The 57,671-nt window shown below is 44.9% G+C and carries 51 protein-coding genes (2 of these 51 running past the window's edge); 20 read left to right on the forward strand and 31 right to left on the reverse strand.

Annotated features, from left to right (window positions below; genetic code table 11):
* Together CJU60_RS12895 and CJU60_RS12900 are read left to right on the forward strand one after the other, a co-directional pair.
* A protein-coding gene (locus tag CJU60_RS12895; RefSeq protein ID WP_024122661.1) for a transglycosylase domain-containing protein crosses the window boundary here: on the forward strand, positions 1 to 1,042 show its 3' portion. The gene continues 833 nt to the left of window position 1, outside the view; 1,042 of the gene's 1,875 nt are visible here — the last part of the coding sequence; the start codon falls outside the window, past its left edge; its stop codon occupies positions 1,040 to 1,042.
* Positions 1,043 to 1,062: 20 nt separating this feature from the next.
* The gene (locus tag CJU60_RS12900) at positions 1,063 to 1,476 is read left to right on the forward strand and encodes a thiol-disulfide oxidoreductase DCC family protein (RefSeq protein WP_024122662.1); all 414 of its coding nucleotides are present in this window, start codon (positions 1,063 to 1,065) and stop codon (positions 1,474 to 1,476) included.
* 17 nt (positions 1,477 to 1,493) lie between these two features.
* Here the strand turns inward: CJU60_RS12900 and CJU60_RS12905 are convergent, their stop codons facing one another.
* A complete protein-coding gene (locus CJU60_RS12905; RefSeq protein ID WP_095713969.1) occupies positions 1,494 to 2,051 on the reverse strand; it encodes a YufK family protein in 558 nt (185 codons plus the stop codon).
* 177 nt (positions 2,052 to 2,228) lie between these two features.
* On the opposite strand from CJU60_RS12905, the gene maeL reads away from it, so the two are divergent.
* The 7 genes from maeL to maeN all read left to right on the forward strand — a co-directional run bounded on the left by maeL (position 2,229) and on the right by maeN (position 11,245).
* On the forward strand, positions 2,229 to 3,830 hold the full coding sequence (gene maeL / locus CJU60_RS12910) for a two-component system sensor histidine kinase MaeL (protein WP_024122664.1): 1,602 nt from the start codon (positions 2,229 to 2,231) through the stop codon (positions 3,828 to 3,830).
* Positions 3,823 to 4,530: a two-component system response regulator MaeM gene (maeM, locus tag CJU60_RS12915; RefSeq protein WP_024122665.1), complete on the forward strand. Its 708-nt coding sequence runs from the start codon at positions 3,823 to 3,825 to the stop codon at positions 4,528 to 4,530. The genes maeL and maeM overlap by 8 nt, the downstream gene beginning before the upstream one ends.
* Positions 4,531 to 5,001: 471 nt before the next feature.
* Entirely contained in the window at positions 5,002 to 6,081 is a 1,080-nt protein-coding gene (gene nupN, locus CJU60_RS12920; RefSeq protein WP_024122666.1) for a guanosine ABC transporter substrate-binding protein NupN, read from the forward strand.
* A gap of 132 nt (positions 6,082 to 6,213) precedes the next feature.
* Positions 6,214 to 7,746 (forward strand): guanosine ABC transporter ATP-binding protein NupO, encoded by a 1,533-nt coding sequence (gene nupO / locus CJU60_RS12925; protein ID WP_024122667.1) that lies wholly within the window; start codon positions 6,214 to 6,216, stop codon positions 7,744 to 7,746.
* Positions 7,739 to 8,785, forward strand: coding sequence for an ABC transporter permease (locus CJU60_RS12930; protein WP_095713970.1), 1,047 nt, complete (start codon positions 7,739 to 7,741; stop codon positions 8,783 to 8,785). Before nupO ends, CJU60_RS12930 begins: the two co-directional genes overlap by 8 nt.
* Positions 8,786 to 9,745, forward strand: coding sequence for a guanosine ABC transporter permease NupQ (gene nupQ, locus CJU60_RS12935; protein WP_095713971.1), 960 nt, complete (start codon positions 8,786 to 8,788; stop codon positions 9,743 to 9,745).
* 153 nt (positions 9,746 to 9,898) lie between these two features.
* Entirely contained in the window at positions 9,899 to 11,245 is a 1,347-nt protein-coding gene (gene maeN, locus CJU60_RS12940; RefSeq protein ID WP_095713972.1) for a sodium/malate symporter MaeN, read from the forward strand.
* A gap of 37 nt (positions 11,246 to 11,282) precedes the next feature.
* Here maeN and CJU60_RS12945 read toward each other — a convergent pair whose 3' ends face one another.
* A complete protein-coding gene (locus tag CJU60_RS12945) occupies positions 11,283 to 11,498 on the reverse strand; it encodes a hypothetical protein (RefSeq protein ID WP_095714059.1) in 216 nt (71 codons plus the stop codon).
* A 234-nt stretch (positions 11,499 to 11,732) separates the two neighbouring features.
* Here CJU60_RS12945 and CJU60_RS12950 point away from each other — a divergent pair, with 234 nt between their 5' ends.
* Genes CJU60_RS12950 through mnhG form a run of 7 tightly spaced genes read left to right on the forward strand, consistent with a single transcriptional unit; the run spans position 11,733 to position 17,501 of the window.
* Entirely contained in the window at positions 11,733 to 14,138 is a 2,406-nt protein-coding gene (locus CJU60_RS12950; RefSeq protein WP_095713973.1) for a Na+/H+ antiporter subunit A, read from the forward strand.
* Positions 14,131 to 14,562 (forward strand): Na(+)/H(+) antiporter subunit B, encoded by a 432-nt coding sequence (locus CJU60_RS12955; RefSeq protein WP_044158935.1) that lies wholly within the window; start codon positions 14,131 to 14,133, stop codon positions 14,560 to 14,562. Before CJU60_RS12950 ends, CJU60_RS12955 begins: the two co-directional genes overlap by 8 nt.
* Positions 14,562 to 14,903, forward strand: coding sequence for a Na(+)/H(+) antiporter subunit C (locus CJU60_RS12960; RefSeq protein WP_095713974.1), 342 nt, complete (start codon positions 14,562 to 14,564; stop codon positions 14,901 to 14,903). The genes CJU60_RS12955 and CJU60_RS12960 overlap by 1 nt, the downstream gene beginning before the upstream one ends.
* Positions 14,896 to 16,377 (forward strand): Na+/H+ antiporter subunit D, encoded by a 1,482-nt coding sequence (locus tag CJU60_RS12965; RefSeq protein WP_095713975.1) that lies wholly within the window; start codon positions 14,896 to 14,898, stop codon positions 16,375 to 16,377. Before CJU60_RS12960 ends, CJU60_RS12965 begins: the two co-directional genes overlap by 8 nt.
* Positions 16,378 to 16,382: 5 nt before the next feature.
* Positions 16,383 to 16,859 (forward strand): Na+/H+ antiporter subunit E, encoded by a 477-nt coding sequence (locus CJU60_RS12970; RefSeq protein ID WP_024122676.1) that lies wholly within the window; start codon positions 16,383 to 16,385, stop codon positions 16,857 to 16,859.
* A complete protein-coding gene (locus CJU60_RS12975; protein WP_024122677.1) occupies positions 16,859 to 17,143 on the forward strand; it encodes a Na(+)/H(+) antiporter subunit F1 in 285 nt (94 codons plus the stop codon). Before CJU60_RS12970 ends, CJU60_RS12975 begins: the two co-directional genes overlap by 1 nt.
* Positions 17,127 to 17,501, forward strand: coding sequence for a monovalent cation/H(+) antiporter subunit G (gene mnhG / locus CJU60_RS12980; protein ID WP_024122678.1), 375 nt, complete (start codon positions 17,127 to 17,129; stop codon positions 17,499 to 17,501). Before CJU60_RS12975 ends, mnhG begins: the two co-directional genes overlap by 17 nt.
* A gap of 38 nt (positions 17,502 to 17,539) precedes the next feature.
* Here mnhG and CJU60_RS12985 read toward each other — a convergent pair whose 3' ends face one another.
* From CJU60_RS12985 to degQ, 6 genes are all read right to left on the reverse strand, one after another.
* The gene (locus tag CJU60_RS12985) at positions 17,540 to 17,920 is read right to left on the reverse strand and encodes a hotdog fold thioesterase (protein ID WP_024122679.1); all 381 of its coding nucleotides are present in this window, start codon (positions 17,918 to 17,920) and stop codon (positions 17,540 to 17,542) included.
* A gap of 17 nt (positions 17,921 to 17,937) precedes the next feature.
* Positions 17,938 to 18,582: a two-component system response regulator ComA gene (gene comA / locus CJU60_RS12990; protein ID WP_024122680.1), complete on the reverse strand. Its 645-nt coding sequence runs from the start codon at positions 18,580 to 18,582 to the stop codon at positions 17,938 to 17,940.
* A gap of 80 nt (positions 18,583 to 18,662) precedes the next feature.
* The gene (gene comP / locus CJU60_RS12995) at positions 18,663 to 20,972 is read right to left on the reverse strand and encodes a two-component system sensor histidine kinase ComP (RefSeq protein ID WP_095713976.1); all 2,310 of its coding nucleotides are present in this window, start codon (positions 20,970 to 20,972) and stop codon (positions 18,663 to 18,665) included.
* A gap of 15 nt (positions 20,973 to 20,987) precedes the next feature.
* Positions 20,988 to 21,155 carry a competence pheromone ComX gene (locus CJU60_RS13000; protein ID WP_044158946.1) on the reverse strand — a complete coding sequence of 56 codons (168 nt, stop codon included), beginning with the start codon at positions 21,153 to 21,155 and terminating at the stop codon, positions 20,988 to 20,990.
* On the reverse strand, positions 21,139 to 22,044 hold the full coding sequence (locus CJU60_RS13005; protein ID WP_095714060.1) for a polyprenyl synthetase family protein: 906 nt from the start codon (positions 22,042 to 22,044) through the stop codon (positions 21,139 to 21,141). Before CJU60_RS13005 ends, CJU60_RS13000 begins: the two co-directional genes overlap by 17 nt.
* Before the next feature lie 184 nt (positions 22,045 to 22,228).
* Positions 22,229 to 22,369 carry a degradation enzyme regulation protein DegQ gene (gene degQ / locus CJU60_RS13010; protein WP_024122683.1) on the reverse strand — a complete coding sequence of 47 codons (141 nt, stop codon included), beginning with the start codon at positions 22,367 to 22,369 and terminating at the stop codon, positions 22,229 to 22,231.
* 460 nt (positions 22,370 to 22,829) lie between these two features.
* On the opposite strand from degQ, the gene CJU60_RS13015 reads away from it, so the two are divergent.
* Positions 22,830 to 23,198 (forward strand): YuzC family spore coat inner layer protein, encoded by a 369-nt coding sequence (locus CJU60_RS13015; RefSeq protein ID WP_024122684.1) that lies wholly within the window; start codon positions 22,830 to 22,832, stop codon positions 23,196 to 23,198.
* On the opposite strand, the gene CJU60_RS13020 is transcribed toward CJU60_RS13015, so the two are convergent.
* From CJU60_RS13020 to CJU60_RS13100, 16 genes are all read right to left on the reverse strand, one after another.
* A complete protein-coding gene (locus CJU60_RS13020) occupies positions 23,174 to 24,403 on the reverse strand; it encodes an EAL and HDOD domain-containing protein (protein WP_095713977.1) in 1,230 nt (409 codons plus the stop codon). The two genes, CJU60_RS13015 and CJU60_RS13020, sit on opposite strands and share 25 nt — an antisense overlap.
* Before the next feature lie 135 nt (positions 24,404 to 24,538).
* Positions 24,539 to 26,008: a nicotinate phosphoribosyltransferase gene (locus tag CJU60_RS13025; RefSeq protein WP_024122686.1), complete on the reverse strand. Its 1,470-nt coding sequence runs from the start codon at positions 26,006 to 26,008 to the stop codon at positions 24,539 to 24,541.
* Positions 26,009 to 26,023: 15 nt separating this feature from the next.
* A complete protein-coding gene (locus CJU60_RS13030; RefSeq protein ID WP_095713978.1) occupies positions 26,024 to 26,575 on the reverse strand; it encodes a cysteine hydrolase family protein in 552 nt (183 codons plus the stop codon).
* Positions 26,576 to 26,671: 96 nt separating this feature from the next.
* Positions 26,672 to 27,070, reverse strand: coding sequence for a YueI family protein (locus CJU60_RS13035; RefSeq protein ID WP_095713979.1), 399 nt, complete (start codon positions 27,068 to 27,070; stop codon positions 26,672 to 26,674).
* Between the two features lie 70 nt (positions 27,071 to 27,140).
* Positions 27,141 to 27,389, reverse strand: coding sequence for a YueH family protein (locus CJU60_RS13040; protein ID WP_024122689.1), 249 nt, complete (start codon positions 27,387 to 27,389; stop codon positions 27,141 to 27,143).
* Between the two features lie 73 nt (positions 27,390 to 27,462).
* A complete protein-coding gene (locus CJU60_RS13045) occupies positions 27,463 to 27,684 on the reverse strand; it encodes a spore germination protein (protein WP_044158952.1) in 222 nt (73 codons plus the stop codon).
* 59 nt (positions 27,685 to 27,743) lie between these two features.
* Positions 27,744 to 28,853, reverse strand: a complete 1,110-nt coding sequence (locus CJU60_RS13050; protein WP_024122690.1) for an AI-2E family transporter — start codon at positions 28,851 to 28,853, stop codon at positions 27,744 to 27,746.
* A gap of 436 nt (positions 28,854 to 29,289) precedes the next feature.
* Positions 29,290 to 29,526, reverse strand: a complete 237-nt coding sequence (locus CJU60_RS13060; protein ID WP_024122692.1) for a YuzF family protein — start codon at positions 29,524 to 29,526, stop codon at positions 29,290 to 29,292.
* A gap of 185 nt (positions 29,527 to 29,711) precedes the next feature.
* Positions 29,712 to 30,242, reverse strand: coding sequence for an HD domain-containing protein (locus CJU60_RS13065; RefSeq protein WP_024122693.1), 531 nt, complete (start codon positions 30,240 to 30,242; stop codon positions 29,712 to 29,714).
* A 197-nt stretch (positions 30,243 to 30,439) separates the two neighbouring features.
* Positions 30,440 to 31,171, reverse strand: coding sequence for a (S)-benzoin forming benzil reductase (locus CJU60_RS13070; RefSeq protein WP_024122694.1), 732 nt, complete (start codon positions 31,169 to 31,171; stop codon positions 30,440 to 30,442).
* A 63-nt stretch (positions 31,172 to 31,234) separates the two neighbouring features.
* Entirely contained in the window at positions 31,235 to 31,687 is a 453-nt protein-coding gene (gene essA, locus CJU60_RS13075; RefSeq protein WP_081638360.1) for a type VII secretion protein EssA, read from the reverse strand.
* A 31-nt stretch (positions 31,688 to 31,718) separates the two neighbouring features.
* Complete coding sequence (esaA, locus tag CJU60_RS13080; RefSeq protein ID WP_095713980.1) at positions 31,719 to 34,937, reverse strand: type VII secretion protein EsaA; 3,219 nt, start codon at positions 34,935 to 34,937, stop codon at positions 31,719 to 31,721.
* The gene (gene essC, locus CJU60_RS13085) at positions 34,934 to 39,421 is read right to left on the reverse strand and encodes a type VII secretion protein EssC (RefSeq protein WP_095713981.1); all 4,488 of its coding nucleotides are present in this window, start codon (positions 39,419 to 39,421) and stop codon (positions 34,934 to 34,936) included. Before essC ends, esaA begins: the two co-directional genes overlap by 4 nt.
* A 60-nt stretch (positions 39,422 to 39,481) precedes the next feature.
* Positions 39,482 to 40,837, reverse strand: coding sequence for a type VII secretion protein EssB (essB, locus tag CJU60_RS13090; protein WP_095713982.1), 1,356 nt, complete (start codon positions 40,835 to 40,837; stop codon positions 39,482 to 39,484).
* A gap of 14 nt (positions 40,838 to 40,851) precedes the next feature.
* On the reverse strand, positions 40,852 to 41,091 hold the full coding sequence (gene yukD / locus CJU60_RS13095; RefSeq protein ID WP_010331710.1) for an ESX secretion system protein YukD: 240 nt from the start codon (positions 41,089 to 41,091) through the stop codon (positions 40,852 to 40,854).
* Positions 41,092 to 41,160: 69 nt separating this feature from the next.
* The gene (locus CJU60_RS13100) at positions 41,161 to 41,454 is read right to left on the reverse strand and encodes a WXG100 family type VII secretion target (RefSeq protein ID WP_003220661.1); all 294 of its coding nucleotides are present in this window, start codon (positions 41,452 to 41,454) and stop codon (positions 41,161 to 41,163) included.
* Between the two features lie 506 nt (positions 41,455 to 41,960).
* On the opposite strand from CJU60_RS13100, the gene CJU60_RS13105 reads away from it, so the two are divergent.
* The 3 genes from CJU60_RS13105 (at position 41,961) to CJU60_RS13115 (ending at position 45,213) form a co-directional block, all read left to right on the forward strand.
* Positions 41,961 to 43,184, forward strand: a complete 1,224-nt coding sequence (locus tag CJU60_RS13105; protein ID WP_095714061.1) for a sporulation transcriptional activator AdeR — start codon at positions 41,961 to 41,963, stop codon at positions 43,182 to 43,184.
* A 101-nt stretch (positions 43,185 to 43,285) separates the two neighbouring features.
* A complete protein-coding gene (gene ald, locus CJU60_RS13110; protein WP_095713983.1) occupies positions 43,286 to 44,422 on the forward strand; it encodes an alanine dehydrogenase in 1,137 nt (378 codons plus the stop codon).
* Positions 44,423 to 44,535: 113 nt separating this feature from the next.
* Positions 44,536 to 45,213 carry a YukJ family protein gene (locus CJU60_RS13115; RefSeq protein WP_095713984.1) on the forward strand — a complete coding sequence of 226 codons (678 nt, stop codon included), beginning with the start codon at positions 44,536 to 44,538 and terminating at the stop codon, positions 45,211 to 45,213.
* Between the two features lie 52 nt (positions 45,214 to 45,265).
* On the opposite strand, the gene CJU60_RS13120 is transcribed toward CJU60_RS13115, so the two are convergent.
* From CJU60_RS13120 to besA, 7 genes are all read right to left on the reverse strand, one after another.
* Complete coding sequence (locus CJU60_RS13120) at positions 45,266 to 45,475, reverse strand: MbtH family protein (RefSeq protein WP_044158967.1); 210 nt, start codon at positions 45,473 to 45,475, stop codon at positions 45,266 to 45,268.
* A 13-nt stretch (positions 45,476 to 45,488) separates the two neighbouring features.
* A complete protein-coding gene (locus CJU60_RS13125) occupies positions 45,489 to 52,628 on the reverse strand; it encodes an amino acid adenylation domain-containing protein (protein ID WP_095713985.1) in 7,140 nt (2,379 codons plus the stop codon).
* Between the two features lie 18 nt (positions 52,629 to 52,646).
* Positions 52,647 to 53,582, reverse strand: a complete 936-nt coding sequence (locus tag CJU60_RS13130) for an isochorismatase (protein ID WP_095713986.1) — start codon at positions 53,580 to 53,582, stop codon at positions 52,647 to 52,649.
* A gap of 25 nt (positions 53,583 to 53,607) precedes the next feature.
* Positions 53,608 to 55,227: a (2,3-dihydroxybenzoyl)adenylate synthase gene (locus CJU60_RS13135; protein WP_095713987.1), complete on the reverse strand. Its 1,620-nt coding sequence runs from the start codon at positions 55,225 to 55,227 to the stop codon at positions 53,608 to 53,610.
* Positions 55,228 to 55,255: 28 nt separating this feature from the next.
* Complete coding sequence (gene dhbC / locus CJU60_RS13140) at positions 55,256 to 56,452, reverse strand: isochorismate synthase DhbC (RefSeq protein WP_095713988.1); 1,197 nt, start codon at positions 56,450 to 56,452, stop codon at positions 55,256 to 55,258.
* A 25-nt stretch (positions 56,453 to 56,477) separates the two neighbouring features.
* Positions 56,478 to 57,263, reverse strand: coding sequence for a 2,3-dihydro-2,3-dihydroxybenzoate dehydrogenase (locus CJU60_RS13145; protein ID WP_095714062.1), 786 nt, complete (start codon positions 57,261 to 57,263; stop codon positions 56,478 to 56,480).
* A 187-nt stretch (positions 57,264 to 57,450) separates the two neighbouring features.
* A protein-coding gene (besA, locus tag CJU60_RS13150) for a ferri-bacillibactin esterase BesA (protein WP_095713989.1) crosses the window boundary here: on the reverse strand, positions 57,451 to 57,671 show its end. Its footprint extends 649 nt past the window's final position; only the last 221 of its 870 coding nucleotides appear in the window; the start codon falls outside the window, past its right edge; the stop codon is at positions 57,451 to 57,453.

The raw sequence follows: 57,671 nt of genomic DNA on the forward strand, positions 1-57,671 counted from the left end.
TGAATTCACTCAACTAGTGTCTGAATCTGAAGGCTTTGATAAGCGTCTTCAAAAAGCGTCAGGAAAACAAAAAGACAAGATAGAAAACGAGCTGTCCGCCAGAGTCAGCACACTTCTGAAAGACGGCGTAAAAATTTATACCGCACTTGATCCGTACATGCAAAATCAAGTCGTGGCACAAATGAATTCGAAGCTTCCGTATGCGGGCGTACAGGGCGGAGCGGCTGTAATTAATCACCAGACGCATCAAGTTGTCGCTCTATCCGGCGGCAAAAACTATCATAAGTATGATTTTAACCGTGCCTACCAAGCATACAGACAGCCAGGGTCATCCATTAAGCCGCTTCTCGATTACGGACCTTATATTGAACAGACAGGTGCGACGGCAAGCAGCACAATTGATGCCGGCAAATTTTGCAGCAGGGACTACTGTCCGCAAAACTACAATAACCGCACATACGGCACAGTAACGCTCGATACAGCGTTTAAAAACTCGTATAATACACCGGCCATCAGAATGCTGGACCGTGTTGGCATCCAAAAAGCATTCAGCTATATTGAGCCGTATCATTTTTCAAAGCTTGTCAACAGCGACTATCTTCTGCCGGCGGCGCTTGGCGGATTTACACACGGCATGACGCCTCTTGAGATGACAAAGGCGTATACAACATTCGGCAACAGCGGAAGCTACTCGCCGAGCCACGCGATTACAAAAGTGACGGATTTAAAAGGAAAAACGATTTATAAATGGAATGACAAAGCGACACAGATATTCAGCGTCCGCACAAACATGCAGCTGAAAAAACTGATGTCTTCCGTTGTCAAAAGCGGGACAGGGAAAAAAGCATATTTCAAAGCGCCTTATATCGGCGGTAAAACGGGAACCTCAAATGATTATCATGATATGTGGTTCGTCGGCCTGACAGATACGTACACAATGGGTGTCTGGGTCGGAAAAGATACACCGAGCAGCGTTGAATACCTTCACAGTATCAGCCCTCAGCTTTCCATCTGGAAAGGAACGCTGCAGGCAGCTTATTAAAGAATCGGAGGGGATCTGCAGTGACATCAAAACAAATTCCAAATCGCGTATTGCTGTTTGACGGTGTGTGCAACTTATGCAACGGTGCCGTTCAATTTATCATAAAGCGTGATCCAAACGGTTTGATTTCATTTGCATCGCTTCAATCGGAAACAGGACAGAGCCTGCTGAAAAAAAGCGGGCTTCCGACTGAGCATTTTGACAGCTTTGTCTTTATTGAAGACGGCCAGGTTTACACTAAGTCAACTGCAGCCATAAAGGTTTTCAGGCATCTGCGGGGCCCATGGCGGCTCTTCGTCCTGTTTTTTGCAGTGCCGAAACCTGTCAGAGATATACTCTATTCTTTTATTGCCAAAAACCGCTATAAGTGGTTCGGCAAAAAAAATGAATGTATGCTCCCCTCCCCTTCTATAAAAAATAGATTTTTACCATAAACGAAAAAATGGCTAGCTTACACAGGTAAGCTAGCCATTATGCTATTATAAAGCTTGATAAATATGAACAGAATACCGATAACAAATGTAAACCAAAACAGCAGTTCCAACAGAATGAATCCGACCAATGACATGATAGAAAGTGTTGAATAAATCCGGTAAACAACGAACACAAAGTAAGCAAGTGTAACAACTGCAAACCAGATCACAATCCAGATGACATTTTGCAATAGCACAAAGGACAAGATCCCGCCGCCTAAATATATGATAGAGCCCATTCTGACTGTTTTCAGGTTTTTTCCTTCCGGATCATTTGCGAAAAACAGCAGTGACAGCTCAGTCACGGTATTTGCAATTAATTTCAGAGCGGACAGAACCATAAAATATAAAAGTGCAAAGGCCGCAAATAACGCAAGTCTGATTCCTTTCTCAGAGAAGTAATCGAGCATCCCATCGTACATTCCAAATGAAGACAGCATCTTCAATGCATAGAGTGAAGTTGAAATGGATAAAGACGAACTAAAAAGCAGGATCGCAATCAGCGGAAAGTATCCTGTCAAATAAGTATTTTTCATATAAAAAAGTCCCTTTCTGTAATCTACCTCATTTATTATGGAGGACTTAAAACACATTGACAAGATAAATTATTCCATTTTTTCTCCTTTTTACGAATTACGGTCCCAAATCTTCACAAAGCGGCATTTTGAGAGTAAAGTAGTACGCAGGAATCATAAAACGTAAGGAAGTTTTATATGAAAAAAACATTAAAACTGCAAACCAGACTCACCATATTTGTCTGTATCGTCGTGTTAATCGCACTGCTCATCACCTTTTTTACCGTCGGTGCCCAAACCTCTAAAAGGATACGTGATCAGGAAAGAGACACAGCGCTGCAAACGGCTGAAATGGTTGCCGACGCACCGATTACTGCCTCCGCTTTGGAGAGCGGAAAAAACCAGAAGGAACTGCTCAGCTACACGCTGGACGTCCAGAAAATTACCGGCACAGAATTTGTCGTTGTCATGGATATGAACGGCATTCGCAGAACCCATCCGGACCACAGCAAAATCGGAAAAAAATTCAGGGGCGGGGATGAAGCCGAAGTATTAAAAGGACATGTCCATATCAGCACTGCCTCAGGCACGCTTGGGAAATCGCAGAGAGCGTTCGTGCCTGTCTACGCTAAGAATGGAAAACAAGTCGGAGCCGTTGCGGTCGGCATCACAGTGAATGAAATTGACGAAGTCATCAGCCACAGCTTACGGCCGCTCTATTTTATTATTTGCGTCAGTATATTCGTCGGCGTCATCGGAGCTGTTATCGTCGCACGCACGGTGAAAAATATCATGTACGGACTTGAACCGTATGAAATCGCGACACTTCTTCAAGAACGGAGCGCCATGCTTGAATCAACGAAAGAAGGCATACTCGCTGTCGATGAACACGGTAAAATCAAGCTTGCCAATGCCGAAGCAAAGCGCCTTTTCATTAAAATGGGCATAGAAACAAATCCCGTCGATCAGGATGTCAATGACATCCTGCCGAAGAGCCGTCTGAAAAATGTCATTGAGACCCGAAAACCTCTTCAAGACAGAGACGTGCGCATTAACGGATTAGAGCTTGTATTTAATGAAGTGCCCATCCAGCTGAAAGGACAAACCGTCGGAGCGATTGCGACATTCCGGGACAAAACCGAGGTAAAACATTTAGCTGAACAGCTTTCCGGTGTTAAAATGTATGCAAACGCACTGAGAGCGCAGTCTCATGAATTTATGAACAAACTGCATGTGATATTAGGTCTCGTCCAGCTGAAAGAGTATGACGATCTTGGAGATTATATTAAAGATATTGCCATTCAGCAAAAATCAGAAACGAGTGAAATCATAAATGATGTCAAAAGCTCCGTGCTGGCCGGATTTCTGTTGGGAAAACAGAGCTACATACGAGAGCAGGGCGCAAATCTCGATATTGAATGCAGCGGGGTTATTCCAAACGCAGCAGATCCTTCAGTCATTCATGAACTGATTACGATTATCGGGAATCTCATCAACAACGCCTTGGACGCTGTTGCCAATATGCCGAAAAAACAAATCACGATGTCCATGCGTTTTCATGACAAGATATTGGACATCGAAATTACCGATACAGGAGCCGGCATGTCCGAAGAAGACCAAGTCAAGGTATTCGAACAAGGCTATTCAACAAAGGGCAAAAACCGGGGATTCGGCCTTTATTTCACCCAGCAAAGCATGGAGAATTTAAAGGGCCAAATGATTATCACCAGCGAAAAAAATGAAGGAACCACATTCAGTCTTCGCATCCCGTACGAACCGAAGGAGGAAAACCATGATTAATGTACTAATAGTTGAAGATGACCCCATGGTGGGTGAATTAAATAAACGATATTTAAGCCAAATAGAAGGCTTTCAGCTGAAAGGAATCGCCTCTTCCTTTCAAAGCGCTCTGCATATTTTAGGAGAGCATCACATCGATCTCATTTTGCTTGATATTTATATGCCGGGCAAAAACGGGCTTGAGCTGCTGACGGAATTGAGAGCCCAAAATGAAGCGGTTGACGTGATTGTCATCTCTGCGGCAAGCGAGCTGGACGTCATCAAAAAAACACTTCGTTACGGAGCTGTGGATTACTTAATCAAACCGTTTGAATTTGAACGTTTTCAGACTGCCCTTTCTGATTACAGACGAAAACAAAAAGTGTATTCCACCCATCGAAACATGAGCCAAAAAGAATTGGACGCGGAACTGTTTCATAAGAAGGAAGCGACAGAAAAAGTGCACCTGCCAAAAGGGCTGACAAAAAGCACGCTGAAGCTGATTTGGTCCAGCATTCAATCCTTTGAAAACGAGTCCTTTACGACAGAAGACTTGGCAAATCATACTGAAATATCTCAAGTATCCATCCGAAAATACTTAAAATTTCTTGAGGATATACAGGTTCTGAATGTCGAAATGGCGTACGGAACGATCGGAAGACCAGTGTTTCAGTACAATGTCAATACAGGCAACCTTAACGGAATTAAGCAATATTTATAAAAAAACGCACTGTTCATGTCGAGCAGTGCGTTTTTTTCTGTCACATCTCTTGCCAAGGTGCTTGAACCTTTCGCCAATAAGCTATACAAGAATAATAAAGGACTTTTTTGTATATTTGAGTATATAATTCTAAAAATACTTATTTTTTAAAAAATAATGCGTAATTCTATTTATTTCTTGTAAGTAAAATGATAAATTATGAGTGGTTAGTTGATCCCTAGACTAAGTCATAAGTCACACTTCAGAAAGAGATGTCACGGTTTTCCGCCCGGAACACCTTCCGCATCCTTCTCTTCCCCGCCTTTCGAAGGAAACATTCACGCCACACTTACTAAGGGAAGATCAGAACTGTCTCAGCTCATTCTAATTGTTATTATCTGAAAATTTTATCGATTCTAAGAATTGAGTGAGGCATCCCATCTCATGACTGACCGGATCAGCTTAGGCCAAATTTTTCTGGGGGGTTATATCTTGAATAAACGCAAAATCGGATTGGCGATGTCACTTGTAATCGCAGCGGGCACCATTTTAGGCGCATGCGGAAACAGCGAAAAAAGCAGCGGAAACAGTGAGGGCAAAAACAAATTCAGTGTGGCGATGGTCACCGACATTGGCGGGGTTGATGACAAATCTTTTAACCAATCAGCATGGGAAGGCATCCAAGCCTTCGGTAAAGATAATGGCCTGGAAAAAGGAAAAAACGGATACGACTACCTGCAATCTAAATCAGATGCAGATTATACAACAAACTTAAATAAATTAGCGCGTGAGAATTTCGACTTGATCTATGGCGTTGGTTATTTGATGGAAGATTCAATCAGTGAAATCGCCGATCAGCGCAAAAATACAAACTTTGCGATTATTGACGCAGTCGTCGATAAAGACAACGTCGCAAGCATTACGTTTAAAGAGCAGGAAGGCTCATTTCTCGTCGGAGTGGCCGCAGCCTTAACAAGCAAATCAGGAAAAATCGGTTTTGTGGGCGGCATGGAATCCGAGTTAATCAAAAAATTCGAAGTCGGCTTCCGTGCAGGGGTTCAGGCCGTAAAACCTGACGCAACTGTCCAGGTGAAGTATGCGGGCGGATTCGATAAAGCGGACGTTGGAAAAGCAACCGCCGAGAGCATGTATAAGTCAGGCGTTGATGTGATTTACCACTCCGCAGGCGCCACCGGCACAGGTGTCTTTACAGAAGCCAAGAACCTGAAAAAAGAAGACCCGAAGCGTGATGTTTGGGTGATCGGAGTCGATAAAGATCAATACGCAGAAGGCCAAGTAGAAGGAACAGACGATAACGTCACCCTTACTTCCATGGTCAAAAAGGTTGATACAGCAGTTGAAGATTTAACGAAGAAAGCAAGCGAAGGCAAATTCCCCGGCGGAGAAACGCTTACATACGGACTTGATCAAGACGGAGTCGGCATTTCTTCCTCTAAACAAAACCTATCGGATGATGTAATCAAAGCAGTTGATGATTGGAAGAAAAAAATCATCGACGGATTAGAAGTTCCGGGAACAGAGAAAGAGCTGAAAAATTTCAAAGCTGAATAAGAATCGCGGGGATAAGGAGAAGAGCCCTTATCCCTTGTTTTTCTTTCAGAGCAAAGCTGCACATGTCCTTGCGGCTTTTCTATTGCCAGTCTCTTATTTAAAAGCATCTTGAAAAAAGGAGCGGTCAATTCTGTGGAATATGTCATTGAAATGCTCAATATACGCAAGGAGTTTCCCGGTATCGTCGCAAATGACAACATTAATCTTCAGGTCAAAAAAGGCGAAATCCACGCGCTGCTCGGTGAAAACGGAGCGGGCAAATCAACTTTGATGAACGTCCTTTTCGGGCTGTATCAGCCAGAAAAGGGGGAAATTCGGGTCCGCGGTGAGAAGGTGCACATCAACAGCCCGAACAAAGCGAATGATCTCGGAATCGGCATGGTGCATCAGCATTTTATGCTTGTCGATACATTTACAGTTGCTGAAAACATTATTCTCGGGAAGGAGCCGAAAAAGCTCGGGCGGATTGACCGAAAACGGGCTGTCCGAGAGGTTCAGGACATTTCCGACCGATACGGACTTCAAATTAATCCCGAGGCAAAAGTAGCTGACATATCCGTCGGCATGCAGCAGCGTGCAGAAATTTTAAAAACCCTCTACCGCGGGGCTGACATTCTGATTTTTGATGAACCGACAGCTGTGCTGACGCCTCATGAAATCAAAGAGCTCATTCAAATCATGAAGAACCTCGTCAATGAGGGAAAATCAATTATTTTAATTACCCATAAACTGAAAGAAATCATGGAGGTTTGTGACCGCGTTACCATTATCCGCAAAGGAAAAGGCATCAAATCACTGGATGTCCGGGATACAAATCAAGACGAGCTCGCCAGTCTGATGGTCGGCCGCGAGGTATCGTTCAAAACAGAAAAAAAAGCGGCTCAGCCGGGATCTGAAGTGCTGGCGATTGACAGAATCACTGTAAAAGATACTCGCGGAGTAGAAGCTGTAAGGAATTTATCGCTTTCTGTCAATGCCGGAGAAATTGTCGGCATAGCCGGCGTTGACGGAAACGGACAGTCAGAGCTGATTGAAGCGATTACAGGACTCCGAAAAACGGAGTCTGGAACCATTTCCTTAAACGGAAAACAGATACAAAACCTGACGCCGAGAAAAGTAACGGAATCCGGAATCGGGCATATTCCACAGGACCGCCATAAACACGGCCTCGTTTTGGATTTTCCGATCGGTGAGAATATCGTGCTCCAAAGCTATTACAAAAAGCCTTATTCAGCATTCGGTGTTTTACATAAAGGCGAAATGTATAAGAAAGCACGCAGCCTGATCAGCGAGTACGATGTCAGAACCCCCGATGAATATACACACGCGCGGGCATTGTCAGGCGGAAACCAGCAAAAAGCAATTATCGGAAGGGAAATTGACCGAAATCCTGACTTGTTAATCGCCGCCCAGCCGACTCGCGGCCTTGATGTCGGAGCGATTGAATTTGTCCATAAAAAACTCATTGAACAGCGTGATGCCGGAAAAGCCGTTCTTCTTCTATCGTTTGAGCTGGATGAAATCATGAATCTCAGTGACAGAATCGCTGTCATTTTTGAAGGCAGCATCATATCCAGCGTCAATCCGCAGGATACGACTGAGCAAGAGCTCGGCCTCTTGATGGCGGGAAGCACGCAAAAGGAAGCGGGGAAAGCAAATGGTTAAACGACTCTCTCACTTACTCGTGCCGCTCATTGCAATCATGCTTGGCTTGCTGGCCGGCGCACTTATTATGCTTGCGAGCGGATACAGTGTGATCAGCGGCTATTCCGCTTTATGGAATGGGATATTTGGAGAAATCTATTACATCGGGGAAACCGTCCGGCAGATTACACCTTATATTTTATCCGGATTAGCTGTTGCTTTCGCGTTCCGAACCGGGCTTTTCAATATCGGGGTAGAGGGACAGCTGCTAGTAGGCTGGACAGCTGCCGTTTGGGTCGGAACGGCGTTTGACGGACCGGCATATATTCATATGCCGCTTGCACTGATCACAGCGGCTGTAGCAGGCGGTTTATGGGGATTTATTCCCGGCTTTTTAAAAGCACGGTTCTATGTTCATGAGGTCATTGTCACCATTATGATGAATTATATCGCGCTGCATATGACCAATTATTTGATTTCAAAAGTCCTGACAGACAATCAGGATAAGACGGAAAAAATTCACGAATCGGCCTCACTGCGCTCGCCGTTTCTTGAGCAGATTACGGATTATTCAAGGCTTCACTGGGGGATCGTCATCGCCCTTCTCGCAGCTGTTGTTATGTGGTTTATGATTAACAAAACAACGAAAGGCTTTGAGCTTCGGGCAGTCGGATTCAACCAGCATGCGTCCCAGTACGCCGGTATGAGCGTGCGGAAGAATATTATGACCTCCATGCTCATTTCAGGAGCTTTTGCAGGCCTTGCAGGTGCCATGGAAGGTCTGGGAACGTTTGAATACGCAGCTGTCAAAGGCGCATTTACCGGCGTCGGCTTTGACGGTATTGCCGTCGCTCTTCTGGGCGGGAACACTGCGGTCGGTGTTGTGCTTGCGGCAGCTTTGCTTGGCGGCCTCAAAATCGGGGCATTAAATATGCCAATTGAATCAGGCGTACCTTCTGAGGTTGTCGATATTGTGATTGCCATTATCATTCTGTTTGTTGCTTCAAGCTATGCCATTCGTTTTGTCGCGGATAAATTGAAGAAAAAGGGGGCGAACTAAGTGGACTTTCTGCAGATTGTATCAATCATTGTCCCTGCCACACTCGTATACGCAGCCCCGCTTATTTTAACCGCTCTCGGCGGCGTATTTTCCGAGAGATCAGGCGTCGTCAATATCGGCCTTGAAGGCCTTATGATTATCGGAGCATTCACCAGTGTTTTATTCAATTTATTTTTAGGCCCTGAATTGGGAGCCGCAGCACCTTGGCTTTCGCTCATTGCCGCTATGGCAACCGGCGCGCTGTTTTCACTGATTCATGCGGCAGCGGCGATATCGTTTCGCGCTGATCAGACAGTCAGCGGCGTCGCCATTAATATGCTGGCGCTTGGGGCTACTTTATTTATCGTAAAGCTGATTTACGGAAAAGCGCAAACTGACAAAATTCCCGAGCCTTTTTATAAAACAAGTATTCCCGGCTTGAGCGACATCCCCGTATTGGGAAAAATCTTCTTTTCAGATGTCTATTATACGTCTATTCTCGCAATTGTCCTGGCCTTTATTTCGTGGTTTATCTTGTTTAAAACCCCGTTCGGCCTCCGTATTCGTTCCGTCGGAGAACATCCGATGGCGGCCGATACTATGGGGATCAATGTTTACAAAATGCGCTATATCGGCGTGATGATCAGCGGATTGTTCGGCGGCCTCGGGGGCGGCGTATATGCGTCAACGATTGCCCTCGACTTTACGCACTCTACCATTTCCGGGCAAGGCTTTATCGCACTCGCCGCCCTTGTATTCGGAAAATGGCATCCGATCGGCGCACTCGGCGCTGCCCTGTTTTTCGGATTCGCGCAAAGCTTAAGCATTATCGGCTCACTGCTCCCTCTTTTTAAGGACATACCGAATGTATATATGCTGATTGCCCCTTACGTATTAACCATTCTCGCCTTAACCGGCTTTATCGGACGCGCAGATGCGCCAAAAGCAAATGGTGTGCCTTATATCAAAGGAAAACGGTAACCACATCTCCCTGGGAAGCGGCTTCTCAGGGATTTTTTCTGCTCCAAAATACCCAATTAATTTAGTTGTTTATTAATTATTTAACTTAAAAAAATATCCTTTGTTAGCGCTTTCTTGTAGACTGTAACAAACAATACATGGGGGTGTATGACAATGGGAGCAATTCACAAAACAGAGGAAGTTTTACCTAAGCACAAAGACACACAGGAGAAAAGCCTGTTTAAGAAAATATGGACTTGGGAAATCGGCGTGATTCCTCTCCCATTATATACAGCATTAGCTGTCATTATTATTCTTGCGGCCTATTACAACGAGCTGCCTGCAAACATGCTGGGCGGGTTTGCCATCATTATGATTTTAGGTGTCTTTCTTGGCGATATCGGCCAGCGGATTCCGATTTTAAAGGATATTGGCGGTCCTGCTATTTTATCTTTGTTTGTGCCATCTTTTTTAGTTTTTTATAATGTGTTGAATCCATCATCATTAGATGCTGTAACCAATTTAATGAAAACATCTAACTTTCTTTATTTCTATATCGCTTGTCTTGTTGTAGGAAGCATTCTTGGAATGAACAGAACTGTTTTAATACAGGGATTCATCAGAATGTTCGTTCCTTTAGTAGCGGGCACAATTGCGGCGGTTGCGGCCGGTGTGCTCGTCGGATTCATCTTCGGCTACAGTGCCTATGATTCCTTTTTCTTTGTCGTTGTGCCGATTATTGCCGGGGGAATAGGTGAAGGAATTTTGCCGCTTTCGATTGCTTATTCCCAAATATTAGGGTCTTCCGCTGATGTGTATGTGTCTCAGCTGGTTCCTGCCGCTATCATTGGAAACGTTTTTGCTATTATCTGTGCTGCTTTAATGAAAAAACTGGGCGAAAAACGTCCTGACCTAAACGGCAATGGGCGTCTCGTTAAATCTAAGAAAGCGAACGATATTTTCAATCAAAAAGAGGCTGAAGCTAAAATTGACTTTAAACTGATGGGAGCCGGAGTCCTGCTCGCTTGTACGTTCTTTATTTTCGGCGGTTTACTGGAGAAATTTATCTTCATCCCGGGCGCTATTTTAATGATTATTTCAGCAGCTGCAATCAAATATGCAAATATCCTTCCGAAAAAAATGGAGGATGGCGCGTACCAGCTTTATAAGTTTATTTCTTCAAGCTTTACATGGCCGCTTATGGTAGGCCTCGGGATTCTCTTTATCCCTTTAGATGACGTGGCGTCTGTGATTTCTATTCCGTTTGTCATCATTTGTATTTCAGTTGTCGTTGCCATGATTTCTTCCGGATATTTTGTAGGCAAGCTGATGAACATGTATCCTGTTGAATCCGCAATCGTTACCTGCTGTCACAGCGGTCTCGGCGGAACGGGAGATGTCGCCATTTTGTCCGCTTCAGGAAGAATGGGCCTTATGCCATTCGCCCAAATTTCTACACGTCTTGGCGGAGCTGGAACTGTCATTTGCGCGACGATTTTACTTCGCTTTTTCACTTCATAATCAGAAAAAGAGTTCCGTCTTAGACGGAACTCTTTTTTTATTTGTTCACAATCCGCATATACTCCCTGGGCCCAAACGGCCTAACCTTAGATTCCGCCTCACTCATTTTAGTTGACAGGTGATGCTCCAATAAATACAGTTCCCAATCATCATTGTCTGCCACACGGGCACGGCCGTCATATTGATTCAGCATGAATGCCCCTGCACATATCGAGCAGAATAAACCTGAGCACATAAGGACCTTTCTCTTCACCATGATCAGCTCCTTACATACAGCTTGATCAGGAGCGATTTTAAATATACAAATGACCTGATTTTTGTTAAACTTATTTTAAGGTCAAAAGAACTTGTAAAATTCATTCGCGGCAGGTTGAAGCATGGCGGCTTCCAAAAAAGTGCGATATAATTTGGACTGGGTCGTTTGACCGTATATTCTAATTATTTATACATAGAACAGGTTTCAATTAAAGAAAAGGAGGTCTTGTCTTTGCAGCTCTTACATTTTGCTATTTTATCGCCTTTTGTATTTGCTTTTATCATTCCCTTTCTGGCAAAATACGCAAAAAGAGTGCATACGGGCTGGTTTGTTCTGATCCTGCCCGTCTTGCTGTTTATATACTTTCTTCCAATGATCAGAATGACTCAGTCGGGAGAAACATTACGATCGGTATTGGAGTGGATTCCTTCATTAGGCATTAACTTTACCGTTTATGTAGACGGTCTCGGACTGCTATTCGCCTTACTGATAACGGGGATCGGCTCGTTGGTCACTCTTTACAGTATTTTTTATTTATCGAAAGAAAAAGAACAGCTTGGGCCTTTTTATGTCTATTTATTAATGTTCATGGGCGCTATGCTCGGTGTTGTTCTTGTTGACAACGTCATGGTTCTCTACATGTTTTGGGAGCTTACCAGCCTTTCGTCCTTTTTGCTGATCGGATATTGGTACAAGCGTGAAAAATCTCGCTACGGCGCCGCAAAATCGCTCTTGATTACGGTAAGCGGCGGACTGTGTATGCTGGGAGGATTCATTCTCCTTTATCTGATCACAGATTCATTCAGTATCAGAGAAATGATCAATCAGGTTCAGTTGATTGCCGGCCATGATCTATTTATTCCGGCGATGATTTTGATTTTACTAGGCGCATTTACAAAGTCCGCCCAGTTTCCTTTTTACATTTGGCTGCCTGACGCCATGGAAGCGCCGACGCCTGTCAGCGCGTATCTCCATTCAGCCACGATGGTCAAAGCGGGAATTTATGTGATTGCAAGATTCAGTCCTATTTTCGCCTTTTCAGCTCAGTGGTTTTGGATTGTTTCTCTCGTCGGGATTTTCACCATGGTTTGGGGTTCATTCCATGCCGTCAAACAAACCGACTTAAAATCCATTTTGGCGTTTTCAACCGTCAGCCAGCTCGGCATGATCATCTCGATGCTTGGTGTCAGCGCTGCAGCCCTGCATTACGGCCATACAGAATATTACACAGTTGCCGCCATGGCTGCCATTTTCCATCTCATCAATCATGCTACCTTTAAAGGAAGCTTGTTTATGGCAGTCGGCATCATTGATCATGAAACAGGCACACGGGACGTCAGAAAGCTCGGCGGACTGATGGCAATCATGCCGATTACATTTACGATTTCCTTGATTGGCACATTTTCAATGGCTGGTCTCCCGCCGTTTAACGGATTTTTGAGTAAAGAAATGTTTTTCACCAGCATGCTTCGTGTGACACATGTCGATTTGTTCAACGTCCAGACGTGGGGAGCGCTGTTCCCTGTCCTCGCTTGGGCAGGAAGTGTGTTTACATTTATCTACAGCATGAAACTGCTGTTTAAAACATTTAAAGGAAATTACCAGCCTGAAAAACTCGAAAAACAGGCTCATGAAGCGCCGATCGGAATGCTCGTATCACCTGTCATTCTTGTTGCGCTCGCTGTCAGTCTCTTCTTTTTCCCGAATATATTGTCCTACAGCTTGATAGAGCCTGCGATGAATTCAATCTATCCGACACTGCTGGACAGCCATGAGAAGTTTCATGTTCATATTTCGCAGTGGCACGGGTTTACAGCCGAAGTTCTGATGACACTGGGCATTATCGCTGTCGGTACGATCGGATACTTGACGATAAACAAGTGGAAAGGGATCTATAAGCTGTTTCCATCGAAACTCACGCTCAATCGGTTATACGAGAAGCTCCTGACCATCATGGAAAAAGGCTCTTATCGAGTGACAAAACAATATATGACCGGATTTTTACGGGACTATCTTCTGTATATCTTCGCTGGATTTATCATTCTGATGAGCGGGGCTCTCGTTTTGAAAGGCGGATTTTCCTTTACAACTGAGGGTATGGCGAAAATCGGCATATACGAAATGATTCTGACACTTGTCATGATCAGCGCGACAGCGGCGACTGTATTCGCCCGATCCAGACTGACGGCGATTATTTCACTTGGTGTTGTCGGTTATACGCTTGCATTGTTTTTTGTTATTTTCAGAGCGCCCGATTTGGCTTTGACCCAGCTGGTCATTGAGACGATTTCCGTCGCCCTGTTTCTGCTTTGTTTCTATCATTTGCCGAAACTGCGGCTGAAAAAGAAAACGAGAACGTTCCGAATGACAAACTTTATCATTGCTTTAGGAGTCGGCATTATTGTCACCCTGCTCGGTATTGCATCCTCAAGCCAGCGGACAAAAGACAGTATCGCCTCCTTCTTTACAAAGCACAGCCACGATCTTGGCGGAGGAGATAATGTCGTCAATGTCATTCTCGTTGATTTCAGGGGCTTTGATACAATGTTTGAAATTACAGTATTAACGATTGCCGCTCTCGGCATCTTCAGCATGATTAAAACAAAAGTAAAAGAGGAGGGGAAAAGCGGTGAATGAACAAAAAACAAACGACCTCATTTTGCAGACCGTGACAAAGCTTGTATCCTTTATCATATTGCTTTTCTCTTTCTATTTATTTTTATCAGGCCATAACGCGCCTGGAGGAGGCTTTGTCGGCGGGCTGATCACATCCTCTTCCATCGTTTTGCTGCTGCTGGCTTATGATTTAAAAACCGTGCGTTCCATTTTGCCGGTTAATTTCATTTACGTCGCGGGAGCCGGTCTTCTGCTCGCTGTCTTAACAGGCGTTGGCTCTTTTGTCTTCGGAGCGCCCTTCTTAACCCACACATTCGGTTACTTTCATCTGCCGATTTTTGGGAAAACGGAGCTCGCCACGGCGACGCTTTTTGATTTAGGCGTTTATCTTGTTGTCGTAGGCATTACGATGACCATTATTCAAACGATTGGAGAGGAAGAATAATGGAAATCTTAATGGCTGTTACAGCCGGTATTATTTTTATGGCTGCTACGTATTTGCTGCTGTCTAAAAGCCTGCTTCGGGTCATTATCGGAACAGCGCTTTTGAGCCACGGCGTTCATTTAATGCTTTTAACTATGGGAGGATTAAAAAAAGGCGCCGCTCCGATTTTGAGCGAGCATGCCAAGTCATTTGTCGATCCGCTTCCGCAAGCCCTGATTTTGACGGCTATTGTCATTTCATTTGGAGTTACATCCTTCATCCTCGTCATGGCGTTTCGGGCCTATCAGGAATTGAAATCGGACGATTTGGATCAAATGAGGGGAAATGATCAACATGAATAATTTTGTTATATTGCCAATCCTGATCCCGCTGTTGTCGGCCATTCTGCTGATTTTCATGAACAAACACATCATGCTCATGCGGATTTTCAGCACTGCTGCATCCGCACTCGGGATTGTGATCAGCGTTTTACTCGTACAGACCGTTTTTACAAACGGCATTCAGACACTGAGTTTGGGCGGCTGGAAAGCCCCCTACGGAATTGTGCTTGTTGCAGATCAATTTGCCAGCCTGCTTGTTCTCACCACAGCAGTCATCGGCTTATTGGTTGTGCTTTATTCCTTCCGTTCTATCGGTGAAAAACGGGAACGTGCCTTTTATTATTCCGGCGTGCAGTTTTTGCTGGCTGGTGTAAGCGGAGCGTTTTTAACAGGCGATTTATTTAATATGTACGTATTTTTCGAGCTTCTGCTTATCGCTTCTTATATGCTGATTGTATTAGGCGGCACAAAAATTCAGCTGCGGGAATCGCTTAAATACATTGTGTTTAATATCGTGTCATCAGCATTGTTTGTCATCGGCGTCGGCTTTTTATACGCTGTGACCGGCACATTAAACATGGCGGATTTAAGTGTGAGAATCAGCGAATCCGGACAAACTGGGCTGATTACTGTAATCGGTGTCCTGTTACTTATCGTGTTTGGTATGAAGGGCGGGATTTTCCCTCTCTACTTTTGGCTTCCCGGCTCTTATTACGCGCCGCCGGCAGCCATCTCTGCATTGTTCGGCGCATTGCTGACAAAGGTCGGGTTATATGCGATCACAAGAGTGTTCACACTGATTTTCATTCACGATACAGCGTTTACCCACCAGCTGATGATATGGCTCGCGGCTCTCACTGTCATCTTAGGTGTCATCGGTTCACTTGCCTATCAGAATGTCATGAAAATCGTGATCTATAACATTATTACCGCTGTCGGCGTTATTTTGTTCGGTGTTGCAGTTCAAACGCCCGCATCCATTCAAGGTGCGATTTACTACCTGATTCACGACATGCTGATTAAAGGCGCATTATTTATGCTGGCAGGCACGCTGATCGCTTTGACAGGAACAGCAAGCCTGCAACGAATGGGCGGGCTGATCAAACGATACCCCGTTCTTGGATGGATGTTCTTCATGTCGGCTGTATCTCTTGCCGGCATCCCGCCTCTCAGCGGATTTGTAGGCAAATTTAAAATTGCAGAAGGCGGCTTCGCTGAAGGTGAATTTACGATTTCCATGCTGATCCTGCTTTCAAGCCTGCTCGTCCTGTATTCCGTGTTAAGAATCTTTATCCATGCGTTTTGGGGCGAAGAAAAAGAAACACCGAAGCAAAATCTTAGAACAGCTAAAGGGCTTCTATATCCGGCAGCTATTTTTCTCTTGCTGTCTCTTCTCTTCGGATTGGGTACAGAATGGGTGTCGCCGTTCGTTGATCAAGCGGCCGAGACTTTGCTGAATCCGGAAAAATATATTGAAGCTGTTTTGAAGGAGTAGATCGCATGGCATTTCAAATTTTATTAAATGTGTTTCTCGCTTTTTGCTGGATGTTCCTGAGCAATGACGCAAGCGCCGCCGGATTCATCACAGGCTTTATCCTGGGAATGATCTCTCTCTTCTTCTTCCGGCGCTTCCTTGCTCATCCGTTTTATCTATGGAAAATGTTTTCGATTATCAAACTTTTTTTGATCTTTATAAGGGAATTATACCTTGCCAACGTCAGTGTGCTGAAAACAGTCCTGTCGCCAAAAATGGATATCAAACCAGGCATATTCGCATTTAAAACAGAGCTGACAAAGGATTGGGAAATTACCCTGCTTTCACTGCTTATTACATTAACGCCGGGAACATTGGTCATGGATATTTCCGATGACCGGACCATTCTCTATATTCACGCGATGGATATTGAGGATGCGGAAAAAGCGATTTTTGATATTCGTGAGTCATTTGAAAAAGCCATACAGGAGGTGAGCCGCTGATGTTTACGTTAATCCTTCAAATCGCGCTCGGCATTATGGCGGTGTCCACCCTGTTGTATGTCGTTCGTGTCATCAAAGGGCCGACTGTTCCTGACCGGGTCGTGGCTCTGGATGCAATCGGCATTAATCTGATAGCGATGACAGCGCTTGTCTCCATCCTGCTGAATACGAGTATTTTTCTTGATATCATATTATTGCTGGGTATTTTGTCTTTTATCGGAACCATTGCGTTTTCTAAGTTCTTAGAGAAAGGAGAGATTATCGAAAATGATCGTGATCGCTAAAATAGCAGTAGCGATATTGATCCTAATGGGGGCGCTAATCTGTCTTGCGGCTTCCTTCGGGACGCTTCGCCTTCCCGATATGTACACACGCTCTCACGCTGCTTCTAAAGGCTCAACGTTAGGGGTAAATATGATTTTGCTCGGTGTCTTCTTCTTTTTGTGGTTTATAACAGGAGAGATATCAGCAAAAATTCTGCTCGGGATTTTCTTTATCTTTATTACGACGCCGGTCGGGGGACACTTGATCTGCCGAGCTGCGTACAACTCTGGCGTCAAGCTGGATGAAAGAAGTGTACAGGATGACTATAACGGAATCAGAAACTTTGTAATTAAACGAAAAGAGGATTCTTACCTATAAAAATGAGCAGCCGGACAGGCAGAGTTCCGGCTGTTTTTTTATTTTGTGATGACAGCCAGCGTGCATCTGGATATACAGATCAGCCTCTCTTGCCCGTCATAAATGTGAATCTGATACACAATGGTCGTTCTGCCTTTATGAACGGGCTCGGCTACCGCCTTTACCGTTCCTTCCTTGACAGATTTCAGATGATTGGCGTTAATCTCCAAACCGACACAAGCTTGTGTACGAGAATCGATTAGATGCTGGGCACCCACGCTCGCCGCAGTTTCCGCAAGAGCCACTGAAGCGCCTCCATGCAAATAACCAAAGGGCTGGACGGTCCGATGATCCACCGGCATCACTGCCACGCAGCGTTCCGCTGTGCTTTCTACAATTTCAATTCCCAGCGCGCCAAGCAATGTATGTTTCATATCCATAGTTTTAACTCCCTTATTTAAAGCACACCGTCTGATTTTGCAATCAACACCGCTTCCGTCCTGGAACCGACATTAAGCTTGTTGAAAATCGACGTCAGGCTGTATTCGATGGACCGCTTGCTTAAATGAAGCGCATCTGCTATTTCTTGGTTGGTAAAACCTTTTTCAACTTCTTGAAGAATCAGGCATTCTCTTGGTGTGAGCACATCTTGTTCTTTTTGAGAGGAAGGGGCCGGCTTTGTTTTTTGCTGAGTCATCAGCTGTTTAAAGTAAGCGAAATCGACTAAAATGTCTCCGTTGAGCACGTGATATATGTATTGGGTGATCTTTTCCTTTGATTCGGTTTTGCTGATGGCGCCGTGCAGACCCGCACGAATCGCTTCCTCAAAATAATCCTCGACCTCATAACCGGTATATACGATAATTTTACAATGAGGATTCTCTTGTAAAATCTGTTTAGAAAGCTCCATCCCATTGACATCGCCGCCTAAGTTCAAATCCATTAAGATGAGATCATATGATGAGAAATCATGCTGGTGTATGAACTGTTCGCTGGGTTCAGGACTGAGACAATCAACAGACAAATTCGAATCCGTTTCCAAAATTGTCTTGGTGCCTTCCATGACAGCCGGATGGTCATCAATCACTAGTATCTTTTTCATGTTTTCCTCCCTTTTACTCACTCATTTCCATTTTATAAAAAAGACTTGGCTTCTGCCAAGTCGTTTACGTTATAAAACCATTACAATTCCATTTCAATATCGGCCTTAAAGCCCTTTCCTTCACTTGTTTCGATTCGGAGGCGTCCATCTAAAGCCCTGACTCGCTCCTTAATGCCAGAAAGACCCATACTCATGGAATGTTCGTTATTTTTCTCCAGATCAAATCCGACACCATCGTCCTCATAATGAAGAACAATTTTGTTCTGAATACTGATCAGCATGATAAGCACTTCCGTCGCCTGAGAGTGTTTCACTGCATTTGATAAAAACTCTTGAATGATCCGGTACAAATTCAGCTGCGAATCCAAATCAAGCGACGCCGTAAATCTGCCGGTATTTAAGCGGATATGAAACGGAACCCGCTCCTGCTGCTGCGCCACCAGCTTAGACAGCGCCTTCACCAGTCCCAAATCATACAAAAGCTGCGGCCGCAATTCATGACACGTCTCCCTCGTCATCGAAATCACATCAGACATCTGCTCATTCATCTGTACGAGCTTGTCCTGCACCTCTTCACGACATGGATCATCATCCTTCTTAAAATCAGCCAAAAACAGCTCACACTGGCGTTTTAAGGAAATCAAATCCTGAAGAACGGAATCGTGGAGATCGCGGGCGAGGCCTGACCGTTGTTTCTCTTCAATTGCAAACATCAGCTTTTTCAGCCAAATAGGGTTTGTCCCTTCTTGTTTTAAATCCTTTAAATGTTCCATGAGCTCTTCAATCTGCATGACATTTTCCATTGAAACACTCGTGTAAAAAGAAAGTGTCTTCAACCATGATATTTCATCACGTGTCAGTCTGGGAGTATTAATATTAGACAAACAAAGCAGGACATAAGAACTTCCGCCCCGTTCACCAACTTTCATGAGAAAACCCTGATTAACTTCTATAATTTTCCCAATTTCTGATGTTACGTTTTCAAATTCCTTTTCATATAGTTGCCAATCTGGTTCCTTGACTTGCTTATCTAGATATATCACTTTGTGATCAGGAGCAATTTCGAAGGTATATGCCTTGCTTACAAGCAGGACATCCAAAATAGTATTTTTCAATTCTTTAAAGACTTGTTGAAGAGAAGTTACGCTTCTCATTAGCTGAGTGTATTTAAAAATACTGTCCTGATAGTTGAATTTTTCAGAAAACCGTTTCAATCGAAATTTAAAATCTATGACCTCTTTGAAATAAAAGACAGAGAACATGACAGCAAAAATAAATACAGTTTGGCGTGCAGGATTCATTTGTATTTCCACTAGATCAAACCAAACTAATGCTCCAACTGTAATTAGAGTAGGTATGATAGCAAGGAGAGTATAATATCTCATCCTTCCTAAAATAAATTCTATATCAAACATTTTATTGGCCACAAACTGATACACTAAACCGAAAGGAATAAGTACAAGCAACGACGCTGAAACTAATGCCGGGAAAATATAGTTACCTGTAAGTATTATCGGAAGAACATAAAATATTAAAAATGGCGCAAATGATAGTGTATTTGTTAAAATTAATAATTTAATAATAAACGAATGCTCAGCATATTTATGTTTATTTAGATGGAAGTATATCGATACAAAAGCAAATAAAGTTAAAGCCGCAAATGAAACCAAATTAACAGTCGCCAGAAAATCAATATCAACTTGAAGATAGGCGCGATAAAACTCAATCCCTATGTTAAATATTGGGATTATATAGAGAACCGAGATTCTTTTCAAAAAAGTTTTTCCTATCTCTTTAAGATATCCTTGTATAAACTGAAGATAAAGAATAGGAGAGGATATAAAAGTAAACAAGTTAATATACCTATTAATTCTATGTCCTCTAAATGGTCCACCTGCACTTATATAAGCTACTGAAATGTCTAATAACAGCAAAACAAGAATATAACCAGCAAATGACTTTCTTACTTTACTTACCTTAAGTATATAAAAAATACATATTATGCTTAAAAAATAAAAAACCAAGGGGAGTACGAACAAAAAGAAACTATAAGTTCTATTTAAAGTAACTAAATCAAAATCTTCGAGATGAATCTTTTTTCCATATCTTAAAATATCCAAACTGTTAATATGGCTCAAATATCCCCATTTCAAATGCTTTTCAGATGGTTTTTCTTCATTAATTTTTAATATGATATCTCCCGTTCTGAGACCAACAAATTGTCCATACGATGACTCTGATATTTCTTCTATTACAAATTGATTTTTATAATTTTTTTGAACCTTAGTGCCAATTATAATACCATTCATACTGATATATGTTATGTAGCATACATAGAGAACACTCATAACAATTACAGTTAATGTGAATTTTTTTATTAAGTTCTTCAATGTAAAATTCACCTATTAACCATCCCATTCACGGGTTGTTGGGCTAGACAGATGATAATCATTATAAGCTTTAATTATTGTTTCAGTTTCGTCTGAACTAAAACCTATAAGGCAAGCTTCTCTATTTTTCAATTTTTTCAAAACCTCTGGATAACTTAAAAAGTAGTTAATTAGGTCTTGCATCATTTTCATCACCCTTTTTATAATTTAATAAATGTTTCTTTAACAAATCTTTTTTCTCTTTATATAAATTTAATTGTTCTATAGCAGAAAAACATTTTTGCTTATATATTTGCAATAATACTGAAACGTATTGGGTAACTCCTGCCTTAATTAACTTTTCTGCGAATTTATCCTTATTTAATAACGCTTTATGATACAAATCCTTATTTGAAAATAAGTACAATAATTCTTTCGAAGCTTCATTAAATACACGTTTAAGATATAAATAAATCAATGTTTGTTTATTTTTTTCAATATCACTGCGATTTCTAGAAAAAAGAACATGATAGTCTCCAGAAATTTGGGCTACAATTCCCTTATAATAGGAGTATCTTTCGACTATTTCATTATATTCACCTGTAGCTAATATAACACCTGTTACATTGGCTAATGCTATCAAGCTCCCACATTTTAATCTAATTACCTCTAAACACTCATCCTCTGTTTTGGATTTATTAGTGATATCGTCATGTTGACCTTGCATGGCATCTTTCACATATTTTAAAACATATTTAAAAATCAAAGGATTGATATCCATGGAATGAATACTTGTTAATCCTATTGTATATAAGAAAAGCGCAGCATTTAAGGATTCTGATCGATTCATTTTCATCCATAAAGCCTGATGATTATCTTCATCTTCAAGATCATCCATGATATCTGATGAAAGAATAAGAATTTCTATTCCCGCACCGAGCTTTGTTGCAACCTCTAAATTCTCCCCTCCAAAAACCACATAATGTAAAATTGCAGATTCAGCAAAGGAGAATATTTCTTTAGAATCGATAAATGAGTAAAGAAGCTGTGACAAATCTTCGTTAAAACTGTTTTGCTTTATAATTTCTTTCATTTCCCGTTTGATATCAACCGGATCTAAACACATCTGCTCAATAACGACTTCCCCCTTCCCATTCCATTTTACTAAATGGGACATTTAAAGGACAGCAAGTTTTTCGTTTTTTAACAATCATATAATACTTTATCCATTTATTGTACGGGAAGAACGAAAAAAAAGACTTGTTTCCAAGTCTTTTTTACGAAATTTTCATTGCGTATGTGTATTTATCGAGCTGATCAATGCTTTTGTTAATGTTTCGTAATGAATCTGTCGTTTCTTTAATATCAAGTTCGAGTCGGAATAACAATTGTTTTACTTCTTCAAGTTTCTTTTCCATCGTTTCCACACTCCTTTTTTTGAAAGATCAATGAATTGTGTATGGTGAACGAGTCCTAGGTATTTGATCTGTTACTAATAGTGTATCTGGTTTCGAGTTATTTTTCACCGAAAAGTATACAAAAAGATCCTGCGTGACACCGCAAATATCAATAGGTCTTTGTGCTTAAAGGAATCACAATGAGAACAGGACTATTTTTCTACGTGTGAAAACGGTGATTTCGGATGGAATTGAGAAAGATTCTTAATTCCTTTGATTTTATTGTGTTTATCTGTTTCACAATGTAAGACTATAGTCCCCCTCGCCGCTTTTTCAAAATTCAATATGCGATTCTTGGCGTATCGTGACCGACAAACACCGAAAAGACCGCAACGCAAAGTTGTGGCCTTTTCGCTTTGTCATATCCAGCACCTGAGTGATCTATACATATAGACATATCCCCTTTTTGCGAGGTGCTTCCATGAGATATCCTTATCCTTGGTTTTACGTCTATCCGTACGACATACGCCGTCCGCCCGCTCCTGCCGCCAATACAGAAACCTTTATCCGTTCCGCACAGGATGCCGCCGGGCTGCTCGCTGATGCTCAGCTTGTACTTAGGCGCATTGCGGGGTCACAGGAGCTTTCGCGCCGCATCATGACCGCAGCGGAGCAGTCAGATAAACAGACAGTAAAACGTCTAATCAAACAGACAGGCGTCCGGCATGATGTGGATTCGGTCTTTAATCCCGATGGCATATACATCAGCCTGATCAGCACGCAAAGCCGAATTATCGTGGCATTGCGGTGGTCAGAAGACCGCAATTACTTTTCGCCCATGAGCTTATGACACCACTCCAAGGCTTCCAAATAACAGTCGTACGCTTCTTCCTTGTCCAATTCTTTTGCTAATTCTCCGCAAGTGTCCCAATTGTTGGTTTCGATTAACTTCACAAGCTCAAGCATTTGGTAATAGTCATTTTGATGACCTAATAACGCTTGACCTACTTCATCTATTAAAGGCAATTCTTGAATAATCTCTTCTATTTCTCTGTGCAAAAGGGTGTCTATGAGAGAAAACATCCCGATCAGCATATACGAGGCCGGCTGCGGGCGCGCTGTTTTTCTAGCCAACAGTTCACATAGCTTTGCTCTCATTAAAGAAATTTTTATGATTTCGTGTTTGCTGGAATTCCCTTTTCTGCTTAAATCCTTAAAGGATAGGATGTATATCCACCGTTTGATTTCGTTAAACCCAAGAAGCATGATAGCCTGCTTAATGCTGTCGATCTTTTGGGTTAAGCGGTTATGAGAAGAGTTTAAGAATTTTAAAATTTGATATGACAGCGATAAATCACGTTCTATGTACTCAGTTACACGCTGGATGTTAGGCTGCTCTTTGCTTAATTCGTTGAGCAATTCATAGTAAGAATAAAAATGGGTCGACAGATCATGGCCGCTGATGATGCGCGGTTCGCTGAAAAAGTAGCCTTGGAATAACTGAAAGCCATCTTGCGCCGCTTGTTCATATTCTTTGCGTGTTTCTACTTTCTCAGCTAAAAAAATCAGGCCGCAATAGCTGTAGGTTTGCAAAATGTTTCGGCGTTCCATTCGGGTGGTTTTAAGAAAATCAACTTTCAATATATCAATATAGCTCATGAGCTTTTCCAATAATTTTTCATTTTTCGGGTTTATCGCGTAAAAATCATCGAGTGCCAGCGTATACCCCATTTTTTTCAGCTCTCTGCACCTTGAGACGAGAGCCGGAGTGATCGGTATATCTTCAAGGATTTCAATCACAAGCTGTTTTGGATTGAAGGAGGTGGGGAGATCCGAAAACATCAGGCTTTCAGTGAAATTGACAAAACAGCGTTTTCCTTCTGTCAGCTTCTCGATTCCGATGTTTAAAAAGCTGTTAATCACCAAATCTGTTGTAGCCTGATCGCCGTCTGCAGCGGAATACACATTCTCTTCGCTCTCTCTATATAAAAGTTCATAAGCGACAACCTGTTCTTTTCTATTAAATATAGGCTGTCTTGCAACAAACACCCTCATTGATTTATCCTCCTTACAAAACACGCGGCTTTCCACCCTAAGTATATCAAATAATTTGACGAAATTTGTCTAAACATGAAAAATATTATTCCCACAAAAAAACTGGCCTCTTCGCGAACGAAAGGCCAGTTTGCTTTATTCTTCGAGCTCTTCTTCAAGTCTGCTTTTCACTTCATGGATCCGCTGCATTTTGTTGCTCCAGCAGTCCTCGCTTAAATCAACCGGGTATTCTTCAGGTTTGCTGATTCTCTTATATTCCTCCCACAGAAGGCTGAGGTTGTCTTGTACATATTGCTGAATGTCAGAAATCTCAGGGTTCTGGTAGCATAAAATGCCTTTTTCAAAAATCAGCTCGTGAAGATCCTTCGCATAGAAATTCGTGACGAATTTGCTGATGAAGGTATGAACCGGGTGGAACATTCTCAGCCGCTTCTGGTCATTCACCTGCTCGTCATAAAGCGCAATGTAATCTCCTTCAGAATGATGATTTAACTGATTAATAATCCGGTACACTTTCTTTCTGCCAGGTGTCGTCACTTTGTCAGGGTTGGATGAAATTTTGATCGTGTCGACCATTTCTCCGTTTTCTTCGATGGAGACGAGCTTATAAACCGCGCCGAGAGCCGGCTGGTCATAAGCTGTAATCAACTTCGTGCCGACACCCCAGACATCTATGCGCGCTCCCTGAGCCTTTAAATTCATAATGGTATGCTCATCCAAGTCACTCGATGCAATGACTTTCGCGTCTGTAAACCCTGCTTCATCAAGCATTTTCCGGGCTTTTTTTGACAGGTACGCCAAATCGCCGCTATCCAGGCGGATGCCAATGAAGTTGATGCGGTCTCCGAATTCCTTGGCCACTTTAATCGCATTCGGCATGCCTGAACGAAGCGTATCATACGTGTCGACTAAGAAGACGCAATCCTTATGCGTTTCCGCGTATTTTTTGAATGCTGTATATTCATCGCGGTAGGCCTGCACTAGCGCATGGGCATGTGTGCCTGATACCGGGATATTAAAGCGCTTTCCGGCTCTTACATTGCTTGTCGCGCTGAAGCCGCCGATTAACGCTGCTCTCGCTCCCCACATAGCCGCATCCATTTCATGCGCCCGTCTTGTTCCGAATTCAAGTGCAATTTCGTCGCCAATGACGCCTTTGATGCGCGCTGCTTTTGTCGCGATTAATGTTTGGTAATTCACAATGTTAAGCAAAGCTGTTTCAATAAGCTGCGCTTCTACAAGAGGAGCTTCCACCCTCATAATCGGCTCATTGTTAAAAACCAGCTCTCCTTCTTTCATGGAATAAAGAGAACCTGTAAAAGATAAACCGCTCAAATAATCAATAAAATCTTCATGGTAGCCAAGCTCATCTCGTAAATAAGTCAGGTCACTATCGGTAAACTTGAAGTTTTCCAGATATTCAATGGCTTTTTCCAAGCCCGCAAAAACCGCATAGCCATTCTCAAACGGAAGCTTTCTGAAAAAAAGCTCAAAAATCGCTTTCTTTTCATGAATGCCGTCTCTCCAGTAAGTTTCCGCCATATTGATTTGATAAAGGTCTGTATGTAATGACAGGCTGTCATCTTTAAAACCGTACTCTAACACTGTTTTTCCCCTTCCTTACTCTGCCACTTGCGCTCCGATGCTGTTTGCAAAATGGGAAAGAGCCCACGTATGCCCCTCCTGATTAAAGCTGGCAACAGCCTGTTTATGCACAACAATCCGGAAACCTTTGTTGTATGCATCAACCGCTGTATGCAAGACACAGATATCTGTGCAGACGCCGGCTAAATGCAGCTCGTCAATCTGCCGCTCTCTGAGTTTCAGTTCTAAATCAGTACCCGCAAAAGCAGAATATCTCGTTTTTTCCATGTAATATACATTATGATCATGTGCATGTTTCTGATATAGAGGCAAAAGCTTTCCGTACAGGTCTTTTCCTTCCGTACCCTTGATATTATGCGGCGGGAACAGACGGGTTTCAGGGTGATATTGATCCCCTTCATTGTGAGAATCTACTGCAAATACGACGTAATCACCGTTTGTGATAAAGTTTTCTGTCAAATTGACGATCGCCTCTTCAATCATTCTGCCGGGCTCCCCGCAGGTCAATTTTCCATCACTCGCCACAAAATCATTCGTATAATCAATACTAATAAGTGCTTTTTTCATAGCCGGCCTCCCCGCCATCAGTATGAGAACATTATATCTTATCTCCGGTTGTAAGGGAATTGCCATGAATAAAAAGACAAACGGTCCGTTTGTCTCTTAAGATTTCAGCACCGACCGGTTAAAAATGTCGTCCTGAATATATATAGATTCATGATTTACCGCACTGTCCGCCGCAATGATAAGGCCTAAAGGCGTATGAAACTGAAGATCAGATACGACTTTAAAAGGCACTCCGTTTCGGTTCGCCATTTTTACATAAGGTGAATAAGACTGATACTGAAGCTCTCCATTAATAAGAAGAGATATATGTTTATTGCGTTTAAACGCTTGCTCCGCTTCGTGATACGGTTTGCTTCTGAGCACCTGCCCTTTCGTCAGTGCCAAAAGCACTCTTTCCCGCAATGAGCCTAAAAACAAATGGCGCTCATCTGGTTTTGTTTCCAGCGGCCCGTACATTCCTTGCTGTAAATAGAGATCCAGCGTTTCATCACTCAAAAGCTCGTCCTCCCGTCTTGTTTGTCTTCATTATCGCCTGATCCTGCGGGGGCTAAACTTTCAAGGGCTGTTACATTTCCGTTACCCAGTGAATGATTTTTTTTGCGAGCTCACCAGCAGGCTCGTCCTCTGTATGCCGGCGCAAAGAAGCCTCCAGCCGTTCAGGCAGCGATGATTTTTCTTCCTCGTATGAAATAATCGTGCTCCACTCCAGCTGCGGAACGGCTACTAGCGTATGCAGCTCTTTTCTGTTTTCATGCAGATATACATCAGTGATCATTCCTGTTTGTGTGCTGATATTTGCTTTTCTGATTTTCATAACATGACCTCGCTAACTAAAAGACTATCCATATTATACAATAAAAAAGCAACAGCCTCTCTAGAAAAGGCTGTTACCCGTTAAACGAAACGGTATCATCAATGATATCGGCATCGTTTAAAATTGTTTTACTATATTCGTTATTGATCTTCACAAAATCCCCCAGCTGAAATGTGCCAGACCCAGCACCTGTGTGATCGACGCTTTTCGGCGCAATCGCAAACACATCTCCAAAGCTGGCCGCAGCATCACCTGATATAGACATAATATATATCGGCCCTACAATCGCAGGCATTTCCCCACCTCCGCACTGATTTACAGCATCATATGCGAAAAGGAGCCAATGGTGCCCGCCTATTCAGCGGGACGTTCGTTTTCTTCAAGGCGTGAACGCTGGCGCAGCTTGATCAGCCGCACGATATTCAGGAAAAACGCTTTGACTACCGCATACACCGGCACAGCTAAAATCATGCCGAGAATGCCGCCGAAGCTTCCTGCTCCAATCAACAGCAAAATGATGGTAAGCGGGTGCGTATTCAAACGTTTTCCGATAACGAGCGGAGAAAGCAGATTTCCGTCGAGCTGCTGAACGATCACAACCACAATGATCGCAAAAAGCGCTTTGGCCGGTGAATCCATAAAGCCGATAATGACAGCCGGCGCAGCGCCGAGAAAAGGCCCGACATAAGGAATGATATTTGTAATGGCCATGACAATTCCAAGAATCAGCGCATATGGCAGCCCGGTAATCAAGTATCCGATAAAGCACGCTGTCCCTACAAAAAGACAGATTAACAGCTGTCCCTGAAAATACGCAGCGAGTGTGTCGGATAAATCCTTAAAGATCTTTAGACCTTCTGTCCGGTAAGAAGCCGGAAGAATTTTGACTGCCAGGTGCGGAAAGCGGTGTCCATCCTTCAGCATATAAAAGAGGATAAACGGAACAGTGATAATGACAAGTGTGATATTTGTCACGACACCAAACACCGCGGATAAACTGGATGTAATATTTTGCGGCAGGTTTTGGAGAAAGCTTGTCAGAGACTGCTCAATTTTTGATATGGATACATAATCCTGTGTCATCATCCAGGTAAACCACTGAGAGTGAGATAAATCTTTTGTTAATGCCTGAATCTGTTTTATATATTCAGGAAGATTGTTAAACAGCCCGGTCACCTGCGATGTAATGACAGGCCCGACTGCCGCAGAAACGAAGGCAAGCAAACCGATAAATACTAAATAGATGAGCAGAATCGATAATGTCCGCGGCATTTTTTTCTCAAGCAGTCGGACAACCGGATTAAAAATAAAATACAGAATTCCGGCAATCAGCATCGGGAAAAACAATGTCGAGATAAACACGATAAACGGCTGAAACACAAATGAAACTTTTGTTGCTACGAAAATAATCAGCAAAACAAATAAAATTTGCAATGTCCAAAAATGGACTTTTGATTTCAACAAGCTTGTTCCTCCTAGTTTTTCTTTGTCTATCAGATAAAAGAACTTGCACCCCATCATTGTAACAAAAATGAACTGATATCAGAACTCTTAATCAGTGAATGGGCTGTTGATTATGCAGGCTGTGACATACGGCAGGGACGCCGCACTGATTTATGTACTTGTGGACTAGCTTAACGTTTAGATTTTATCCTGCTTGATGTGAATCAAAACGATAGAATGACTGAGAGGCAGCGGCGCTGTGCTCCGTTTGCCGGGAAGCCCCGTTTATATGTAAAGGATGCGGGCGGGTATCACTTCGGTTGTTGTTTACGCTTTATTTCAGATGACCGCTCCGGCTTTGATCTTGGCGGCACAATTTATAACGGAGCGTTTTTATAGCGCTTAACTGAAAAATAGGACGTCCCGGTGTACGCCTATTTTTCAAGCGCAAGCACTGTTACACCCGTTCACTGTAATCTGGCGTGACGGAAACCATGTGCTGGATACTGATAAAAAAAACAGAATTTCGGGCTGCTTCAATGATGATATGGTCCGGTTTTACATCAATCAGTCTGCCTCTGACCGTATCTCGTACTGTCTGGATAATGAATTTTGAGCCGATGAGCTTTTTGATGGTCTGATAGACATAAGGATCGACTAATGAGACCAGTTGCGGACTACCTTGGTTGGCCATACTTCAATCCCCTTTATATGTTTTATCTCAGCTTATGCCACGGTTAAGGATAATGACACAGGCTTACCGGATAACACCAGGGGATGCGGAGACGATTGGGGAGTGTGATTCACGCGGGTGTAAGGAAATGGTGATGAAACGGAGACAGCGAAGAAAGCGGACGCTGTTCCGAATACAGGCGGGACCTATACAGGCTTTTTTATAGAAGACTGGGCTTGGTCGATTAATCGGTCCAGTTTTTCTATTTTTTTCAGTGCGGTTGCTTCGTCAATTTGTCGGTAATGATGGTGGCCGCCAGGTTCTTCATCAAGTTCGTCCGCTTTTTTGACAATCTGCTGCAGCGTATTTTTATCGAGTTCACCTTCAGGCAGATAGGAATCGGTATGAAGCAATATGGCAAGAGCAATCTCTTTTGCCGCTTTCGGTTCTTCACCAAGACGAATCAAGAGCTTATGCGCCCGTTCCGCCCCTTTAATGGCATGGATGTCATTCCTTCTGTATTTCTCATAATCCCATTTTCCGTCTGTATACCATTCATAATGTCCGATGTCATGCAGCAATGCCGCTTTTGCGGCTAAATCAGGGCTGATATCAGCCTTTACAGACAGCCTGTATGCATGATAGGCGCAGGCAATCGCATGAGCCACGCCGGAACGCTGTAAATATTTTTGTGCAATTGGATGGGCGAAGACATCCATTAATGTAACCTTTCTCATGGAAACCCCTCCTTTAGATATTTTTAGAATCCTAACATAATTTGCAGAGAAACTCAATTCTTATGTCATATCATTTTTGTTTACTTTTCATGTTTGTTATACCCTAAAAGCAGAGTTTCAGTCAGTATATGCAGCCGGACTCCGGAATGCTTAAGTTATCGCCTTTTTATATAAAAAAAGAGCAGATTCACTCTGCTCTACAAAAACTCTTTAATATCATATATGCGCCCGTTTTCCGCGCCTGTCTCTAATAAAGAAAGCAGCGTGCCGGCAATAAAGGCCGGACTGCGAAGGCTTCCTGTTTCATTCAATTTCCGAAACCGCTCGATATCGTGGAAATCCTTTTTCGATGATGAACGGATGACGGCCTGCATGTCAGTGTCCATGACACCCGGTGAGAAAGAAATCATGTTCACCGGCAGTTCTTCATCCTCCTGTTCAAATCCGAACGTTCTCGTAAACATATCAAGTCCGGCTTTTGAGCTGCAATACGCGCTCCACCCCTTGTATGGGTTTTTGGCCGCGCCAGAGGTAATATTTACGATTGTTTTTCTTCCGCTGAAAGCAGCAAACTGTTTGGTAAACAGCTGGCTCAAGAGCACCGGCGCTGTCAGATTAAGCTGATAATGGCGCTGCAGCTCTTCAAGAGACGCTTCTCCGGCGCGTTTGATCGGCGTCACCATTCCGGCATTATTGATCAGTGTGATGGCTGAATAATCAGCCGGATTGATGGATGAAAGCAATGTTTTGAATTGCTGCTCAGCCTCTGTGAGATTGATCAGGTCGATCTGGTGCTGTGTCAGTTTCTCATGAGAAACATCTGTTGTTGTTCTGGACAGAGCATGGACTTCATGGCCTTTTTCCAGAGCCTGTAATGCAATGGCTTTCCCCAGTCCTTTTGACGCTCCGGTGATGATATAAAGTTCCATTGGAAACCTCCTCCTTCCGTTCTTATTGTACGGACCGCTTTTATGCAAAACAAGCGCGGGCGCTTACGCCTTTTTATTTTCCTGCACGATAACCTTTGGTATGAGAAAAACAATGCCTGCGATCCCAAGCAGAATCAGCACGCTATAGATGATCGGAAGCAGGAGTGAAGATGAATCTTTTTCTTTCATTTCCGTTGATGACGCTTTTGTGATCGGTTTCTCGGCAAATGTAATCCCAAGCTGTTTAGATTGAGCGGCGATGGTGTTGGAGCCCTCGGCATCTGTTGATGTAAACAAATCCTTTATCAGCTCGGCGTCCCGATCCTTCGGCTTATCAAAGGTAATATCCTTTTGCTCCTCAGGCAGTTCTGTTTTCTCCTCATAGGAAGAATCTTCATGCAAATAATTCGTATCGATTTCAATATCTTTCTTTTCATATTGGTTTGGCGCGACATCCGTATTTTCTTCGGTTTCGGCAGCAGCGGCAGAGGGTATGAAAAGGGAAAAGGAGAGCATACACATCATGATCCCCTTTTCCAAGCTGCGATTACGCTTCATACGTTTCATCGCTTTCTGCTGTTTTTTCTGCTATCAAGCGAATGACAAGCGGCAGAGCCGCTGCAATCAACGTAATGATCAGCAGAACCGATATTCCCATTGTAAACAAATGCCCTGTTCCGTACTGGATGTCGATATATACCTTCGACACCGGATCTTCAAATGTGAAGTTTGGCATAATTAAATCAATAAGCGGCGCAACATAGAATAAAATCATTGCCGCTGAAGCAACCCATCCAGGAATTGATCCGAATCGGAATGCCGCCCGGATAAAGGCAGAGCTTGCGACCAGCAATAAAATCGTAAATACAGACCACTTAATCGTCTGATCGTCCGGCAGTGAATAAATATTCAAACCGAACAAGCTGATCATCAAGCCGACAAGGATATTCAGAATTCCGAAAAGCGCTCCTTTGACGAGCAGCGGCGCATTTTGATAATACGAGCTGAAATATCCGATTAACAGACTGCTGATCAAAATAATAACCAGGATGACAACCGGCGGCACCGTCTGAATTTTTTCTTCCGGAACCTGACCGCTGATTTTAAGCGGGTTTGCCAAGTAATCATATACATAGCCGTTGTTTTGGCCGTCTACTAATGTATTGCCCAGAATGCCGTATACGTCACTGCGTACAAGCTTCGTGGAAGCAACATTTTTACCCCAGTTGTTGTTTAAGGTGTCAGCTTTCGTCTGCACATCATTTACGCTTTGCTGCATGTTGGTTGTGTAATCAATAATGCCTGACTGGCGTTCAGATAATGAGCCCATCACGTCTGACATTTGCAGCACTTCCTGGCCGACCGTATCTTGCACGCTCAGTGCCATTGTGCCTGACAGACCATCATTATTGAACGTTGCAGATTCCTGCGCCGCACCGGTTACAAGCTGTTCTGACGCTTTAGACGCACTCTCAGAGATTTTCGTCAGTTCATCGAGAACACCGGCTTGAGAATCACGGATATAGCTGCCGTAGTTGTCTGCAAACTCGGTCATGCCATTGATGAAATTGTCGATGTCTTCATCGGTTTGCATTGTGTTGTTTTTGAGATCTTCCCAGCTTGCTGATTCTTCCGGTTTGATGGCTAGGACTGATTTGACGTTGCCCTGCTGGCCGGCGAGAACAGTATTCTTTGCATCATAATCAATAGTACCGTACAATACAGAGTCATATACCGATAGATATTTATAATAATCCATTAAATCATCGATTTTTACTGTGTTAATGTCACCTTGAAATTGAAGCTGGTCTTTATTTTCCAGCTCGCGGATCATTTTATAAATGCCACTATCATACACCTGTAAATGCATATCTTTTAACTGATCTTCTAAATCATTTACTTGTTTCTTCAATTTAACTATTTCATCATCTAGGTTGTCTATTTTCTCTTGCAATTCTATTAATTTCTTATCTAGCTCTTCGTTATGGGCAGTTTCTTTTTCTTTGAGCTCTTCTTCAATTTGCTTGATTCGCTCAGACGCTTTGCTGAGCTGTTCTTTTGCTTTGGCAATATCAGAAATGTCACCGTTTCCTGGTTGATCTTGATCCCCAGGCTCCGTCGTATCTCCGCCGCTACCGGTATCTCCTGAATCTCCGGTTCCGTCTTCATTTCCCAGCTGGATAAATTGAAGGGCTGAGTCAGGTGAAGCAGTCTGTTCGATCGATGTGCCCGTTTCGTTTTGTCCGCTGTCTGACTTCCCATTAGAGGCATCACCGTTCTGCTCCTGACCGCCTGTTCCCTGCTGCTGGTCTTGATCCTGAGTATTGCCGTCCGTTTGTCCGTCAGTCCCGGTATCACTGCTGTTATTGTCTTCTCCAGAATTATCATTTTGATCATTTGGAATCGGCCCGTCTCCATCATTATTTCCGGAATTTGTATCCGGCTCTGTCTTAGGCTCCTCTGGCGTCGTATCCTCTTTTTCAGATTCCTTAAGACTGTCTGAAATGTCTTGAATGTCAGCTGCAATGTTTTTCATTAATTCACGCTGATTTTCAAGATCAATTTTTAGTTCTTCAGTATCTACGTTCTCTGGCTCTTTATCATTGTTCTGGTTGTCATCGTTAGAGCCATTGCTAGGACCCTGACTGTCTGGAACAAATAACAATGCACGCTTCTCTTTAAGCTTTTCATACATTTTGTTTAACGTATTTAGCCTTGATTGGGCTTGGAATTGATCAATTAAATCACTCTGAATCCTCGCCATACCCATTTCTTGCAATGGCACTTGATCCTGCCTTGCCTTTTTAGCATCATCCATCGCAAGACCAGCAATCCCAAGCTGTGTTTTCACTTGGCTGATCCCAGTTGCCAGTCCGCTCATCTGCTCGCTGAACTGATTGGCCTTTTGCTGTGCTGAAATGGCATCCAATCCTGTCTGGATTTGCTGCTGAGTTGAATCCTGAGCTGCCAATAGCAGCTTCTTTTGATTTTCTTGATATTCTTTGTATCGTTCCACAGTATCAACGAAGTCTTTCAGGGTGTTTTTTGCTTCCTCCGCTGTCGAAGCTTTTTCTTTTGTCGTGCCTTGGGCTTCATTCATTGATTTCTTCAGCTCATCGATTAGGTCTTTCTGGCGTTTGATTTCACCTGCTAAATCGTTAGAGCTTGGTTTGTAGAAATTGTACATGACATTTTGGAATTCAGATTCTTTATTGACGATTTTGTCAAACTCTCCTCTGATATTGTCCACTTTTTGTGAGACAAAGTTCCAATATAAGGCCGACATTTTTTTGTTCATTGTTTTTTGGGCATCTTCAAGCTCACGCTGCACTTTTTCTTTGTTGACCGCATTCAGGTTATCTTGAATGCTGAACTCAAGCGTGGCTTTTTGAGGACGCTCTTTGTCATAGCTCAAAATGTTTTTTGAGAAATCTGAGGGAATGTAGACGATCGCATCGTATTTTTTCGATTTCAGGCCTGTTTCGGCTGCACTTCGGTTCACGACCGTCCAAGAATAATCAGGACGTTCCCCCAGAACGGCAGCTACTTCCTTACCGAACTGGGCGGATTGATCATCTTCATCGTCCGCTTTCACCTCATCACTCAATACGCCTGTGTCTTCATTCACCACTGCGATTTGCCGCGTGGAATTGGCTGCTTTTTTCGCCGGATCTTCCCCGATGAACCGGAAAAACAAAACCGGCAGCAGCAAAATAATGATGACGGCTGATATTAACTTGATCAAGTTTTTTCGTTGTTCTGTCATCTAGCACTCTCCCTTTCAGCAGAACATAAAGGAATTTGAACTTTTTGCTCCTTCCCGTTTTCCACAACATATCCGAAGCCCGGCTGAATCTCCGGCTCCTGTCTTTGGTACGGAAGAGGAATCACATTTTGTTCAGATTTTTTCATCAGCAGGATAGCGTGTCTGATTTGCTTCATCTCAGTCGTCAGGGAATCATAGCCTTTGGAGAACTCACTGTGATTGCCTGCCGGAATAAAGCTGAAGCCAAGATGCGCGTAAGATTTCATAAAGTTCGCCAAGCGGTCTTGAATTCTCGTATCGATCGTCTGCTGGAATCTCGTAATTCCGTCAATCATCAGAACCACTTGAGAGAATCGCAGGCTTTGTGTGTCTCCCTGGCGAACGGCTTCTACATACATTGCTTCTCTTGTTTTAAAAATGTCTTCTGCTGTTTCAATCCACTGCTCAATATCATCTTTTGTTTCCATATATGCGACATCTGTTTCTTTTGCATATTTGGATAAACCGCGGTCGATCGAGTCAAACAAACCGATCATTTCCGTTTCATCATCAAGCAGATGCTCAAGCATCACTTTTAAGACGTTTGTTTTTCCTCGCTGTGTCTGCCCTAATATCAGGCAATGCTTGTGCTTAGCCAAGTCAAAGTACACCGGGCTGACGGTTTCTTCATGAAGCCCGATCGGCACAGATAAAGGCTTGCGTTCCAGCTTGAAGCGGAGAGAAAACTCTCTCGTCGACAGGCTTTCCGGCAGCATCGGAATCGGAGCCGGCTGCTGCAGTGAAGCATAGCGATCCTGAAGAACCTGCACTTCTGCTTTCAGCTCGTTGAACATGCCGATATCATCCTCTGCTTCAACAGGCAGGAACATTTGGGCGAAATAAAGCTCTTCTTTTTGAATGATCACGCGCCCCGGGATCGGCTCAAGGCTGAACTTCGGCCGTCCGTAAATCGAATATCCCTCAGATTGATCCATCAGATAATGGACAACCTTTGTTTTCAGGTTGTTCAAGAGCGACTGGCGGACAGCATTTACGCGCGTTGCCGTCAGCATAAAGTAAATCCCCAAGCTTTGTCCGTCTCTGGAAAGCTGGACAAATTCCGATTCAAGCTCATGCATCTCATCCTTGACGATATCAAAGTTGTCGATTGTGATGAAAATGAATGGAAGCTCTTCTTCGCTCAGCGCATTGTACATTTTGATATGGCTGATTTCTTTTTCACGGAACAGACGTTTTCGGCGGTCGATTTCCTCTTTGATCCGGATCATGAACTTTTCAATTTTTCTCGACTGATCCATCAGGAAGTAATCCGCCGTGTGCGGCAGCTTCGCTAATGGCAGGAGCGTTCCGTTCCCGAAATCAAAGATATAGACATGAAGCTCTTCAGGCGTGTAGACGTCTGCAAAACTCATCAGGAATGTTGCCGCTGCAATCGATTTCCCATAGCCTGAGGAGCCGAAAATGCCGATATTTCCGTCTTCCATCATTTTATAAGCAATCGGCGCCTGTCTTTGCAGATCAGGTTCATCAACATAAGCAAAGTGGAAATGGTCCTTTTCTTCTGATGGGAAAAGGGTGCGCGGGATACGTTCCGCAAGCGGCGGCAGCCAAGGGCTCGGCAGCTTCTCGATTCCCATTTCCTCTTGAATGCGTTCGATTTCGTCAACCACTGCTTCGATTTCTGACTGAACCTCTTTTTTCGCCATTTCTTCCGTGTCGACCTCAGAAAGCGGTATCAGGCCGGTATCCGTGACAATCGCGATTTCATCCTCTGTTCCGTAAACTTCCTCTAAGTAAGGGGCCCCGCTCCAGGCGGATTGGAACAGCTCGTACACTTCATTGTTTCCGACCTGCAAATAACCGCGTCCGGTAACCGTGATGTTCGCGGCATCGCTGTTTTTCAAAATCTCTTTACTATCGGTGGCATCCTGAACTTTAAGCGCTACTTTAAAGCGCGAGTTACTCCAGATTTGGTCGTCGATGATACCGCCCGGCTTCTGTGTCGCCAAAATCAAATGTACGCCAAGGCTTCGGCCGATACGTGCAGCACTGACAAGCTCTCTGATAAAATCAGGCTCTTCGCTTTTCAGCTCTGCAAACTCATCAGAAATTAAGAATAAGTGCGGCATTGCTACTTCTGCTTTCCCCTGCTTGTACAGCTTTGTATAGTCATTGATGTGATTGACTTGATATTGATCAAACAGACGCTGCCTTTTTTTCAGCTCGCTTTTAATCGAAGCGAGCGCACGCATACTGAAGTTTTGACTGCCTTCAATATTGGTGATCGTGCCAAGCAGGTGGGGAATATTGCGGAACGGCTGCGCCATTCCTCCGCCTTTATAGTCAATTAATAAGAAAGCCGCTTCATGCGGGTGAAAATGCACCGCAAGTGACAAGATGTAGGTCTGGAGAAATTCACTTTTCCCCGAACCTGTCGTCCCCGCAAGCAAACCGTGCGGACCGTGGGCTTTTTCGTGAAGGTTCAGATGCACAATGTCATCCTTCCCTTTATAGCCGATCGGCACCGACAGCGACTTCGACGATTCACTCGTCAGCCACCTTTGCTGGATTCCGATTTCTTTTACTTCCTTCGCATGGAAAAGCTCCAGGAACGAGACCATTTCCGGAATGGAGTTCGTAATGCCCACCTGGTGATTCAGCGTGCGAAGCGTGCGTGAAAACCGTTCGTTGTCCTCGCGCTGATGATGATCGAGCCGGAACGGAATTCTTACTGCTTTTTTCTTTTGTATTAAAATGTCGCCTTCATTTTCGTTGATATAGCGGACAAGGGTCGTAATGTTTTCTGATAAACTTTCCTTTGTTTCCGCGGCGACAATTGTAGAGATGCCCAGCTGCTCATGCTGCCCTTCTAAATATTCAAGAATGACGTGCTCTGAAATCAGCTGCTGATTCGTAATGACAAATACAAAATGCGGTTTAAACTGCAGTTTTTCTTTGTCATCTTCGAGATCGCGCTCTCTGATCAATTCATAAAGTGAGGACAGGAGCTGGTCACGCGTTTGTTCATTATAAATAAAGCCTTTCGCATAAATATGGGGCATTTGAAATTGCGGAAGCCACTTCATCCACTCCCAGTCTTTATACTCCTCTTCATGAAAAATAAAGACGAAGCGCAAATCGTGATAGCTGTTGAAAAACGAAAGCTGGCCGATCAGCTGGTGAATCTCATTCTTAACAATCTGCGATTTCCCGACAAGACCCATCGGCCCCTCCGCCAAATCGACCGTAACCGGCGCATTGCGAATGTCCTTATAGACACGCTGCATGTGCTGCGATTTCTCCATAAGGTCATCAATATCACGGTTCGCCAAGTCTCCGCCGCTCATATTGATTTCATAGCTTGCAGGAACTGTTCCGGTCCCGAGCCGAACCTGGAGATAATCCTTGCTTTCGAGCGATTTTTCCCAAATTCGGTCACTGATTTCACTTGTTAAGTATTTCATTTGTTCAAAAGAAGGAAAATGAAAGTCAAGAACCTGCTTTTGCTTTTCAGCAAGCGCCTGAAGCTCTTTTCTCTTATTATCTAAGTAAAGCTTATACACGCGCTCCCGCTTTTCCTCGCGTTTTTTCCGCTGGTTTTTATCCCGGAAATATTGAACGGTCGAGGTAATAAGGGTCATCATAAACATTGCCAGTGATACGAGTATAAATATGCCTCGCGGCTGGATGATAGCGACAACGCCCATCACGATCAGCATCACAAGCGGAGGCAGGATGACGAGCCATAGCCCTCTATTGGTTTGATCGCTCTCCTGAGAGGGAAAACTGAAGGACACACGGTCATCTGGCAAATCGTACACCATCCGCGGCGTTCTTCTGTACTGCGGATATTTCTTCTGCATTTCTGTGCTTGGTTTGACCGTTTTGGTTAACACTGTTTCAAGCGGTGTGTAATGAACGATTTCTAAGAGGTCTTGTTCAGTTACTCTCATTTGCGTAAAGTTCCAGAATATTTCATCCCCCGGCTTGAGCGGTGCAGCACCTATTACCTTCTCTCCGTTCAAGAACACATTTCCGCTTTTTGGGAGAATCGACCATTTCTCGCCGATATGCAGTAATGAAAATGTGCTTTGTTCCGCAAAAGCAAAATCATTCGGGTTCAGATAGATATCTGCATCTGTCTTTTCTGAGGAACATGTCATTTCGTCTCTGTTTCCTGTAAAATAAACGGATTTTTCAGGTTTGCCGGCAATTAAAAACAGACGTATATCCTGTTGATCCGTTTGAAGAGAAAATGATGTATCAGTTTCAAGACTGCCCAGGCAATCATTTCCCAGGAAAACATCGTACTGGCCGCCGGATTCCTTCCTTTGAAGAGAAATTACTCCGTTCTCAAACGGAATGGTGCCGATCGTAATGGAATCCTTCACATCAGGCCCTATGGTCACCGGCTGGGACGCCGGGAGATCAGACAGTTTTAGTTTTTGGACGTTTTGCTGATAGAAAACCCATAATAGACTCAAATGGCGAACCCCCTAACGGCCGAAATACGGCGTGCGATGACCTGAACTTCATGTTTCACTTTATTTGTCATCTTTTTTCTCATCTTTCTTTTCTTTCTCTTTTTTCTCTTGTTCTTCTTTTTTCGCTTTTTCCTCGGCTGCGGCTTTTTCTTCTGCCGCTTTCTCTTCAGCTTGCTGCTTTTCTTTATCTGATTGTTCTTCAGCGGCTTGGCTGGCTGTATCAGTTTCTGCCGTGTCTGTTATCGCTTCTTCTTTTTGTTCTTTCATTTGTTTGGTAATTTGGTCGATCTCGCTTTGTACCGTATCCAATTCTTTTTGCTTTTCATCATCTTTCATACTGTCATCTGCTAATATCTCAGCCTTATATCGGATCAGCCCCAGCCCTATATACGGGTTATACTCCAGCTTTCTTCCGATACTAATGGCTTCTTTATTCTCGCCTCTCCCTATGTCTATCCAATAAAGAAAGTGCTGTGGATCTGATTGCAGCGTGACCAGATTATTTTCAATTTGTTTCTTTTGAGTGTCGCCTAATTTTTCAACCTCAACATAAGACATTGCAAGCTGATACTGCACTGATTCAGGCAGGCTTTCCGCATCATATTTAGCCAGCGTGTTGATGACCCCGCTGTACTGCTTGTTCAAGAAAGCGCGGTTGCTTTCCACAATCGCCTGATGCTTCGGCTGCGCGAAAAATAAGGCATACATCGAATAAATCAGAGCCGGCACAAGCAACACAATGAGTCCCAGGCCGATATATCTTTGAATGTTCCATTTCTTTTTCGGGATATGTATGTATGTTTTTGCTTTGGCTTCGAGCTCATCGATATGTGTCTGAATCAGCTCGAGCAGTTCATCATAGGACTTCGCGTCCAATATCGCTTTTGCCTCCGGAGAGAATGTCAGCGTTTCATTGAATTTCAAATAGTCCTCAAATGCAAAAGCGCCGTCGACTGCCAAAGCCGCTGCGGCTTTCAGCTCCTGCCAGACTCTTTCCTCATCATGCTCGTAAGGCGGAATGCTTTCTTTTACGCCGTAATGAAGAAAATATGGGGTCAGTCCTTTATCGAATACAATGTTTTCCGGGGCCACAATCAAATGCAGCCTTGATAACTTGTGCTGCTGTACAGCCTGAACAAGCTGATAGGCAAACTGCCATTTGCTTTTTTTATCTTTAGCTTTTATCAAGCGAAATTCTTTATGGGAGGGAGGAGGTTGGATTGTGATGATCACTTCGTCTTCCGTCACATCGATCTCTTTATGAAAAGATGGATTTACATCCTTGATCACGTTCGCTTCGAGACCGTCCAGAAGCTTTATTTTTTCCCGTTGAAAGGTAAATGTATAGCCGTCTTCCGTTTTCTGAGAAGCAGCTTCTAATTGGTTTTCTAAATATGATGTTTGTTCACCTGACATTCAACCAGATCCTTTCATAATATTTCAAGCCGGTCTCCGCTTGTAATGCCGCAATCAGATAGCTTGCATTCTCCGGAAAACACCGTATCCTTATTGACCACTCTGATCCAGTGCCCTTCGCGCGGAGGTATGGAAACGCTTTGGGCCTGCCAAGCGATGTCAATGACTTTTTTCACCGGGTGGTAATCTGACAATCTGAGATCAAAGACACTTCCGTTATAATGTTTCAAATCTATCGTAATATCAATATACATGTTCATTCACCCTTACATAGAAAGAGCGCCGTCTTCTGGTGAATCAGGCGCTCCTTCCCTTTCATACTGTTATCCGCGGATTTGATTTGCGATGTCTTGGTCAGTAGACTCAAGAGTATTTGCTGTTTGATCAAGCTGCTGGTTTACATCTTGAAGCAAATCTGACATTTTGATAAATGAAGGTTTGAGCTGCTCGTATTGATCTGCGAACGCTTCGCTAGAAGCACCTTCCCACATGCTTTTTAAATCAGAGATCATTCGGTTTAAACGATCAACCTGATTTAATACTTCTTGGCTTTCAACGCCATATTGCTTCGCCATCGCTCTTAGCTCTTCGGGTGTGACACGAATTAATCCTGCCATATTCCTCATTACCTCCTGTGCCATCAGCCTAAATATGGGCTAATTCACTTATTTTTAGAACGTAATTATTATAAAAACAGTTTTTCGGTACAGTCAAACAAATATGTTTTAATTTTACAAAATGAGTCCAATGGTTTACCTCTCACCTCTTAAAAATTACATATTTTGTTAAATAAATAGGTTTATTTTCTCAATCCACTCCGCCTTCTTCAAATAATCCAAAAGGCCCAAATGATTCTCTAACTCCCAAAAAAAACCTTTCAGAAAATTTGATGCTACAGTACCATCTCTGAAAGGTTCAGTTTTTCAGAAATATTCATCAGTCAGTTCCTGGCCCAAGCAGAACATGTATCTCATTATATTTAAAAAGTGTTTTTCACTTCTATTATACTGTCATTCTTTGTTGTTGATTTTCACAAACAAGAACAATCATAATAAAAGCAAGACGATTTGATGTCAAAGAGAACAAAGAATAAAAGGATGGAAAAGTAGGGATAATGATGACCATGCCAAAGGATCCGTTTAAATACAGTTTTGACAGACTGGAAGATGTGGCTGATCATATCAGTGAAGTGCTGCAATGTCCGATCACCATTGAAGATGTGAACCACAAACTGCTAGCCTACAGCACCCACAGCGATTGTACTGATCCTGCACGGACGTCTACGATCATTGGCAGAAGAGTGCCGGAGAAGGTTATTAATAAATTGTGGAAAGACGGGACGATTCCCGCACTGCTAAAAACGGACCAGCCGATCAGAGTGAAGGAAATTGACGAAGTCGGACTAAGCAACCGCGTCGCGATTTCGATTTGGAAGAACAACCAGGTGCTGGGGTTTATTTGGGCGCTTGAAATTCAAAAAACACTGTCGGATGATGATTTGCTGACATTAAAAATGGCGGCTAATGCAGTCAGAAACAAGCTGCTTAAGCTCCAAATCCGAAAAACGAAAAATGAGGAGCGCAGCCAAGAATTTTTCTGGAAAATGCTGACCGGACACATCTATCAAGAACAGGACATGACGGATGGGTTTAACAAGCTTGGAATGGTCGTTCCCTCTGAATTTTCCGTGATGATCATCCGGGTAAACGGCGAGCTGACCGAAAAAACAGAACAGCAGCTTCATTATCTGCAGGAAACGACCCAGCAGGTTCATGCTCTGCTGACAACCGTTGATTCTAATGAACTTATCATTTTAACCGCGCCAAAAACGGATCGTCCTTTTCAAGATTTAAAACAGTTCGCTTTCAGCACGCAAAGGCAGCTGAGGGAACGTTATAAAATAGAGGATGCTTCTATTGCAATTGGCGGAATATACAACTCCATTTCGTTTGTCTGCCGTTCATATCAGGAAGCATTGTCCGTATTAAAAGCAAAGGAACGGTTTGCTGAAGAAACCAAGCATCTTTTCAGTTTTTCAGAATTAGGCATCTATCAATACTTGGACGTGTTAGATGAGAAACGGAAGCAAACGGGATATTTCAACTACTCCCTTTCAAAACTCGAGCAGTACGACCGGGATCACCAGTCCAATATGGTCGAAACGCTCGAACGTTTTATTGAAGCCGACAGCAATGTGAATACCGCCTCTAAGCTCTTGAATATTCACGTTAATACATTGAATTACCGGCTGAAGCGAATCAGCCAGATCGCTGAGATCGATTTAAAAAATGTGAATCAAAAGTTTACTATATATTTGGATATCAAACTTCGAAACAAGGGTTTGTGAAATTTCACAAACCCTTGTTTTTTTATTTTCTTTTTCAAACAAAGAATTTTCCAAAAAATCAAGCTACACTGAACATATCACATATACGGGAGGAAATAGATATGATCATTGGGGTTCCTAAAGAGATAAAAAACAATGAAAACCGTGTCGCATTGACGCCTGGGGGCGTTTCACAGCTCGTTTCAAACGGTCACCGCGTGCTGGTTGAATCAGGCGCAGGCCTTGGAAGCGGCTTTGAAAATGAAGCTTATGAGTCAGCAGGAGCGGAAATCATTGCTGATCCGAAACAGGTCTGGGACGCTGAAATGGTCATGAAGGTCAAAGAACCGCTTCCAGAAGAATATGCATATTTCCGGAAAGGGCTTGTACTGTTTACTTACCTCCACTTAGCGGCTGAACCGGAGCTTGCACAGGCACTGAAGGATAATGGCGTCACAGCGATCGCGTATGAAACGGTAAGTGAGGGACGGACATTGCCGCTGCTTACACCGATGTCCGAGGTGGCAGGCAGAATGGCAGCGCAAATCGGAGCGCAGTTCCTGGAGAAACCTAAAGGCGGAAAAGGAATCCTCCTTGCCGGAGTGCCTGGCGTTGCCCGCGGAAAAGTAACCATTATCGGTGGGGGTGTAGTCGGAACCAACGCGGCGAAAATGGCTGTCGGCCTGGGTGCGGATGTGACAATCATCGACTTAAACGCGGATCGCCTGCGTCAGCTTGATGATATATTCGGCCATCAAATTAAAACGTTAATTTCTAACCCGGTCAATATCGCCGACTCGGTAGCCGAAGCGGATCTTCTCATTTGCGCCGTATTAATCCCTGGTGCTAAAGCTCCGACGCTTGTCACAGAGGAAATGGTGAAACAAATGAAGCCTGGTTCAGTGATTGTGGACGTTGCAATTGACCAAGGCGGCATCGTCGAAACTGTCGACCACATTACGACACACGATCAGCCGACATATGAAAAACATGGCGTCGTTCACTATGCTGTTGCGAACATGCCGGGCGCGGTGCCTCGCACTTCAACAATTGCTTTAACGAACGTCACGGTTCCATATGCGCTGCAAATCGCAAACAAAGGGGCAGCAAAAGCTCTCGCGGACAATGCGGCACTAAGAGCGGGATTAAACACAGCAAACGGCCACGTGACCTATGAGGCGGTTGCCAAAGATTTAGGATACGAATATGTCCCTGCCGAGAAAGCCTTACACGATGAATCATCTGTGGCGGGCGCTTAATTCATATGGAGCTTGCAGAAAAATTTCTGCAGGCTTTTTTTATCTTTTAAAAAGGAAAATGGAAATGATGTCTCGAATTAAAACGAAGAACTTGATCATAAAGGAGGATTCATATGGCTGTTCAGCAATATGGCGTGTTAAAAGGCGTTGTCTTAGATATGAAGCGGGAAACAGATGATGACAGTCCTCATTTCCAAGTGAAGATGCTCGGTGAAGAGAATACGTATTACAGGTGCGCCATCAATGTCATGTCCAGTTCTGAGGAATCAGAAGTATTGTATTTAGCTGATGATCAGTTTGATTCGAGCTCAATTACCATTCTTCCGAACATGCCGTATGGATATACGACGATCAATGACGAAAACCGTGAAGTAGCCCTGGATTATGTGCGGGGCAATCTTTTTGATCCGCGGGAAATGAAGCCTTTGCCTCATGAAATCACGGGGCCTGATAATGATTTAAATGACTTTATTGAAACGTATATGAAGAAAGCGAAAGAAGAAAAAGCGCCGGTTTATATATTTGGATCAAAATTTGGACCTGAACAGGCGGCAGATAAAATATTCGGCTTTACCCCGACAAACGGTATGCACAATATCCACATGAATCAAGGCAATGCGCTGGATACCCGCTGGAAAAAAGACAACGGCTCTTGGCATGACGGAGGTATTCTGATTCAATTTGCCGATCAGTGGGCGGCTGTGTTTTTGGCGTTCTTATCCCAGTCATGGTGTACGGATGAAAACGGGAACCCGGTCAGAGATTGCGATCATACCCAAACGTCTGCGTAAGATAGAAAAAGAGACTGCCTGCTGCAGTCTCTTTTTTTTACCGTCAATGCATTTAGACATTTTCGACAGGCTTTAGGCTGTTCGGCCTCATATCGCTCCAATGCGATTGGATGTAGTCCAGACAAGCCTCACGCCCTTTTTGTTCATGAACGACTGTCCAGCCGCTCGGCACATCGATAAAGCCGGGCCACAAGGAATATTGGCCCTCTTCATTGATGAGAACAAGGTATATGCCATCCGCATTTTCAAAAGGATTTGCCATTGCTTTTCCTCCTTTATTGATTCATTTCTTCCAATTTAGCCGCCAGAACCCGGCCGATGACTGCGAGCGGTTCCGGCTGACAGAGATCTTTATGGCGGCAGTCAATGTCGATTTGTTCAATTTGTCCGTCAATATAAGGCTTCCACGAATCAGGTTCAATTGGGTCAAACCATTCAGGAATGATAGTTGATCTGAAAAACAGAACATTTCCACGGAAGGTTTTCGGTGCATATGAACCTAAAATGCCGACAGAATTGACGTACGTATTCTTTAGATTCAAAATGACCGATTCGTCCAGACTGGCAAGTGCGCTTCCGTCTCGCCGCAGAATCTCAATAGCTGTTTCAAAATCAAGCGGTTTATCTCCTAAGCTGTCTGGGTCGTACCCGCCTAACGCGAGGAGGGCAATAAGCGCTTCCTCATCATCCGGTGCCTCTTTTATAGGAAGGAAGTGGTTTGGGTAGGCGTCCAGCATAACCAATAGAGAAACGTCTTCCCCTTGCTTTTGCAGCTGTGTTGCCATTGCTTGAACGACATTTCCGCCTAAGGACCAGCCAAGCAAATGGTACGGCCCTTTCGGCTGGATCGTCCGAATCTGTTCTATATAGTCGGCAGCCATGTCATCGAGTGTTTTCGGAAGCGCCTCCTGCTGTCCAATTCCCCGTGCTTGCAGTCCATAGATGGGATAATCTGTTCCTAAAGATGTCATCAGTCCGGCATAACACCAGCTAAGTCCGCCCGCCGGATGTACGCAAAACAACGGAAGACGGTCTCCGCTTGTTCGGAGCGGCAGCAAAACATCAAGAGCGCTTTGGCTTGAACCCATCTCCAGTCTTTCAGCAAGCCCTGCCACAGTCGGCGCTTCAAATAGATTGCCGATGCTGAGTTCAACCCCGAGCGCTTCACGTATGCGGCTCATCAGCTGAACTGCGAGCAGGGAATGTCCGCCCAAATCGAAGAAACGGTCATCAATACCGACACGCGGCAAATGAAGCACTTCCATAAACAAGTCACAAAGGATTTCTTCTTGCGGGGTTCTCGGCCCGCGACCTGTCACCGCAGCAGCAAAATCTGGAGCAGGCAGCGCTTTACGGTCAAGCTTTCCATTCGGCGTCAGCGGCAATTCTTTCATCGTCACAAAGGCTGAAGGCACCATGTAATCCGGCAGTCTCTCAGCAGCATACCTGCGCAGTTCCGCCGTATCAAACGTTTCTTCCGAGGAAGGTATGACATAAGCTGCCAAACGTTTATCTCCCGGCTGGTCCTCACGCACGATCACTGCCGCATCTTCCATCTGTGAATGCTGAACAAGCGCAGCTTCAATTTCTCCCAGTTCAATCCGGAAGCCCCGAATTTTCACTTGATGATCGGCACGGCCGACATAATCGAGAGAACCGTCAGCACGCCTGCGGGCTACATCTCCCGTGCGGTACATCCGTGTGCCCGGAGGCCCGAACGGGTCAGCGATGAAGCGTTCCGCCGTTAAACCGGGCCGTCCTAAATAGCCTCGGGCCAATCCGGCGCCTGACACATACAGTTCTCCAGCCACACCCGGCGGAACCGGCTGTAAACGCTCATCCAGCACATATACCCCAAGATCGGGAATTCCGCAGCCGATCAGGCTGTTTGCTCGTAAAGCTGCAATATTCCGGTCTAATTCGATATAGCTGACGTGCACTGTTGTTTCAGTAATACCATACATATTGATCAGTTTAGGCGCCTGTTCAGGGTGGCGATGATACCAATCCTCTAAACGGCTGAGTTCAAGCGCTTCTCCTCCAAAAACAACATATCGAAGGCTGAGCGCCTGTCCGAGATCAGGCTGCTCCCTTTCCGCCTGCATAAACTGATAGAACGCTGATGGTGTCTGGTTCAAAACAGTTACACCCTCTTTTACCAGCAGACGCAGAAACGCTTCCGGAGATCTGCTGATGTCATGAGGCACGATAACAAGGCGGCCGCCGTGCAGCAAAGGTCCCCAAATCTCCCAAACAGAAAAGTCAAACGCGTAGGAATGGAACATTGTCCACACGTCGTCTGAACCGAAATGGAACCAGTGATCGGTCGCTCCAAATAACCTCGTCACATTTTGGTGAGGAATCATGACGCCTTTTGGAACGCCTGTTGATCCGGATGTATAAATAACATAAGCCGTGCTGTAAGGTGACAGCGGGCGAATCCTGTCCGTATTATCCGGATTCAAAGGGCTGTATGTTTTTAGTTTCTCGCGTAATTCCGGATCATCCAGCACAATGTTCTGCACATTTTCTGCAGGCGGGATTTGATTTTCCGCCTGTGAGCTCGTGATGATAAACGCAGGCCGCGCATCGCTCAGCATAAAAGCGATTCGGTCAGCCGGATAGTCCGGATCAAGCGGCAGGTATGCAGCTCCCGCTTTTAGTACCGCTAACAGGCTAACAGTCATATCCAATGAGCGAGGCAAAGCTAATGCCACAAATTGCTCCGGTCCGACGCCTTTGCTGATCAGCAGCCTGGCAAGCCGGTTCGCCCTTTCATTCAGCTCCATATAGCTCATTGCTTTATCTTCATAAACGACTGCAATGGAATCAGGGCTCAGCGCAGCTTGCTTCTCAAACAGCTCCGGAAGACACGCTTGCGGAATCTTTTCAGAAACACTTTGCCAATCCGTTACCATGATGCTGCGTTCCTCTGGTGCAAGAATATCCAGTCTTCCGATTTCCTGATCAGGATCAGCCTCGGCAGCCTCAAGCAGCCGCAGAAGGCGATCAGCAAGGGCTTGAATAGTTTCCCGTTTAAATAGATCGGTGCTGTACTCAAGCAGTCCTTCCAGTCCATTTGGTGTCCCGTCATCAAGACGGCTTTCACTGATTTCTAATGTTAAATCAAATTTGGCAGATCCTACGCTGTGAATGCGCAGGCTGCTTTCTGTACCAGGCAGGCTCAGCTCTGCGTCAGGTGTGTTCTGGAACGCGAGCATGACTTGGAATAATGGATGCGTCGCCCGGGAGCGAGCAGGATTGAGCACCTCTACAAGTCTCTCAAACGGCAGATCCTGATTTTCATAGGCTGCCAGATTCACTTCCCGCACTCTGTCAAGAAGCTCACGGAAACTCGGATCACCAGAGGTGTCTGTTCTGAGCACCAATGTATTGATAAACAGTCCCACAAGATCACTAAGCGCATCGTCATTCCGCCCCGCAATCGGGCTTCCAATCGGAATATCAGTTCCAGCTCCGAGCCTTGTCAGCAAGGCGGCAAGTCCTGATTGAAGCACCATAAACAGACTTACTCTATTGGCACGGGCCAGCTCCAGCAATCGGCTGTGAAGCTCTGAGTCTATATGGAAATGGATTGTATCTCCTTGATGACTCGGCTCAGCAGGTCGTGAATAATCGGTTGGCAGTTCGAGCTGATCGGGCAAATCTTTCAGTCTATCTTTCCAGAAAGCAAGCTGACCGGCAATCAAACTGTCTGGATCATGCTCGCTTCCGAGCAGACTTTGCTGCCAGAGCGCATAATCCGCATACTGCACAGCAAGCGGTGTCCATTCGGGAGCTCTCCCGTGACAGCGGGCGGTATAAGCAGCAGCCAGATCACGAGTCAGAGGAGTCAATGACCATCCGTCTCCGACAATATGGTGCACGAGCAGCAGCAGCACGTACTCGTCGGGACCGATAACAAAAAGCTCGGCCCGGAAAGCAGGTTCAGCTGCAAGGTCAAAGCTGTAGCGAGCAGCATCGGCAAGCCTCTCAGAAAGCTCCTCTTTCTTCATTTCTGTAACATATAAATCAGGACGGGCTTGATCGGCGTCCAAAATGCGCTGATAAGATGTCCCCTGTGATTCAGGGAAAATGGTCCGAAGGCTTTCATGGCGGCTGATGAGATCATATAGGGCCGCTTGCAGCGCTTCTTGGTTCAGTTCACCTGAAAGACGGACGGCAACCGGGATATTATATGTAGGACTTGGCCCTTCCAGACAATGGAGGAACCATAGCCGGCGCTGTGCAAAAGAAAGCGGAATGTTCTCAGGACGTTCAGCTCTTTGCAAAGCGGGACGGACACTCTGCGCCTGATCAAGATGTGCAGCAAGTCCGGCAACTGTCGGTTCGTCAAAGAGCTTGGCGATGCCCAGCTCAGCTCCCATCGTCTCACGAATACGGCTCATCAAACGTGCAGCAAGGAGAGAATGGCCGCCCAGCTCGAAGAAACTGTCATCGATGCCTACGCGTGCAAGACCTAGAACCTCCGCAAACAGATCACACAGTATCTCTTCTTGAGGCGTTCGCGGTCCCCGATCAGTGACAGACGCCCCAAAATCAGGTGCCGGCAATGCTTTCCGGTCAAGCTTGCCGTTAGGTGTTAATGGCAGTTCATCGATCTCTACAAATGCCGCAGGCACCATATAATCAGGCAGGCTGGCACCGACATAACGGCGAAGCTCAGCAATATCTAGAGCTGAAGAAACGACCAGATACGCCACCAAACGTTTATCTCCCGGCTGGTCCTCTCGAACGACAACCGCAGCCTGTTTCATTTGCGGATGTTTAGCAAGCACGGCATCAATTTCTCCAAGCTCAATGCGGAAACCGCGAATCTTGATTTGATGATCGGCACGCCCGATGTAATCCAGAGACCCATCCGCACGCCAGCGGGCCTGATCTCCGGTCCGGTACATCCGTGTGCCCGGCGGTCCGTACGGATCAGCAACAAAGCGCTCCGCCGTTAAATCAGGGCGCCCTAAATATCCGCGGGCCAATCCGGTTCCCGCAATATAGAGCTCTCCAACAATGCCTGGCGGAACGGGCTGCAAACTATTATCGAGCACATATACCTGCGTATTCCAAATCGGCTTTCCGATCGGAGGCACACCCTGTACTCCTTTTTCGAGAAAAGCTGCCGCAGACCAAATGGTTGTTTCAGTAGGACCGTATAAATTAGTCACTGGACAATCAAGCGCGTGCAAGGCCTCCAAAAGCCCGCTTGGAAGCGCCTCTCCCCCGACAAGCACCCTGAGCTCCCGAAGTTTCTCAGGTTCGTTTGTGACCAACGTATGCCACAGGGTCGGCGTTGCCTGCATAATCGTTATATCAAAATATTCAATCATTTCAGCTAATGCCTGCGGCTCACGGGTTGTTTCTTTTTGAGCAACAACAATACTCGCTCCGCTGATAAGCGGGAGGAATAATTCTAAAGCAGAAATATCAAAAGCGACAGTCGTCACAGCCAGCAGCCTGTCTTGTTCATTGAGAGAAAATGTCTCCTGCATAGACAGCAGAAAATTACTTAAACTTTTCAGCGTGACAACAACACCCTTTGGCCTTCCTGTTGATCCTGATGTATAGATGATATACGCCGGATGTGCAAGAGATACATGTACATTTGGGTTGTCGGCAGAATAACGCTTCACAATCTCTTTTGTCACAGGCAGATCCAGCACAAGCTGCGGTGCCGTTAGATCGTCAGGCAGAGTGTCTGCAATTTCCTCAGTCGTTATCATGCATGATGGCTTTGCATCCTTCAGCATGTATGAAATTCTGTCAGCAGGAAACTCCGGATCAAGCGGAAGATAAGCAGCACCAGTCTTTAGTACGGCCAGCATTGCAGCTACCATTTCGGAAGACCGCGGCAGGGCCAAGGCGACAAACTGCTCCGGCCCAAGCCCTTTTTCTATCAAAAGATGCGCGAGGCGGTTTGCTTGTTCATTCAGCTCTTGATAGCTTAATTGAATGTGATCGCAAATCAGGGCGATACGTTCAGGGGAACGGTCAGCCTGCTCCTGAAACATATCCGGAAGGCTGAGCAGCTGCTTGGATTTTGCTGTCTCATTCCATTCGCTTATGACCCGTGTTTTTTCTGCCGGCAAAAGAAATTCCATTTGCCCAATCAGCATGTCCTCACCGGCTGATGCCGTTTGTAAAAGCTGTAAGATCCGCTGCTGATGGACCTTTATTTCTGACTCATTGTATACTTCAGGATTGGCATCCACATCAATTCGCAGCCCGCTTCCGTCTGTTCTGTCATAGACATTTATCGACAAATCGTCAACAGGACCGGCTGACAGATTGTGCGTCGTCCCCCGGGCTCCGGCAAAGTCGAGACCGTAATCAAAAGGCATAAGATTTATTTGCGGGCCAAATAATCTATGATTTTCTCCTATTAGTTTCAGATCCCGCCGCAGTTCCTCATGGCGGTATTTATGATGCTGCCGGATACTGCGGATTTCCCGGGAAATTTGCAGCACAAGCTCAGAAAAGCTCATCGAAGGACTCACAGACAGCCTCAGCGGGAGAAGGTTCATCACCATAGCCGGAACATTCAGGGATGCCGATCCCATCCGTCCCATCATAGGCAGTCCGAGCACAACATCCTCAGAGCCGGTCATACGGTGCACATAAGCAGCTGATACCGCAATCACGACTTCATGCCAGCTTCCGGTGTAATAGCGCGCCGCTTCTTTCAGCGCGTTTACATCTGATGGCGGCAAATAAGCAGTCTGGCGCAGAAAGCTTTTTGAGGTTCTCGGCGCCCGTTCTGCTAAACTGACAACTTCAGGCCTGTCCGCAAAACGATTCAGCCAGAATTGCCGATCCTCTTCATATGTTTCAGACGAGCGGTACGCTGCGTCCTCCTCCAAAATATCCTGCAAAGAGCCGAAGGAACGATCATCAGCGGACCGCCCTCCTGCAAGTGCAGTATAAGCATGTGCAACCCGCTGGGCGATCAAAGAAAACCCAAAGCCGTCGATCGCTATATGGTGAATGCGCTGATACCAAAAGAAACGCTGTGGCCCGGCTTTAAACAAAGCTTCGCGGAACAATGGGTCATGCTGTAAATCGACCGGCTTTGCCAAATCAGCTTTCATCCAGTGTAAAGCTGTCTTTTCCGGATCAGGCTCAGAGCTAATGTCAATGACTTGGAGCTGTACATCCGGTGATGGATTCATCATTTGCCAGGGCCCGTCCATATCTTCACCAAAGCGGACATGAAGTGATTCCGCTTCTTTTATCACGTGCCGTAAAGCTTCTTCAAAAAGAGAAATGTCGATTGGGCCGTTGATTTCTATATATTCGGCTGTATTGTAGATTGGATTATCCGGATCAAGCTGCTGAGCAAACCAAATACCGGTTTGCGCTCCGGTTAAAGAATATTGAAGATCTTTTGTATCAGGCATCCGTTTTTTTACCTCCTTTTATAAATAGTCCGCGTTTGGCAGCACTCTCTCAATGCGGATTGAAAGCAATTTCTGCCATTCTTCTATTGTCGGCCGTTCAGCCAGTTCGACGAATGTCACCTCGGCTCCTTCACGGCGCCATTGTTCAACTAATGTCATGATCCTTACAGAATCAAGTCCCCTATTCAGTAAGTCTTCATTATCTGCAATGTCATCAGGCGATTCTTGAAGAAGCTCCGCAATTTGTGTTCGGATACTCTCGCAGGTAAATATATGTTTTTCAGCTTTTTCTGATGGCTTTTGAGCCGCAGAAGGCGTATGTTTCAGCTGATCAAGCAAGCTGTCGGTCATCAGCGTAAACGCACAGCGCCCAGCCGCATAGTCAAGAGCCATTTTATGCTTGTCCCGTGAAAAGTCCGCAACTGCATCAGCAACAAAAAATGCTTCGATATCCTCCATAAACGCTTCACATGCTGTAACGAGACAGCCAATATGAGCATAAATCCCGGAGATGATCAGCTGATCGCGCCCCTGTTCACGCATGATTTCAAGCAGATTCGTTCTCTTAAATGCGCTGTATCTCCATTTTGTCAATACGAGATCATCGTCTTCCGGTGCAAGCTCGGCCACAATTTTTTCCTCGTAAGGACCGCTGCTTAATCCAGGGCCCCAAAAATCAGTCAGCAATGCCCGGTCCTCCGGATTTTGACTGCCGGGCTGCGCTGTGTAGACAACAGGTATCCCGAGCTGAACACATTGATCCTTCAGCTTGCGTATATTTGCTGAAAGCTCTGTTACCGGAGACGCTCCTGCTGTAAACGCGTCGACAAAATAGTTCTGCATATCGTGTATTAAGAAGACTGCCCGATTTGGATCAGGCACCCATGATACTTTGTTTGTTGGCATATCAGACGCTGTCGGCATTTGATACGGCTGAATGGCAGGAATAGCCATTTGAACACTCCCTTTCAAATCGTTTCTATTTTTTTGAACCTGCAAGAAGTTTTTCGGCGATCGCTTCGCGAAGCGCCTTTTTGCTTACCTTTCCTACCCCTGTCTGCGGGAAGGACTCAACAAATTCGATCCGGTCTGGAATTTTATATGCTGCAAGCCCGCGCTCTCTTAGAAAAGCTTTGAGTTCTGCGGCTTTCGGCGCTTGATCCCGGGGAATAATGAAAACACATGATCTTTCACCAAGAAATTGGTCAGGCATTGAGACCATTGCCGCATCATGCACAGCCGGATGTGCCAGAAGATGATTTTCAACCTCTTCAGCCGCCACTTTTTCTCCGCCGCGGTTGATTTGATCCTTTGCCCGTCCTTCCACGACAACATAACCGTCGGGTGTCAGTCTCACTAGATCGCCAGTGCGGTAAAAGCCGTCCTCGGTAAACGAAGCCGCATTGTGCTCGTCAGCCTTATAGTATCCCCGGATCGTATACGGTCCCCGTGTCAGCAGGTGCCCCGTTTCACCAGGTTTCACGTCATGGTCCTGATCATCCCACACACGTATTTCATCGTAAGAAGACATCGGCTTACCTTGGGTATTGACAATAACTTCCTCGGGGTCATCAAGCCTTGTATAATTAACGAGCCCTTCTGCCATTCCGAAGACCTGCTGCAAGGTGCAGCCGAATACAGATTTCACTTTGCGCGCGGCTTCAGCGCTGAATTTCGCGCCGCCTACCTGCAGCACTTGAAGGCTTGATAAATCGTCATCTCGTGAGGCAGCAGCGTCCATCCATACCATTGCAAGCGGCGGGACAAGAGCTGTGATTGTCACCTGTTCCCGTTCAATCAAAGGGAACGAGTCGTCCGGACTCGGAGAAGGAGATAAAACCACTTTTCCTCCAGCGTATAATACGCCTAGCACCCCGGGTGAGCTCAGCGGATAATTGTGCGCCATCGGCAATGCGGCCAAGTACACAGTGCTGTGATCAAGCCAGCAAACCTCCGCACTCATCCGCAGGCTGTATATATAATCATCGTGGGTTCGCGGTATCAGTTTCGATAAGCCGGTGCTTCCGCCAGAAAGCTGGAGAAACGCCACATCCGAAGATTTTACTTCAGGCAGCTCGCCAGGTTCTGTATGCAATGCCTCAAGCGGCTGGAATTCCTCCGCCTCACCTGCGACAATGATGTGTTTCAAGGACGGCAGCTTGCTTTGAACCTGTCTGGCAAGTGTGCGGTAGTCAAATCCCGAATGAGAATCGGGGATGATATAAGCCTCCGCTTCAGCAAACTCGCAAAAATATGTAATCTCACTGCTTCGATGAGAGGGCAGTGCAAAGACCGGGAGCGCTCCCAGCCGAAAAAGCGCAAAGATGACTTCGAAAAACTCCGCGATATTCGGCAGCTGCACCACTACACGATCCATTTGTTTAATACCGAGCTTTTGCAATCCGCCTGCCAGACGGTCAGCCCTTGCGTCAAGCTCTTGATAGCTCCAATGGGTGTCCCCGCATGTAATCGCGATACGATCACCATGTTTGGCAGCCCTGTCTCTTAACATGTCTCCAAAAGTCTCACCGGCCCAGCACCCGTTCTCCCGGTACTTTTCCGCAAACTCCTTGGGCCAAGGCGTAAATCCATTCAGCATGCTGTTTCCCTCCTGCATTTATTTCTGATCATATGTGATTGACACCCATTGCGCGAAGCATTGTCCGAAACTTTGCGGATGTCTCCTGGAGCTCGTCCTCTGCTTTTGATCCGGCTACAACACCGGCACCTGCAAAAAGACGAAGTGAACGTTCTTCAGCCTCTGCACAGCGAATCGTAACGATCCATTCGCCATCGCCTGCATCGTCACACCAGCCTACCATGCCGGTGAAGAAACCGCGGTCAAAAGGTTCAATTTCCCGGATGGCTTCTCTTGCAAGGTCAGTCGGTGTTCCGCAGACTGCCGGCGTAGGATGAAGCGCGGCGGCTAGTTCCAGCGCGGTTACAGTCGGATCAGAAAGCTCTCCCTTAATGACACTGGACAAATGCCACATCGTCTCAGTTTGGATCAGCGAAGGCTTTTCCGGAACGTCCAGCGTCCGGCAAAAAGGCCGCAGCCCGGCGGCAACCGTATCAGCCACAACAGCATGCTCATGAAGATCCTTTGCGGAGGAAAGCAATTCATCGGCCCGGCGCTGGTCCTCAACAGGATCATCACTGCGAGGTCTAGAGCCCGCTAACGGATTGGATACCACCTGGGTTCCCATTCTCGAAACGAGAAGCTCCGGACTTGCACCGAGTAATGTCCGATGGGAAGATGAATCATCTTGGCCGGATACATCGGCTGCAAAAGTATAACCGTGTGTATTATGCCGCGCCAGATGGTGAAGCAGTTCACCCGTTTGTATCGCTTCAGATGATGTCAGATGCAGCGATCTGGACAGGACAATTTTGCTGAGTGTGCCGTCAGCAATGCTTGCCAATCCTTGTTCTACACCTTTTTTATAGTCCTCCGGTGCAGGAACAGGCTGTATTTGATATGTATGTTCCCGCTGCTGTTCGATGTTGGCATGATCGAATTGAAGCGGTCCTGACCACCGTACCTCCTCCGGAACGACGAGCCGGGGCGATTTCAAATGATCAAATGGAACAGCTCCCACAACAACCGGACGGCTTTGCCCCGATTGCTTTGCTTTGTTAAGCGCCTCAGCAATGCGGCCGGGTAAGGTTTCTAATTGGTTTTGGCCGTCTGCATCCGGCACGGTTTCACTTATTCCTTTTCCAAGCAGCACACGGTGAGGGGAAGCCAGGAAAAAAGTGCCCGGCTGATAATCACGAAGCAAATGCTCCGCCTTTGTTTCAGATATAACGTTTTGTTCCAACATCTTCATAAACCTCCTTTGAGTTAAGTTATACGCCTAAGGTCGCGCCGCCATCTACACATAAATTGTGCATCGTAATATGGCCTGCCTGCTCAGAAACCAAAAAGAGCACGGCATCCGCAATATCCGAAGGCTGGGCCAGTTTTTTGAGCGGAATTCCCGTTTTAAATGTATCAAGCGATCCTTTGATGACTTGCTCTGCTCCATTTTCATCAGCCCATAAGGACCACTGCATGTCTGTTTCCGTTGATCCGGGAGAAACAATATTGCAGCGAATGTTGTATTCTGCAAGCTCAAGGCCAAGGCACTTTGTAAACATCACGGCCGCTGCCTTTGATGAGGCATATGCCGCCATAGATGTCCTTGGCACACCGGCTGCATTTGATCCTACTGTTACAATCGAACCGGATCTGCGGTTCATCATATATTTGCTGACTGAGCGCGACGCGTTAAAAACACCAGTCGAATTCACTGAGAAAGTGGCCTCCCATTCCTCATCACTGAGAGAATGAATCAGCCCTGGCCGAAGCACACCCGCTACGTTCACCAATATGTCAATCGGGCCCATGTCACGTTCGATTCGAGCCGTGATATCGTCAATCGCCGCACTGTCTCTCACATCCGCCGGAAAGGCTTCGGCATGACATCCCTCGGCTTTGAGGCTGTTCACGACTTTTTCAAGCTTTTCTGGATTGTAATCAACCGCAGCAATGTGCGCCCCCTGACCGGCAAGCGTCCGCGCAACAGCTTCACCTATTCCTTGGGCAGCCCCTGTAATCAATGCGATCTTGCCTTCTATACCTCTTACATTCATTTCATCATTTCCTTTCTTCGCTTGTAACGCCAAAAATGACATTTTGCGAAAAAGACTGCTTCACCTTACCATTAACCGCAATCAATTGATAATGATTATCATTATCAATTATAAAAATAATCATATCCTTATGTCATCCGACAGTCAAATATAATTTTTGTGACAAATATGGGAGCTGAGACAATTCTCAGCTCATTGATATGTGCGGGCCGTCAGGGTGAAGCGCGAAACGCAATGCCCTGCTGACCAAAACAGGAAGAACCGAAATATGTCCTTCTCCTGAAAACTCGCAAAATTCTGTACGTACGCCTTGTTCAGCCAAAGTAGACAGCCGCTCGTAAAGCTCCTTCGCGTTATCGTTCATTCGGCATTTATGATGCTTTTCCAATTCTCCTGCCGCAAGCAGAA

The organism is Bacillus sp. 7705b, from assembly GCF_002289525.1.
In the GTDB taxonomy this organism is placed as follows: Bacteria; Bacillota; Bacilli; order Bacillales; family Bacillaceae; genus Bacillus; species Bacillus halotolerans.

What these genes read in the sequence shown, in the direction of transcription:
- dhbC (WP_095713988.1), bottom strand. Translation starts at nt 56,452, where the DNA reads ATGTTGGAACAAAACGTTATATCTGAAACAAAGGCGGAGCATTTGCTT.
- CJU60_RS13000 (WP_044158946.1), bottom strand. Translation starts at nt 21,155, where the DNA reads ATGCAAGACCTAATTAACTACTTTTTAAGTTATCCAGAGGTTTTGAAA.
- CJU60_RS12975 (WP_024122677.1), top strand. Translation starts at nt 16,859, where the DNA reads ATGTTTACGTTAATCCTTCAAATCGCGCTCGGCATTATGGCGGTGTCC.
- CJU60_RS12970 (WP_024122676.1), top strand. Translation starts at nt 16,383, where the DNA reads ATGGCATTTCAAATTTTATTAAATGTGTTTCTCGCTTTTTGCTGGATG.
- CJU60_RS12905 (WP_095713969.1), bottom strand. Translation starts at nt 2,051, where the DNA reads ATGAAAAATACTTATTTGACAGGATACTTTCCGCTGATTGCGATCCTG.
- CJU60_RS13100 (WP_003220661.1), bottom strand. Translation starts at nt 41,454, where the DNA reads ATGGCAGGATTAATTCGTGTCACACCCGAAGAGCTAAGAGCGATGGCG.
- CJU60_RS13130 (WP_095713986.1), bottom strand. Translation starts at nt 53,582, where the DNA reads ATGGCTATTCCTGCCATTCAGCCGTATCAAATGCCGACAGCGTCTGAT.
- CJU60_RS13105 (WP_095714061.1), top strand. Translation starts at nt 41,961, where the DNA reads ATGCCAAAGGATCCGTTTAAATACAGTTTTGACAGACTGGAAGATGTG.
- CJU60_RS13120 (WP_044158967.1), bottom strand. Translation starts at nt 45,475, where the DNA reads ATGGCAAATCCTTTTGAAAATGCGGATGGCATATACCTTGTTCTCATC.
- maeN (WP_095713972.1), top strand. Translation starts at nt 9,899, where the DNA reads ATGGGAGCAATTCACAAAACAGAGGAAGTTTTACCTAAGCACAAAGAC.
- CJU60_RS13060 (WP_024122692.1), bottom strand. Translation starts at nt 29,526, where the DNA reads ATGGCCAACCAAGGTAGTCCGCAACTGGTCTCATTAGTCGATCCTTAT.
- CJU60_RS13135 (WP_095713987.1), bottom strand. Translation starts at nt 55,227, where the DNA reads ATGCTGAATGGATTTACGCCTTGGCCCAAGGAGTTTGCGGAAAAGTAC.
- CJU60_RS13070 (WP_024122694.1), bottom strand. Translation starts at nt 31,171, where the DNA reads ATGGAACTTTATATCATCACCGGAGCGTCAAAAGGACTGGGGAAAGCC.
- degQ (WP_024122683.1), bottom strand. Translation starts at nt 22,369, where the DNA reads ATGGAAAAGAAACTTGAAGAAGTAAAACAATTGTTATTCCGACTCGAA.
- maeL (WP_024122664.1), top strand. Translation starts at nt 2,229, where the DNA reads ATGAAAAAAACATTAAAACTGCAAACCAGACTCACCATATTTGTCTGT.
- CJU60_RS12960 (WP_095713974.1), top strand. Translation starts at nt 14,562, where the DNA reads ATGGAAATCTTAATGGCTGTTACAGCCGGTATTATTTTTATGGCTGCT.
- essB (WP_095713982.1), bottom strand. Translation starts at nt 40,837, where the DNA reads ATGTCAGGTGAACAAACATCATATTTAGAAAACCAATTAGAAGCTGCT.
- CJU60_RS13020 (WP_095713977.1), bottom strand. Translation starts at nt 24,403, where the DNA reads ATGAGGGTGTTTGTTGCAAGACAGCCTATATTTAATAGAAAAGAACAG.
- CJU60_RS12930 (WP_095713970.1), top strand. Translation starts at nt 7,739, where the DNA reads ATGGTTAAACGACTCTCTCACTTACTCGTGCCGCTCATTGCAATCATG.
- ald (WP_095713983.1), top strand. Translation starts at nt 43,286, where the DNA reads ATGATCATTGGGGTTCCTAAAGAGATAAAAAACAATGAAAACCGTGTC.
- CJU60_RS13065 (WP_024122693.1), bottom strand. Translation starts at nt 30,242, where the DNA reads ATGAGAAAGGTTACATTAATGGATGTCTTCGCCCATCCAATTGCACAA.
- esaA (WP_095713980.1), bottom strand. Translation starts at nt 34,937, where the DNA reads ATGACAGAACAACGAAAAAACTTGATCAAGTTAATATCAGCCGTCATC.
- CJU60_RS13045 (WP_044158952.1), bottom strand. Translation starts at nt 27,684, where the DNA reads ATGCCTGCGATTGTAGGGCCGATATATATTATGTCTATATCAGGTGAT.
- CJU60_RS12985 (WP_024122679.1), bottom strand. Translation starts at nt 17,920, where the DNA reads ATGGATATGAAACATACATTGCTTGGCGCGCTGGGAATTGAAATTGTA.
- CJU60_RS12965 (WP_095713975.1), top strand. Translation starts at nt 14,896, where the DNA reads ATGAATAATTTTGTTATATTGCCAATCCTGATCCCGCTGTTGTCGGCC.
- CJU60_RS13115 (WP_095713984.1), top strand. Translation starts at nt 44,536, where the DNA reads ATGGCTGTTCAGCAATATGGCGTGTTAAAAGGCGTTGTCTTAGATATG.
- comA (WP_024122680.1), bottom strand. Translation starts at nt 18,582, where the DNA reads ATGAAAAAGATACTAGTGATTGATGACCATCCGGCTGTCATGGAAGGC.
- CJU60_RS13015 (WP_024122684.1), top strand. Translation starts at nt 22,830, where the DNA reads ATGAGATATCCTTATCCTTGGTTTTACGTCTATCCGTACGACATACGC.
- yukD (WP_010331710.1), bottom strand. Translation starts at nt 41,091, where the DNA reads ATGTATATTGATATTACGATAGATTTGAAACATTATAACGGAAGTGTC.
- CJU60_RS13030 (WP_095713978.1), bottom strand. Translation starts at nt 26,575, where the DNA reads ATGAAAAAAGCACTTATTAGTATTGATTATACGAATGATTTTGTGGCG.
- essA (WP_081638360.1), bottom strand. Translation starts at nt 31,687, where the DNA reads ATGCTCTCCTTTTCCCTTTTCATACCCTCTGCCGCTGCTGCCGAAACC.
- CJU60_RS13040 (WP_024122689.1), bottom strand. Translation starts at nt 27,389, where the DNA reads ATGAAAATCAGAAAAGCAAATATCAGCACACAAACAGGAATGATCACT.
- CJU60_RS13005 (WP_095714060.1), bottom strand. Translation starts at nt 22,044, where the DNA reads ATGAAAGAAATTATAAAGCAAAACAGTTTTAACGAAGATTTGTCACAG.
- mnhG (WP_024122678.1), top strand. Translation starts at nt 17,127, where the DNA reads ATGATCGTGATCGCTAAAATAGCAGTAGCGATATTGATCCTAATGGGG.
- CJU60_RS13145 (WP_095714062.1), bottom strand. Translation starts at nt 57,263, where the DNA reads ATGAATGTAAGAGGTATAGAAGGCAAGATCGCATTGATTACAGGGGCT.
- CJU60_RS13125 (WP_095713985.1), bottom strand. Translation starts at nt 52,628, where the DNA reads ATGCCTGATACAAAAGATCTTCAATATTCTTTAACCGGAGCGCAAACC.
- maeM (WP_024122665.1), top strand. Translation starts at nt 3,823, where the DNA reads ATGATTAATGTACTAATAGTTGAAGATGACCCCATGGTGGGTGAATTA.